The following is a 57671-nucleotide window of genomic DNA, read 5'->3' as shown; positions in this document are numbered from 1 at the left end:
TCGTAGTGCGTGACGCTGTGCTTGCCGTCGGCCATCACCGCGAACTTCCAGTCGCTGCTGCGATGCCGACCGATCGGGGCGTCGATGGTGCCGCTCGACGGATCCGGATGCCCCTGGACCACCGCGTGATAGCGCTTGTCGATGGTGCGCTGCTTGAACGCGCGCTTGAGCACCGTGTAGGCACGTTCAGACGTCGCCACGACCATCACCCCGGAGGTGCCGACGTCGAGGCGGTGCACGATGCCCTGCCGCTCGTGGGCGCCCGAGGTGGAGATCCGGTACCCGGCGGCCGCGAGCCCGCCGATCACGGTCGGCCCGGTCCAGCCGACGCTCGCATGCGCCGCCACGCCGACCGGCTTGTCCACGGCGACCACGTCGTCGTCGGCGTAGAGGATGTCCATGCCCTCGACGGGTTCCGCGACGATGGTCAACTCGCGCTCGGGTTCGGGCAGCTGCACCTCGAGCCAGGAACCGCCGTGCAGCCGATCGGACTTGCCGACAGCGGCGCCGTCGACGTGCACCGACCCGTTCTCGGCGAGGGTCGCCGCGACCGTGCGGGACAGTCCGAGCAGTCGCGCGAGGCCGGCGTCGACCCGCATGCCGTCCAGGCCCTCCGGAACCGGCATCGATCGGGTGTCGCTCATTCGTCCTCTCCTCGCCGGGTCCCGGCGTCCGTCTCCGCGCCGGGCGATCCCGCGCTGTCCGTGCCCGAGCCGTCCGGTCCCGGGCCGTCCGGTCCCGGGCCGCCCGTCCCGGCGGTCACGCTCGCGTCGTCGTGGCCGCGGTGCGTGCCGTTCGGCTCGACACCGAAGATCGACAACGCCGCCAGCAGCACCGCGCCGCACACGATCGCCGAGTCCGCCAGGTTGAACACCGGCCACCAGCCGACCGAGATGAAGTCGACGACGTGACCGCGCATCGGACCCGGGGCGCGGAAGATCCGGTCGACCAGATTGCCCAGGGCGCCGCCGAGCACCAGCCCGAGACCCAGTGCCCACCAGGACGACTGCAGCTTGCGGCCGAATTTGATGATCGCCGCAACGACCGCGATGGCGACGACGGTGAGGATCCAGGTCTGACCGGTCGCCATCGAGAACGCGGCGCCGGAGTTGCGGATCAACACGAACTGGACTGTGTCGCCGATCACATGGATCGGATCGTCGGGATTCAGCTTCGCGACGACCAGCGACTTCGTCAGCAGGTCGAGCCCCAGGGCCACGGCCGCCACGACCACCAGCAGCAGCATCAGCCTGCGGGCACGGGCGTCACGTTCACTCACGCGCCCATCATCCCCCATCCGCGAACGGCCCCCGGCACAGGGCGAACGCCAGGGTCGCCAGCCAGGCCGACATCGCGGCCACCTGCAACCGCTGCACGACCCCGAGCGCGAAGTGGTCGCCGAAGTGTTGTTCGAGGTTGTCGCCGACCGCGAGCGCCAGAGTCGCGAGCACCAGCAGCGCCAGGAACGCGACCCCGACGGTCCGCAGCACCGGGAAGAGCCGGCTGCGGAAGACCAGGACGGTGAACACGATGATCGCCGCGAACATCGCCGTGACGGCCGCCGTGCTCGTCAGCGCGTGCACGTGCCGCAGTTGCGGGAACAGTCCGCGGCTGGCCTCGGACTCGGCGGTACCGGACATCGGGTTCGAGGCGTCCGCGATGGTCGCCGCGCCGAAGAGACCCAGCAGCACCCAGCCGGCGACATACCAGCGGTTCGGACGGGACCACACCAGCGCGAGGACCGCCGCGATCAGCAGCAGTGCGGCGGAGACGAGGTCGCCGCCGACGAACAGCGCCCGGTACGGATGGCCGGGCTCCTCCAGTTGGCTCAGAAAGGAGTTCACGTGGTCGAGGCCGGTGTGGACGACGAACTCGAGCAACCAGTTCGAATACGCGAGACCACCCGCGAACACGAGCACCGCGAGTGTCCAGGACCGGCCGCGGCCGAGCCCCGGACCTTCGGGGCTCGTCGGGCCCCCACCCGTGTCGCGTTTCATATCCTTCTCAGCCTACGGCCCGGTGCCGACACCGGTGGCGCCGGTGGCGATCCCGCTAACCTGGCTGACGTGACCCTTCCGTCCCCCACCGCCCGCGTGTGCGCGGCGGCACCGCTTGCCCTGATGCTCGCCGCCACCCTGGTGGGATGCGGCAGTTCCGGTGACGGAGCAGCCGCCCCGACCACCGAGCAGGCGGCCATCCCGGTGTCCGCCGTGCGTGTCACACTGCTCGACCCGGGCGCCGGGCCGCGCACGGTGCTCGACCGCAGATCCGCGGTCGGCACCACCGGGTCCGCGGTGCTGAGCACCAGCGCCGCCGTCAGCCAGACGCTCGCCGACCGGCCCCCGAGGGATTTCTCCAGCCCCGCGATGCGGATGCCGCTGTCCGCGCACGTCACCTCGTCCGAGCCCGGCATGACCGAGGTCGCGCTGACCCTCGGGGAGGTGACCAGTCCCGATTCGACCTTGAACACCGAACTCAAGGCGGAACGCGGCGCCCACGCCGGGCTGACGATCGCCCCCGACGGCGCGATCACCACCCTGCGCATCAGCCCACCGCCCAACGCGGACAACATGGCTCGCGCCGCAGTGGAACAGGCCTTCTACCAAGCGATCTACTCGACGGTGGCGCTGCCGTCCGAGCCCGTCGGCGTCGGCGCCACCTGGAAGACCGAGCAGCACTTCACCAGCGCCGTCGAACTGGACCAGACGATGAACGTGACGCTCAAGGCCCGACAGGGCGGCGTCGTCACCCTCGACGTGCAGGTGAACCAGTCGCCGATCTCGCCGGTGTGGGTGATGCCCGGCGACACCCGCAAACTGAACATCGACAAGTACGAGATGACCGGCGGCGGAACGGTCACGCTGGATCTGGACGCGCCGCTGCCGACGAGCGCGGACATCACCGTCGGCGGCGAACAGGTCTTCCGGGTCCCCGATTCCGACGCCACCATCTCGCAGACACTCGGCAACCACACCCAGTGGAGCGCGCGATGAACCGGCGTGCGGCAACGGTCGGCACCGCCGGTCTGGTGGCGGTGCTGTCGACGACGCTGGCCGCGTGCGGCGGCGGAGCGCCCGCCGCGCCGGCCCTGCCCACGCTCGGTCCCGCCCGCACCGCGCCCGCACCGACCGCGGGCCCGATCACCGACGCGGCGAAGCTCATGACCACGGTGGTCGCGCCGGAGGATCTACCGCCCGGGTTCAGCGAGCTGCCCGGGGGCGACGGCACCGCGCTGGTCGACCCGGCCGCGCCGTCGACGACGGCCGGACCGGACCGGTCCGGAACCGACCCCGCGACGTGCGCGAAGGTGCTCTCCCCGATAGCCGACCAGAGCCCGGGCGCGGTGTCGCGCACCGCGATCCACTACACCGGCCCCGGGTTGCGCAGCGTCGACCAGGACTCCGCGAGCTACCCCGGCGTCGGGGCGCGCGACGCGTTCGCGGCCGCGCAGCACGTGCTCGCCGGGTGCACCGCGTATTCGGGGACCGACGCCGACGGCACCCACATCACCTACCGGCTCGGCGGACTCGACCAGCCGCAGTCCGGCGACGCCTCCACGTCGTTCCAACTGCACGCCACCAGTGCGGGCACCACGCTGGTCTTCGACGTGACGATCCTCGTCGTCGGCGCGACGGTCACCCAGATCGCGGCCTCGGGCACCGAGCCGTTCGACGCCGCCGCGATGACCCGGATGTCCGCGGCGGCGGCCGACCATCTGCGCGCGGCCGGCCAGTAGGCGACCGACACGCCATTCGGGAACAGACGCCGGAAACGCCGCTGCCCGGCAGAACCTCGTGGTTCTGCCGGGCAGCGGTTGCGTCAGTCGACCCGTCAGGACGGGCAGGCAGCGCTCTTGAGGCCGAGCGCAGCTGCGATGCCGCAGGCGTTCTCCTTGGAGAGCTTCCACTTGCCGTTCTCGGCGACGAAGGTCGCGGTGCCGGGGTTGGTCTGACCGTTGAGGGTGACCTCGAAGTTGGCCTGCAGGGTGCCGTCGCCCTGGTCGATGACCGGCCCGACGACCTTGTAGGCCAGGCCCTGGGTCTGCGACGCCTTCTGGGCGATCTGGTCGAACAGCGTCGGGTCCTGCGCCGCGCCCTGAACCAGGTCTTCCTTCTGGGTGGCCGGGATGCTCGGGTCCAGCGCGGTCTTCAGCTCGGCGTTGAGCTGGTCGACGGTCGGCACCGGCGGGAACTGGCTCGGCGCGGAGGCCGAGGTGGTCGCCTTGGCCGTGGTGGTGTGGGTGGCGCTGCTGTTGTTGTCGCTCGACCCGCAGGCCGACATCGTCAGCGCGGCGCCGAGCGCCAGCACCGCGATCGCAGACTTACGAAAGTTCAATGCTCGTCCTATCCGTCGTGGTCCGGCGCATGGCGGACCGATGCTCTGTCCCTCGGATACCCCCGAGTAGCCCCACCACTATGTCATCCCACCTGCCGCATCCGCACCATCCGTCGCGTCGGCGAGCAACTCCGGCCAGTCCAGGCTGATCCGCGGGTCCGCCGGGGCCAGCGCCGGATCCGCGACGGCGAACGTCCTCATCGGCCCGCGCCCCGAAATGCGGGTCTCGAACCGCACCGACACCACGCCGTGCCCGATTCCCTGCACCCAGCCGTGGCCGAAGTCGTCGTGGCGGACGTCCGCGCCCGGACGCAGCTCCACGACCGCGCGGTCGGGTGCGGGCGCCGGCGCGGTCTCGGACTGGTCTGTCGCGTCCAGGTCCGGGAACAGCACGGTCTGTTGCACCGCCGAGAGCCCGGCCAGGCCGACCCCGACCAGGCGGATCGGACCGATCTCCGCCGGATCGATGACCAGCCGCTGCGCCGCGGCGATGAGCGTCTCGCGTGCTGTCGTGGCGTAGGGCAGCGTCGACGAGCGGGTCACCGTGGACATGTCCGCCTTGCGCAGTTTGACGACCACCGTGCGCGCGCCCCGGCCGTCGTTCGTCAGCCGCGTACACGCCGCCTCCCCGGTGGCCTGCACGGCGGCGCGCACCTCGGCGCGGGTCATCAGGTCGTGCTGGAAGGTCGTCTCGGCGCTGATCTGCTTGGACTCCGCCCGTTCGGCGACCGGGCGGTCGTCGATCCCCCGTGCCAGCCGGTGCAGCGCGGGGCCGACCGAGGTACCCAGCAGCGAGCCGACCTCGACCGGATCGAGCGCGGCGAAGTCGCCGATCGTCTCCACGCCCACCTTGCGCAGGCGCTCCTGCGCCACCGGCCCGATCCCCCACAGCTTCCGCACCGGCAGGGCCGCCATCAACGCGTCACGCTCGTCGGGTCCGATCACCCGCTGCCCGTGCGGCTTGGCCAGCCCGGAGGCGATCTTCGCGACCTGCTTGCCCGACCCCGCCCCGACCGAGGCGACCAGGCCCGTCCGCTCCAGCACCCGCTCGCGCAGCCGCGTGCAGAACTCTTCCGCCTCCGCGACCGACGCGCCGGCCAACTCGGCCGGCTCACCGAACGCCTCGTCGAGCGAGAGCTGCTCGATCACCGGGATCACCTCACGGACCACCGAGAACACGTGCCGGCTGGCCACCTGATAGACCTGGCCACGCGGCGGCAGCACCACCGCGGAGAGCCCGACCAGGCGACGCGCCTGGTGCATCGGCATCGCCGAGCGGGCGCCGTACCGGCGGGCCTCGTAACTGGCCCCGGCGACCACCCCGCGCTGCCCGGTCCCGCCGACGAGCACGGGGCGCCCGCGCAGCGTCGGCCGGGTCAGCTGCTCGACCGAGGCGAAGAACGCGTCCATGTCGAGGTGCAGCACCCACCGGGCACCGGACTGCACAGACACCTCCACAGCGCCATTATGACCGGCCCCGCCGACAACAGATCGGCGCTCTCGGTCGGACGCGGCGCACACGACAATTGACGCCGCTCTCGGTCGTCGTCATGCTGCAGACCATGACCGACGCGACCGATCCCCAGTCGAACCGTTCCGACGCGGACGACGCCGCCCTGACCGGCACCCCGCGGGCACGGGCGCGGGTCCAGACCATGTCGGACATCCTGCGGATCGGACGCACGCACCTGAGCCGGCACGGCGCGGCCGCGCTGTCGCTGCGGGCGGTCGCCCGCGACCTCGGGGTGGTCTCGTCGGCGGTGTACCGCTACGTGCCCAGCCGGGACGCGCTGCTGACGATGCTCATCGAGGACGCCTACACCGACCTGGGCGCCGCGACCACGACCGCCGAGCGGGCGGTGCCCCGCGACCGGTACCGCGACCGCTTCCTCGCCGTCGCCGACGCGGTGCGCGGCTGGGCGCTGGCCGAACCGGCCCGCTACGGGCTGTTGTTCGGCAGTCCCGTGCCCGGCTATGTCGCTCCGGCCGAGCGCACCACCGAGCCCGGCACCGTCGTGGTGCGACTGCTCGTCGGGGTGCTCCGCGACGCCCACGCGCACGGCGCGCTGCACACCGTCGAGGCCGCCGTGCCGGCGGCGCTCGGCGCCGACCTGCGGCCGGTGCTGGCCGAGTACGCGCCGGACCTGCCCGAGGACGCGCTGGCCCGCGGCGTCCTGTGCTGGGCGGCACTGTTCGGCGCGGTCAGCTTCGAGGTGTTCGGCCAGTACGGCGCGAACACGTTCGCGCACCCGGAACTGCTGTTCGCGCACCAGATGCGGGCCCTCGCCGACACCGTGGGGCTGCGCCCCAGCACGTGAGCCCCCGGGCGTGAGTTGCGGGGTCCGGACCCCGCAACTCGCGCACCAGGCACTAGGCCTTCGCGAGGGCCGCGCGCACGCCGTCGCCGAGATCGACCGGCGCCGCGGCGCTGTCGACCTCGCCGAACGACAGGTCCACGGCGAGCACCTCGCCGGCGATCAGGTCGCCGTGGGTGCGTGCCCAGTCCATGCGCTCGTCGGGCACCTGCAGGACCAGCCGGATCCGGTCGGAGACGTCGAGGCCTGCGGACCGGCGCGCCTCCTGCAGTTCGCGGACGCGGTCCTTGGCCCAGCCCTCGGCCTCGAGTTCCTCGGTGACGTCGGTGTCGAGCACGACCAGTCCCGCGCCGCCCGGCAGCGCGCCGGTCGAATCCGGCTCGGCGGCAACGAGCTTCGACGTGTACTCGCCCTCGGCCAGTGCGATGCCCGCCGCCACCACGACGCCGTCGCGCTCGGACCAGTCGCCCGCCTTGACGGCCTTGATGACCTTCTGCACGTCCTTGCCGAGGCGCGGACCGGCCGCCCGCGCGTTGACGACCAGTTCGAACTTGCCGTGGGTGTCGACGTCGGTGCTCAGCTCGACCGTCTTGACGTTGACCTCGTCGGCGATCAGGTCCAGGTACGGCCGCAGGGTCTCGCTGTTCGGGGCGGCGACCGTCACCTTGGTCAGCGGCAACCGCACCCGCAGCTTGTTGGCCTTGCGCAGGCTCAGCACCACGCCGCACACCGACTGCACCTCGTCCATGGCGGCGACCAGCGCCTCGTCGCGCGGCAGCTCGTCCGCGGCCGGCCAGTCGGTCAGGTGCACCGAGCGCCCACCGGTCAGCCCGCGCCAGATCGCCTCCGAGGCCAGCGGCAGCAGCGGCGCGGCCAGCCGGGTGACGACCTCCAGCACGGTGTGCAGCGTGTCGAACGCCTCGGGCGCCTCGTCGCTGCCCGCCCAGAACCGCGGACGCGACCGGCGCACATACCAATTCGTCAGCGCCTCGCTGAAGCTGCGCAGCAGATCGCAGGCCCGCGCGATGTCGCACACCTCGAGCGCCTCGGTCGTCTCGTCGCGGCACTGCGCGAGCTTGGCGAGGATGTAGCGGTCCAACAGGTTCGGCGAGTCGGTGCGCCACTGCCCCGGCCGGTCCGCGTACAGCTGCAGGAAACTCCACGAGTTCCACAGCGGCAGCAGTGCCTGCCGCACCCCCTCACGGATGCCCTGCTCGGTGACGACCAGGTTGCCGCCGCGCAGAATCGGCGAGGACATCAGGAACCAGCGCATCGCGTCCGAGCCGTCGCGGTCGAACACCTCGGACACATCCGGGTAGTTGCGCTTGGACTTGCTCATCTTCAGCCCGTCGTTGCCCAGCACGATGCCGTGCGAGACGCAGGTGCGGAACGCGGGACGGTCGAACAGCGCGGTCGCGAGGACGTGCATCATGTAGAACCAGCCGCGGGTCTGGCCGATGTATTCGACGATGAAGTCCGCCGGGTAGTGCTCCTCGAACCACTCGCGGTTGTCGAACGGGTAGTGCACCTGCGCGAACGGCATCGAACCGGAGTCGAACCAGACGTCGAACACGTCGGTGATCCGCCGCATCGTCGACGCACCGGTCGGGTCGTCCGGGTTGGGCCGGGTCAGCTCGTCGATGTACGGACGGTGCAGGTCGGTCGGCCGCACCCCGAAGTCGCGTTCGAGTTCGTCGAGGCTGCCGTACACGTCGACGCGCGGGTACCGCGGATCGTCCGACACCCACACGGGAATCGGCGTGCCCCAGTAGCGGTTTCGTGAGATCGACCAGTCCCGGGCGCCCTCGAGCCACTTGCCGAACTGGCCGTGCTTGACGTGCTCCGGGTACCAGGTGATCTGGTCGTTGAGTTCGACCATGCGGTCGCGGAACGAGGTGACCTCGATGAACCACGAGGTGACCGCGCGGTAGATCAGCGGGTTGCCGCACCGCCAGCAGTGCGGGTACGAGTGCTCGTAGGTCTCGTGCCGCACCAGCCACGCACCGTTCTGCGCGGCCGCACCGGAGGCGTTCTTCAGGTCCCGGATGATCTGCGCATTCGCGTCGAAGACCAGCTGGTCCTCGTAGTCGGGGACCTGCGCGTCGAACCGGCCGCGCGCGTCGACAGGGGTGACCGGGGTGATGCCGGCCGCGTCCGTGACGACCTTGTCGTCCTCACCGTAGGCGGGGGCGATGTGCACGATGCCGGTGCCGTCCTCGGTGGTGACGTAGTCGGCCGCCAGCACCTGGAAGGCGTGCGCGGTCTGCTCGAAGTACGGGAACGGCGGCAGGTAGCGCAGCCCGAGCAGGTCGGCGCCGGTGTGGTGGGCCAGCACCTGCGGGTCCTCGCCCAGTTCCTTGGCGTAGGCGCCGACGCGGGCCTGCGCGAGCAGCACCCGGCGGTCGTCAGGGCCCTGCACCAGCACGTAGTCGACCTCGGGGTTGACCGCGGTGGCCAGGTTCGACGGCAGCGTCCAGGGCGTCGTCGTCCAGATCAGCAGGTAGGCGTCGTTCAACTCGGCGAGCTCGCCCTCGTTCCCCGAGACCCGATACCCGACGGTCACCGCCGGATCCTGGCGACTCTTGTAGACGTCGTCGTCCATCCGCAACTCGTGGTTGGACAGCGGGGTCTCGTCGCGCCAGCAGTACGGCAGCACGCGGTAGCCCTCGTAGGCCAGGCCCTTGTCGTAGAGCTGCTTGAACGCCCAGATCACCGACTCCATGAACGTGATGTCCAGGGTCTTGTAGTCGTTGTCGAAGTCGACCCAGCGGGCCTGGCGGGTGACGTACTCGCGCCACTCGTCGGTGTACTTGAGCACCGAGGTGCGGCAGGCCTCGTTGAACGCCGCGATGCCCATCGCGTCGATCTGCGACTTGTCGGTGATGCCCAACTGGCGCTCGGCCTCGAGTTCGGCGGGCAGCCCGTGGGTGTCCCAGCCGAAGCGCCGGTCGACCTTCTTGCCGCGCATCGTCTGATACCGCGGCACGATGTCCTTGACGTAACCGGTGAGCAGATGGCCGTAGTGCGGCAGGCCGTTCGCGAAGGGAGGTCCGTCGTAGAAGACGAACTCGGGGGCGTCGGCGCGGTTGCGGACGCTCTCCCGGAAGGTGTCGTCCTGCGCCCAGAAGGCCAGCACGTCCTCCTCGAGCTTCGGGAAGCTGGGCGTGCCGGACGTGCCGCCGGTCAGATCGACGAGGGGATACTTCGGCGAACCGGACGATGCTGGTGTGGTCATGGAGAGCTCCTCGTGCCCGACTGTCCCGGCACGGGGACGACGACAGTGCCCGTCGCACTGCCACCGCGGTACCACCCCGCTTACCGGAGAGGACTCTCCGGCCACTCGACCATGGGCTGTAACGGGCCCACCCGTCCGGTTCTACTGAGACGACGTCGGCGCCGCCCGTTCTTCCGAAGGCTCCCCGGTGATGGCCGGATCGACGCCATGGTGCTGATGTTCTCGGTATTGCTTGTCTCGGTGTTGCTGTGTTCCTGCGGTCACGACGGACTGTTCGGCGCGGCCGCAGCCGATTCTACCGGCCCGGCGCGTCCCTATCGTCCGCCGCCGAGTGACGCCCCGCATCGGCCGGTCCGATGGAGTCGGCCGATCCGTGGGCCTGCCACTGATCGGTGACGCGGGGGATCTCGGTGGTCTCCTCCGCGGAGGACTCCGCCGACCACACCTGGGTCGGCTCATCGGACGAGTCCTCGTGCGGACGGCCCATGTCCAGCTGCTGGGTGACGGCGTCGTCGCCCCCGTCACCGCCCGCCTCGACGTCCTCATGCGCCGGCGCCGCATCGAGCCCGTCATCGTCGTCACCGGCGGACCGGCGATTCGACAGCACGTCGATGATCAGCAGGATGAACCCGACGATGCACACGGCGATGCATGCCCAGGCGAACCACACGCTTCCGGTCACCAGTGCGACGACCAGAAGGATGAAGCCGATCGCGGTGACCGCGAGCGCGACAACCAGCACCAGAGTCTCCCTCGCTCGTGAAGTGCGCTAGTTCTTGCCCTGACCGAACGACTGGTCCTGCTTCGAGAAGCCCGAGCCCTGGCCGGTGTCGGCCGGGGCAGCGGAGCCGCGCTGGGCCAGCTCCTCGAGCTGCCCCTCCAGGTAGGTCTTCAGGCGGGTCCGGTACTCACGCTCGAAGGTCTTGAGCGTCTCGATCCGGCCCTCCAGCACGGTGCGCTGCTGGTTGATGGTGCCCATGATCTCGGTGTGCTTCTTCTCGGCGTCGGCCTGCAGCGCGTCGGCCTTCTCCTTGGCCTGGCGGACCTGCGTCTCGGACCGGGTTCGCGCGTCGGCGAGCAGCGCCTCGGACTTCTGGCGCGCCTCGGCCATCATCGAGTCGGACTTCGACCGGGCGTCCGAAACCATCTGCTCGGAATTGGTGCGCGCATCGGTGAGCAGCTTCTCCGACTCGACCTTCGCGTCGCCGGTGAGGCGCTCCGCGGTCTCCTGCGCGAGACCGAGCAGCTTGGCAGCCTGCAGCTGGGCGCCGTCGTCGTTCTTGGCGGGCGCCGTGGGAGCCGCGGCGGCCACCGGCGCCGGGGCGGGCTCGGGCGCCTTGGGGCGCTCCACGACCGGGGCGGGCGCCGGCGCCGCGGGCGCCTTGGCGGCACCACGCTTGGCCTCGGCGAGCTCCTGGTCGAGTTCGGACACCCGCTGGCGAAGGTCCGAGTTCTCCTCGATGAGGCGGGTCAGCTCCGCCTCGACGAGGTCGAGGAACTGGTCGACTTCGTCTTCGTTGTAACCCCGCTTACCGATTGGCGGCTTGCTGAACGCGACGTTGTGCACATCAGCTGGAGTCAGCGGCATGGAAGGTTCCCCTCACGCATTCATTCGGCGGTCGAGCGAGTGTTCGTCGATCACGGTGTAACTACAGCCCATCCTGTCACACGAGGCCCGCGGGCTGCATCAGAGTGCGTACGACCGCCATCAGAATGAAGATCAGGAACATCAGGACCATAATCGAAAGATCCAGTCTGACCTGGCCCAATGGAATAGACGGAATGATCCGGCGGAGCAGTCTGACCGGTGGGTCGGTGACCGTGAACAACAATTCGAGTCCGACCGCGACGGCACCCGTCGGATGCCAGTCTCGGGCGAAGGTCCGGATGAACTCGACGATGATCCGGCCGATCAAGAGCAGCCAGAAGACGAAGAGCAGGTAGTAGATCACCACAAGCACGGGCACTCCTCCACTCTGCCTGACGGCGGCGGACCGCCCAAATCCCACCACGGCGAGCCGTGAATGTCGCAGCGGCGAGCCGTGAATGTCGCAGCGACCAGCCGTGGATATGCACCGACCCGTCGGGTCGCAGACCTGGCCGAGCGCACCCGAACGCACTTCGGACCGGGGAACTCGTGTTCCCCGGCCCGAGATCGTGTGTCGGCCTGGCCCGGCTTCGCCCCCGTCGATCCGTGGGTGCCGAATCGGCGGCAGCGATTGCCTACTTGTTGTAGAAGCCCGTTTCCGCGATCCGCCGGCGCTCCTCCGCGGAGACATCGATGTCGGCGGGCGAGAGCAAAAACACCTTTGTCGCGACTTTGTCGAATGAGCCACGCAATGCGAATGCCAATCCCGCGGCGAAATCGACGAGTCGCTTCGCGTCCGCATTGCTCATCTCGACCAGATCCATGATGACCGGGACCCCGTCACGGAAGTGTTCGCCGATCGTGCGCGCCTCCGAGTAGTCGCGCGGCCGCAGCGTGGTGATCTTCGAGAGGCTGCCGCCCTCGTCGAACAGGGACGCATTGCGGCGGACCTCCGCGCGCGCCTCGACCCGAGAATCGACGGCCAGGGATCCGCGGGTGGTCGCGGTCGACTGCATGCGGGCGGGGGCGCGCGGCGGCAGCGGCTCGAGCCGGGGCGCGTGGCGCATCGGAGGCGGCGTGTAGCGGTCGGGCTCCTCGTACTCGTCTGCCTGGTAGGCGCCGACGTCGTAGGAGCCCTTGTCGTACCCGCCGTTGTCGTAGGCACCCTTGTGGTAGGCGGACTCGGGGCCGTAGCCGTCTGCGGCGGACATCGGCCGGCCACGCGAGGACATCGGCTCCTCGAGGTAGTCGTCCTCGTACTCGTCGAGGGGAACCATTCCGAAGTACGCCTTGAACTTGTGCAGGGTGCTCATCGATCGACCTTCCTTGGCGTGGCTCGGTAATCGGGAATCGTGGTCGGCCGCTGGGAGTTCCCTTCGGCGTTCAACGCGAGGCTATCGGCCGCGCACCCAACAGTGCGGTACCGACACGCACACACGTCGAGCCGTGCCGCACGGCCGACTCCAGATCCCCAGACATCCCCGCCGACAATTCGGTCGAATCCGGATGTTCCCGGAGGAATCCGGCCCTGATCCCGGCGAGCGTCTCGAACGCCGCGTCGGGATCGGTGCCCAGGGGCGGCACGGCCATGAGCCCGACCAGTTCCACGGCCTCGGCCTGCTCGACCCGATCTGCCAGCGCGGGCAACTCGTCCACCACGACCCCACCGCGGGCGGGGTCCCCGTCGAGGCTCAGTTGCAGGAGAACCCGCAGTGGCGTGGACCGCTCGCCCGCGTCGAGTGCCGCACGCGACGCGGCAGCGAGGGCGTCGACGAGCCGCGCGCTGTCCACCGAGTGGACCGTCGACGCCCAGCGGCTGATCGCCCGCGCCTTGTTGCGCTGCACCCGGCCGAGCATGTGCCAGCGGACCCGGCCGGCCTCCTGCCCGCCGAGCTCGCGGCACGCCGCGACCTTCGCCGAGGCCTCCTGTTCGCGCGACTCACCCAGGTCCCGGCAGCCGAGTTCGATCAGCGTCATCGCGTCGGCCGCGGGAAAGTACTTGGTCACGGGCAGCAGCGCGACGGTCGCCGGATCACGCTGGGCCACCGTGCAGGCCGCCGCGAGCCTGGCCCGGACCTCGTCGAGCGCGGTCCGGATCTGCACTGCCCGCTCTGTCGGGTCGACCGTCACGGCCGCCCTCCCGCGGGCGACGACTCCATCCAGATCGCGGCGGCCTGCCGGCCGGTGGGCGCGCCGCGGCGATGACTGAACAGTGTCTTGTCCTCGATCGTGCAGCGGGAGTCGACGGTGATCGCCCGCACGCCGGCGGCCTCGAGCTGGGCGGTCAGCCCGATCCTGATGTCCAGCGACGGCGTGCCCTTGCGGGTGCGCCCGGCACTGCCCGGCAGGTGAGTCTCGACGTCGTCACGCATGGGGGCCGGCACCTCGTAGCAGAGCCCGCACGCGGCCGGACCGAGCAGCGCACCGATCCGCTCCGGCGAGGCGCCCAGCCCGCTCATCGCGTCGAGCACCTGCGGCAGAATACCGATCCGCGCACCGACCCGTCCGGCGTGCACTGCCGCCACCACGCCCGCGGACTCGTCGGCGAGCAGCAGCGGCACGCAGTCGGCGGTGAGCACGACCAGCGCGAGGTCCGGCCGATCGGTCACCAGCGCATCTGTCACCGCCACCGGTGCTGCGACCGGGTCGGTCACGACCGTCACATTGCGCGAGTGCACCTGCTCCATCCACACCAGGCGCTCCGGCGGCAGCCCGATCGTCCGGGCCAGCCGACGTCGGTTGGCATCGACCGCGGACGGCTTGTCGCCGACATGGTCACCGAGGTTGAACGAGCCATAGGGCTCGTGCGACACCCCGCCGGCGCGGGTGGTCAGGACCCGTCGAACCCGGTGTCCGGGCCCGACGGGGTCTGTGTGCGCGTTCAACGGCGCATGAAGGGCGGGACGTCGACCTCGTCGTCCCCCTCGTCGACCATGCGCACACTGTGGTGACCCGAGCTGAAGCCGCCGACCGGCTCGGCGACCGGCGCCGGCGGCACCGCCGAGCCGGCCTGGGCGAAGCTCGCCGGGTCCGGCGCGGGGGCGGGCGTGGGGGCGGCTTCCGGCGCCGGGGCGGCCTGGCCGATCTGTCCGGCGCGGGCCGCGCCGAACGTGCCCCGGCCCAGGCCCGCGCCGGTGTCGATCTGCTTGCGTGAGGGGGTACCGCCGTCGAACCCCGCCGCGATGACCGTCACCCGCACCTCGTCGCCGAGCGAGTCGTCGATGACCGTGCCGAAGATGATGTTGGCGTCGACGTGGGCCGACTCCTGCACCAGGGACGCCGCCTCGTTGATCTCGAACAGGCCCAGGTCGCTGCCGCCGGCGATCGAGATGAGCACACCGTGCGCACCGTCCATCGACGCCTCGAGAAGCGGCGAGTTGATCGCGGCCTCGGCCGCCTTGATGGCCCGGCCCTCGCCGCGCGAGGAACCGATGCCCATCAGCGCGCTGCCCGCGCCGGACATGACGCCCTTGACGTCGGCGAAGTCGACGTTGATCAGGCCGGGGGTGGTGATCAGGTCGGTGATGCCCTGGACACCGTTGAGCAGCACCTCGTCGGCGCTGCGGAACGCGTCCATCAGGCTGACCGCCTCGTCACCGAGCTGGAGCAGCCGGTCGTTCGGGATGACGATCAACGTGTCGCAGGATTCGCGCAGCGCGGTGATGCCGGCCTCGGCCTGGCCGCCGCGACGCTTGCCCTCGAAGGAGAACGGCCGGGTCACGACGCCGACGGTCAGGGCGCCGAGCTTGCGGGCGATGCTGGCGACCACCGGGGCACCGCCGGTGCCGGTGCCGCCGCCCTCGCCCGCGGTGACGAACACCATGTCCGCCCCCTTGAGGAGCTCCTCGATCTCGTCCTTGGCGTCCTCGGCGGCGCGCCTGCCCACCTCGGGGTCCGCGCCGGCGCCGAGACCGCGGGTGGAGTCGCGGCCCACGTCGAGCTTGACGTCGGCGTCGCTCATCAGCAGTGCCTGCGCATCGGTGTTGATCGCAATGAACTCAACTCCCTTGAGTCCCTGCTCGATCATCCGGTTGACGGCGTTGACCCCGCCGCCGCCGATACCGACGACCTTGATCACGGCGAGGTAATTGTGCGGGGGCGTCATGGGCTCTCGCCTTCCATAGTCTTCGGGTCCAGCAGTGTTCGGATCCAGCTCGGTGGTTCGAGTTCGGCACGGTGGTTCGAGTTCCGGGAACAAACCCTCAACCTCAACCACAGGCTTAGAGTTATGTCAAGTGCCGAACTACGGGCAGACGCTATGCACCAGGCTCACGTAGCGCCAGCAGGCGCGCCGAGCGCGCCGCGATTTGCTGCGTCGATCGTCGTGCGTTCACTTGACGGTCGGCAGGTTCGGGCTGGACACGTCGTACGACTGTCCCGGCCTGGTGAGCACGGCCAACGCGACCGCCGCCTTGCGCGGGGTGTCCTGCGCGGTGCCCCAGTCGACGACGCGCTTGTCGTTCAGGGTCAGGGTGATCTGGTCGCCGGACGACGCCGACACCTCGAGCACCTGGTCGCGCAACTGGGCCGGCAGTCCGGTCAGCACCGACAGGGCTGCCCGCGCCACCTCGTCGCCCGATGCCGGGCTCGCGACCTTCAGCCGCGGCAGACCCGGCGGCGGAGGCTCGGTGGCGAAGTCGACGTCGTCCGCGTCGACGAGATGGGTGCCGCCGGGGCCGTCGAAGAACGCCACCGGCACCCGCTCGACGATCGTCACCCGGATGGTCGACGGGAACTCGCGTTGCACCCGCACGCTCGCCACCCGCGGGATCCCGGCCACGCGGGCGGCCGCCGAGGCGGTGTCGACCTGCAGTAGCGGCTGGCCCTGCGGGATCTCCAGCGCGGAGACGACCTGATCCTCGGGGACGGCGCCCAACCCGGACACCACCACCGACCGCACCGACAGCAGCGGGGTGAAGTACACCAGCGCCGCCAGCCCGGCGACGACGCACAGCGCCGCCACCGCGACGAGCGCGGGACGCCCTCCGAAACGACCACCGCGACGGCCACGACCACGACCTCGACGGCCGCGTTCGCCGCGCCGATCACGGCCGCCGGTCTCGGCTCCGTCACCGGCCCCGTCCTCGGCACCGGCCCCGTCCTCGGCGACCTCGTCGCGGGGATCGTCCGCCGCCTCCCGCACGCCGCGCGACCGGCTCACGCCTGCCTCCGGTCCCGTCCTGCCTGTGCACGGCCGGGTACGACGTGCCGCTGCCGCGACCGCAATGCGTCGAGGATCTCGTTGCCCAGCATGGTCACGTCGCCCGCTCCCATCGTCATCACCACATCACCCGGCGCGGCCAGTTCGGCCACCTGGTTCGCCACCTCGGACATCACCGGCTGGTAGTGCACGGGCACGGTCACCGCACCGGCGATCAGCGCGCCGCTCACCCCGGGCAGCGGCTCCTCACGGGCCGCGTACACGTCGAGCACGATGACCTCGTCGGCGAGGGAGAGCGCCGCGGCGAACTCGCCCGCGAAGGTCTGCGTCCGCGAGTACAGATGCGGCTGGAACACCACGATCACCCGGCCAGCGGGCTCGTCCGATGCCGATGCCGCCTCCACCTGCGCGTCGAGCAGGTCGCGGGCGGCGCCCAGCACGGCCGTGACCTCGGTCGGGTGGTGGGCGTAGTCGTCGTAGACGCGGACCCCGCCGGCGCGGCCGGAGAACTGGAACCTGCGGTGCACCCCGCCGAACCCGGCGAGCCCGTCGAGGATCTCGTCCACCGCGGCGCCGACCTCACGTGCGGCGAGCAGCGCCCCCAGCGCGTTGAGGGCCATGTGCCGTCCCGGGACCTCGAGCCGCAGCGACCGCGGGCGGTCCTCGCCGACGAGTTGCACGGTCCCGGCGCCGCCACCGTCGCGGGAACGCCATTGCAGCAGGCGCGCGCCGACCTCGACGCCGGCCTCGTGGGGTTCGGAGCCGTAGCCGAGCACGCGGACCCCGCGGTCCCGGGCACGCACGGCCAGCGCGGCCGCACCCGGGTCGTCCAGGCAGGCCACCAGCAGCCCGCCGGGCTCGATCCGGTCGACGAAGTCGTCGAACACCTGGACGTAGGCCTCGAGGCTGCCGAAGAAGTCGAGGTGGTCCGCGTCGACGTTGGTGACGACCACCACCCGGGGGCTGTACTGCAGCAGCGAGCCGTCGCTCTCGTCGGCCTCGGCCACGAACAGATCGCCGTTGCCGTGGTGCGCGTTCGTCCCGGCCTCGTTGAGCTCGCCACCGACCACGAACGACGGGTCCACGCCGCAGTGCTGCAGGGCGACGACCAGCATCGAGGTCGTCGAGGTCTTGCCGTGGGTGCCCGCGACCAGCAGCGAGCGGAAACCCTCCATCAGCGACGCCAGGACCGCCGGACGCAGGATCACCGGAATCCCGCGGTCCGCGGCGGCGAGCAACTCAGGGTTGGTCTTGGGGATCGCGCTCTGGGTACTGACCACGCAGGTCGGTCCGCCGTCGATCATGTCGAGCGCGGCGGGGTCGTGGCCGATGCGCACCTGCGCGCCGCGTGCCCGCAACGCGAGCACCCCGCGCCCCTCCTTGGCGTCGGAGCCCGAGACCTGTCCCCCACGCGCGAGCAGGATCCGCGCGATCCCGGACATCCCGGCACCGCCGATGCCGATCATGTGGACCCGGCGCAGGTGCTCCGGCAGTTCCTGCGCACCGCCCGACGCAGTCTCGGCGGCCTGTTCCCCGCTCATCACGCCTGCCCCCTCGCCACATCCATCACGATCTTCGCAATCTCTTTCGCCGCATCGCGGTGTCCGGCGCCGGCGGCGCACTCCGACATCGCGTCGAGCCTCCGGCGATCCTGCAGCAGCGGCACCATCGTCTCGACGACGCGCCGCGGTGACAGGTCCGCGTCGGCCACGATCATGCCACCGCCCGCCGCGACCACCGGCTTCGCGTTCAGTTCCTGCTCGCCGTTACCGTGCGGCAGGGGGACGTACATCGCGGGCAGTCCGACGGCGGAGACCTCGGCGACCGTCATCGCGCCGGAGCGGCAGATGACCGCGTCCGCCGCCGCATAGGCGAGGTCCATCCGGGTCAGGTACGGCACGGTGACGTAGGCCGGCGCAGCCGGATCCCGATCGACCGACACCGTGTTCTTCGGCCCGTGTGCGTGCAGCACCGAGATGCCGGCCGCGCCGAGTTCGCGCGCCGCACCGGCCACCGCCTCGTTGAGCGACCGTGCGCCCTGCGACCCGCCGAACACCAGCAGGACCGGCGCCTCCGGGTCGAGGCCGAAGTGTTCCCGCGCCTGCGCGCGCAGCCCTGCGCGGTCCAGTCCGGTGATCGATCCGCGCACCGGGATGCCGACGACCTGGGCGCCGCGCAGACCGGATCCCGGCACCGCCGCGAGCACCCGGGCCGCACCGCGGGCGCCGACCTTGTTGGCGATACCGGCGCTCGCGTTCGCCTCGTGGACCACCACGGGGATCCGGCGTCTGCCGCGCCGCAGACCACGGCTCGCGGCCAGATAGGCGGGCAGCGCCACGTAGCCGCCGAAGCCGACCACGACGTCGGCCTGCGTCTCGTCGAGCACCGCGCGCGTGCGCCGCACCGACGCGCGCACCCGCCCCGGCAGCCGCAGCAGGTCGAGGGTCGGTTTGCGCGGCAGCGGCACCGGCGGGATCAACTCCAGCGGATAGTCGCGGGCCGGTACCAGGTCCGTCTCGAGTCCCCGCTCGGTCCCCAGCGCCGTGACGCGGACGGTCGGGTCGAGTTCGCGCAGCGCGTCCGCGACCGCCAGCGCCGGTTCGATGTGCCCGGCGGTGCCGCCGCCGGCGACCACCACCGACAGGGCCCGATCACCACTGCTCACGAACCGATTCCTCGCTCTCTGTTCTCACTGCGCCGTTCTCACTGCATCGTTCACGCGTTGCCGTTCACGCGCCGCCGCTCGCCCACCGCCCCGGTGGGCGCGTGCTGTCGTGACCCCGGATCCGGCGAACTGCGACCGTCGCGACGACGGGGCCTCAGGACATCCGGCGTTCGCGGTCGAAGACGGCCGGCCGACGGCGCGGGGGCCGTCCGCCGCCCGCGGGGTCACCCGATTGTCCTCCATCGCGCCACCCGGCCGGCCGCGGCGGGGGCTGCTCGCCCCACGACCGCCGCGGCCGCGGGCCCTCCCAGGCCTCGGCCCGCCACGACTCGGCGCCGGACGCGCCGACCGCGGTGTGCCCGGCGCGCTGCGCGGACTGCGACCGTTTGGGCGGAGACTGCTTGGCGGGCTTGGGGGTTCGCGCAGCGGTCGGCCGGCCGGCGGACATCTGCCCGGCACGCGGTTGCGGTTGCTTCGTCGGCGCCTTGCGCGGCTGCGCCGGTTTCACCGGCTTCCCGGCCACGTACTTCCCCGCGCCGGGTGGGCCGCCGCGTGTCTTCCCCATCGCCGGTTGGGTGCCCACCGGGCGCTTCTTGGCCTTGGCCTTGCGGGCCTGCTTCGACCGCACGCCGAACGGGTCCTGCGGCGAATACGGCTCGGGACTCGGTAGCCGCAGCAGCCGCCAGAACCGGGGTTCGCGGCCCGCCTGCAGGGCCGCGATCGCGGCCGGTTCGTGTCTGGCGGCGTTCGCGATCACCCCGAACATGAACAGCGTCATGGCCGTCGAACTGCCGCCCGCGGAGATCAGCGGCAACTGCAGGCCGGTGACCGGCAGCAGCCCGACCACATAGCCGATGTTGATGAACGCCTGGCCGATCGTCCACACCGTCGCGGTGGAGACCATCAGCTTCAGGAACGGGTCCAGCGAGCGCGCCGCGATCCGCATGCCGGTGTAGGCGAACAGCGCGAACAGCCCGAACACGACCGCGCAGCCGATGAACCCGAGTTCCTCGCCGAGGATCGCGAAGATGAAGTCGTTGTGGGCGTTGGGCAGGTAACTCCACTTGGCCCGGCTCTGGCCGAGTCCGCGGCCGAAGAGCCCACCGTCGGCCAGCGAGTACTTCGCCTGCCGGGACTGGTAGTCGGCGCCCTGCGAGTCGGCGCCGGGGTTGAGCCACGCCCGGATGCGCGCCGACCGGTAGCCCGCGGTGAACCCGGCGATGATCGCCAGCGTCACACCGCCGCCGAGCAGTGCGCCGAAGATCTTCAACGGCAGCCCGGCGAACCACAGCAGCGCGACCACGATGATACCCAGCGCGATCGTCGTACTCAGGTTCGGCTCGAGCACCACCAGCACGAAGATCAGCATCGACACCGGCACCAGCGGGATGATCATCTCTTTGATCGTCGCGTTCTCGCGGCGCCGCGAGGCCAGCAGGTGCGCACCCCAGATCGCCAGCACCACCTTGGTGGTCTCCGATGGCTGCAGCGACAGCGATCCGATGGTGAACCACCGCCGACCACCGCCGACCTCGTCGCCGATGCCGGGAATGAGCACCATCACCAGCAGCACGACGGAGACGATCAACGCCGGGAAGGACACCCGCCGCAGCAACCGGATCGGCAACCGCAACGCCACGTAGAACAGTGCGGCACCGAGCACGGTGAAGATGAGCTGCGAGGTGAACAGACTGTACGCCGACCCGTCCGCCGCGTAGGCCTCCACGCTCGACGCCGACAGCACCATCACGAGGCCGAGCACGGTCAACAGCACGCTGACGGTGACGATCAGGTGGAACGAGGCGAGCGGACCCGCCAGCCACACCCCGATCGGGGTGCGCGGGGTGCTCGTCTTCTCCGCCCCTGACTTCCCCATCAGCGCTCGGCTCCCATCAGCTGTCGGCGGTCACCTGCAGGGCCGCGTGCGCGAAGCTCCGCCCGCGGTGCCCGTAGTCGGCGAACATGTCCAGCGAGGCGGCAGCCGGTGCCAACAGCACCGTGTCGCCCGGGTGGGCCAGTTCCCGCGCCGACGCGACGGCGGCGAGCATCACCTGATCGGCGTCGCTGCCGGCGTCGAGCACGCGGCTCGAGCCCTGACCGGTTCCCACCGAAGCATCGTCCCGCGTGAACACCTCCACGACCGGGACCTCGGGGGCGTGTCGCGACATTGCGGCGGCGATCTCACCGCGGTCGCGGCCGATCAGCACCGCCCCGGCCAGCCGCGGCCCGATCTCCGCGACCAACTCGTCGACGGAGGCACCCTTGAGCAGTCCGCCGGCGAGCCACACCACCCGCGGGTGCGCGAGGATCGACGCCCGCGCGGCATGCGGGTTGGTCGCCTTCGAGTCGTCGACATAGCCGACACCGTCGACGGTGACTACCAGCGCGGACCGGTGTGGTCCCACCTCGTGCGCGTCGAGCCCGGCCGCGACGGCCTGCGCGGGAACCCCGATGGCGCGGGCCAGCGAGGCCGCGGCCAACGCGTCGAGCAGTCCCGGCGGTCCGCCCGGGTGCACCTGGTCGACCCGCGCGAGCACGACAGGGGCTGCGCTGCGGCTGTCGCCGGCTCCACCGCCGTCGCCGAACGCGCGGTCGACCAGTTCGTCGCCGACGACCCCGAGCTCGCCGGGGGCCGGTTCACCGAGCCGGAACCCGACGGTCGTCTCGGCCGGCGACTGCGCGGCCAGTCCGGCGGCGACCGGGTCGTCGAGCCCGACGGCGCCGACCCGCCCGGTGAGCACCCGTGCCTTGGCGGCCGCGTAGGCGTCCATGCCGCCGTGCCAGTCCAGGTGGTCCTCGGCGATGTTGAGCACCACCCCGGCCTCCGGGTGCACCGACGGCGCCCAGTGCAGCTGGAACGACGACAGCTCGACCGCCAGCACCTCGGCGCGCGGCTCGGCGGCCAGCGCGTCCAGCACCGGCAGGCCGATGTTGCCGCACGCCGCCGACGCCAGGCCCGCGGCGCGCAGGATCGAGTCGAGCATGGTGGTGGTCGTGGTCTTGCCGTTGGTGCCGGTGACCGCCAACCAGCGGCGCGGCGCGCCGAACCAGCCGAGCCGGTCCATCCGCCAGGCCAGTTCCACATCGCCCCACACGGGGACACCCAGCTCCGCGGCGCGGGTGAGCAGCGGCGCATCCGGCCGCCACCCGGGACTGGTGACCACCAGCGCGACCTCGCCCAGGCGACCGAGGGCCTGCTCCGGCGTCAGCACCGCGACCTCCAGGCCGGCGACCGCCGCGGACTGGTTCGCGTCGACCACCGACACCCGGGCGCCCAGGGCGATCAGCGCCCGAGCCGCGGCCCGCCCGGACACCCCGGCGCCGGTGACGAACACGTGCGCACCGTCGAGGAAACCGAGCTCACCGGGCCCCGGTCGGGGGCCGGTCACTGGCCGATTGCGGAGAGGAACTCCCCGTAGAACAGGGCCAGCCCGAGCGCACAGGAGATCGCCGAGAGCAGCCAGAATCTGATGATCACCGTCGTCTCGGCCCAGCCGCCGAGCTCGAAGTGATGATGGAACGGCGCCATCCGGAACACCCGGCGACGGCTGGTGCGGAACACGGCGATCTGGATGACCACCGACGCGGCCTCGGCCACGAACAGCGCACCGATCACGACGGCCAGCAACTCGGTCTTGGTCGTCACCGACAGGCCGGCGAGCAGGCCACCGAGCGCGAGCGACCCGGTGTCACCCATGAAGATCTTCGCGGGGGCGGCGTTCCACCACAGGAATCCGATGCACGCCCCGCCCGCGGCGGCCGCGATCAACGCCAGGTCGAGCGGGTCGCGCACGTGGTAACAGCCCGGATCGGGGGCGGTCGAGCACGAGTAGCGGTACTGCCAGAAGGTGATGATGACGTAGGCGCCGGTGACCATCGCCATCGCGCCGGCCGCGAGCCCGTCCAGTCCGTCGGTGAAGTTGACCGCGTTCGACCACGCGCTGACCAGCAGCAGGCAGAAGACCACGAAGATCACGCTGCCCATGGTGAGTGTGCTGATGTCGCGCACGTACGACAGCGAGGTGCTCGCCGGCGCCAGGCCGTTCGAGTTGGTGAACTGCAAGACCAACACGCCGAACAGCACCGCGGCGATCAGCTGACCGATCGTCTTGGCGGTCTTGTTCAGGCCCAGGTTGCGCTGCTTGCGGATCTTGAGGAAGTCGTCGAGGAACCCGACCCCGCCGAGTACCGTGGCCAGGCCGAGCACCAGCAGCCCGGACACCGACGGCCCGTCCGCGTGGAAGCCGACGCCGATCAGGTGCGAACCCCAGTACCCCGCCCACAGGCCGGCGAGGATCGCGACACCGCCCATCGTGGGGGTGCCGCGCTTGGACTTGTGGCTGTCCGGCCCCTCGGAGCGGATCTCCTGGCCGAAGCCCTGCCGGGAGAAGATCTTGATGAGCAGCGGCGTGAGCAGGATGGCGACGGCCAGCCCGATCCCTCCCGCGAAGAGAATCTGTCTCACTGCCGCCCCTCCGTCGTGTCGTCCCGATCGAGTCGGCCGCGATCCGTGGAACTCGAATGATCTTGATCGGCCGGACCCTGATCCAACAGGGCCTCGGCCACCTTCCACAAACCGACCGCCTGCGAGGCCTTGACCAACACCAGATCGCTGGGGGCGACCTCGTCGGCCAGCAGCGCGACGGCCGCGTCGGCGTCGGGAACGAGTGTCGCCTCGTCTCCCCAGGAGCCCTCCATGACCGCGCCCTGGTGCAGCGCGTGCGAGGGCCGTCCGGTGCCGACGATGACCAGCTTGCTGACGTCGATGCGCACCGCATACCGACCGACCCGGTCGTGCTCGATGACCGACTCGTCCCCGAGCTCGCCCATCTCTCCGATCACCGCCCAGGTCCTGCGGAAGGTCCCGTCGCGCTCTCGACCGGTGCGGGCCATCGACACCAGCGCCTTGAGCGCCGCGCGCACCGAATCGGGGTTGGCGTTGTACGAGTCGTTGATCACGGTGACCCCGTCGGCGCGGGTGGTCACCTCCATGCGCCGTGCCGACACCGGTCCCGCCGCGGCGAGCGCGGCGACGATCTGCTCGAGGCCGGCGCCGCATTCGAGCGCGACCGCCGCGGCCGCGAGCGCGTTGCCCACCTGGTGCTCGCCGTGCACGGCGAGCGTGACCGGGGCGGTCCCGGCCTGGGTGATCATCGTGAAGGAGGCGCGGGCCAGGTCGTCGAGGTGGATGTCGGTGGCGCGCACGTCGGCCGCCTCGGACTGCCCGACCCGCACGACCCGGGCCGCGGTGCGGCCGGCCATCGCCGCCACCAGCGGGTCGTCGGCGTTGAGCACCGCCACTCCCCCGTCGGCCGCGGACGGCAGCGCCTCGGCCAGCTCGCCCTTGGTCGCGGCGATCGCCTCGCGCGAGCCGAACTCGCCGAGGTGCGCGGTGCCGACATTGAGCACCACCCCGATGCGCGGCGGGGCGATCTCGGCCAGTGCGGCGATGTTGCCGCGGTGGCGCGCCGACATCTCCAGCACGAGGTGCCGGGTCTGCTCGTCGGCGCGCAGCGCGGTCCACGGGTGGCCCAGTTCGTTGTTGAACGATCCGGGCGGTGCGACGACCGGTCCGAGCGGCTCCAGGACGGCGGCGATCAGGTCCTTGGTCGAGGTCTTTCCCGACGAGCCCGTGACGCCGACGATGGTCAGTCCGGTGGTGGCGGCGAGTGCGGTCACGCTGTGGTGGGCCAGCTTGCCGAGCGCCGCCAGCACCGCCGCACCCGAGCCGTCCGTGTCGTGTTCGAGCGCCATCGCGCCGGTGTCCCCGGCGGGTAGCGGGTCGACCACCACTGCGGGAACCCCGACCGGCCGGGCCGCCAGCACGGCGACCGCGCCGGCCGCGACGGCGGCCGCGGCGTGGTCGTGGCCGTCGGCGCGGGCGCCGGGCAACGCCAGGAACAGCCCGCCCTCGGTGACCCTTCGCGAGTCGAACTCGACCGCGCCGGTCACCTGCACCTGCGGGTCGGCGACATCGACCAACCTGCCGCCCACGATCTCCGCGATCCGGGCCAACGTCAACGAAATCACTTACCGCACCCACTCATCTTCTTGATCTGTCCCGTGTGCCCGCTCGAGTGCCGTCGCCAGCACCTCACGGTCGTCGAACGGGTGCTTGACGCCGGAGATCTCCTGTCCGGCCTCGTGTCCCTTGCCGGCGATCAGCACGACGTCGCCGGGGCGGGCCCAGACGACGGCCGCCTCGATCGCCGCCGCCCGGTCACCGATCTCGCGCACCTCCGCGCGCAGCGGCGCGGGCACCTCGGCCGCCCCGGCGAGCAGCGCGGACCGGATCAGTGCCGGGTCCTCGCTGCGCGGGTTGTCGTCGGTGACGATGAGTAACTCGGCGCCGCGCGCGGCCACCTCGCCCATCACCGCGCGCTTGCCGGAGTCCCGATCGCCGCCCGCGCCGACGACCACCGCGAGCCGCCCGGCGCACTGCCCGCGCAGCGTGGCGATGACCGCCTCGAGCGCTGCCGGCTTGTGCGCGTAGTCGACGACCGCCAGGAACGGCTGACCACGCTCGACCCGTTCGACCCGGCCCGGCACGTCGACCCGCGACAGGCCCGGCGCGGCCGCCTCCGGATCGACGCCGGCGGCGTCGAGCAGCGCGACCGCGAGCAGGGCGTTGGCCACGTTGTACCGGCCGGGCAGTCTGATCTCGACCTCGAGGGCGGCACGGTCGGGGGCGGCAACCGTGAACCGCTGGGTGCCGGCCTGCTCGGTCCGCGGCGGACCGGCGGTCCAGTCGGCCTCCAGTTCCCCGGTGGCGACCGTGACCGCGCCGGGTCCGGCGATCCGGGCCATCCGGGCTCCCCAGTGGTCGTCGACGCAGACCACGGACCTGGCGGCGTGCACCGTCGAGGCCGGATCGAACAGCCGGGACTTGGTCAGGAAGTAGTCCTCCAACGTCGGGTGGAAGTCGAGGTGGTCCTGCGACAGATTGGTGAATCCGCCGACCGCGAACCGCGTCCCGTCGACCCGCCCGAGCGCGAGCGCATGACTGGAGACCTCCATGACCACCGTGTCGACACCCTGCTCCGACATCAGCGCGAGCAGCGCCTGCAGCCCGGGGGCCTCCGGTGTCGTCAGCGCGCTGGGCACGCGTCGCCCGCCCACCCTGGTCTCGACGGTGCCGATCAGCCCGGGGGTCCGTCCCGCGGCTATCAGCCCGCCCTCGACGAGGTAGGCGGTGGTCGTCTTCCCTGCGGTGCCGGTGATCCCGATCAGCTGCAGCCGCTCGGACGGGTTGCCGTAGATCCGTGCCGACACCTCGCCGAGGACGGTCCGCGGGTCCGGGTGCACCAGCACGGCGACCGGGCCGGCGGTGCCGGGCGATGCCGCCGCGACCCGCTCCAGACCGGCTGGGTCGGTCAGGACAGCCACGGCCCCGCGCTCGACGGCCTGGCCGACGAAGTCCGCGCCGTGCGCGTGCGCACCCGGCAACGCTGCGAACAGGTCACCGACCTGGATGTCCTGCGCGCGCAGGGCCACCCCGGTGACCTCGGTCTGTTCGGATCCGGACGCCAGTTGCGCACCGGTGAGCTGAGCGAGCCCCGCGATCGGGGTCCGTGGCGGGCGCTGCGGGCGCAGCGGACCGGCGGGTATGACGGCAGGCACCTGGGCGAGGCTCCTTTCGGTTTCGTCGGCGGCTGGCACGTCGAGTCAGATTACCGACCACCACCGATCGGACCGAACCTCCGCCACCCGTCCGTGACCTGGGCGTGATCTGTTCGCGGTCAGTCGGCCTCGAGCAGCATCTTCGGCGCCGGGGGCGAGAGCGGGACCTGGTCGCGCTGCAGGAGCCACGCCGCGATGTTGTGGAACAGCGGTGCGGCGGACTGCCCGCCGGAGCCGTCGGAGCTCCGGTCGGGGGCGTCCATCATGATCCCGACCACGAAGCGCGGATTGTCCGCCGGCGCGATGCCCGCGAAGTTGATCCAGTACTTCGACTGGTAGTAGCAGTGGCAGGCCTGGTTGAACTGCTGCGCCGTGCCCGTCTTGCCGGCGATCTGATACCCGGTGACCGCGGCCGCGACGCCGGTGCCCCGCTGGTTCCAGCCGTCGTTCTGGACGATGGACCGGAACATGTCGCGTACCGTGGTCGCCGTCTGCGGGCTGACCACCTGGACGCCCTCCGGCGCGGGCGGCGTGGTCTTGCTGCCGTCCGGCGCGATGACGTCCTTGACGATCCGGGGCGGGATGCGCAGGCCGTTGTTCGCAATCGCCTGGTACATGCCGGTCATCTGCAGCAGCGTCATCGACAGGCCCTGGCCGATCGGCACGTTCGCGAAGGTACCGTGCTGCCACTGGTCGAACGGCGGCACGTAGCCGGCGCTCTCGCCGGGCAGACCGATCCCGGTCCGCTCGCCGATGCCGAACTTTTTCAGCAGATCGTCGTAGCGCTGCATGCCGACCCGCTTGGCGAGCATCAGCGTGCCGATGTTGGAGGACTTCGCGAAGACGCCGGTCGTCGTGTACGGCGCCACGCCGTGCGACCAGTCGTCGTGGATCTTCAGTCCGTCCATGTAGTACTCGCCGGGGACCTGCAGCACCTCCTCCGGCGTGGTGACGCCGTACTGGATGGCCGCGGCGGCGGTGACGATCTTGTTGACCGATCCGGGCTCGAAGGGCGTGGTCACCGGGAGGTCGCCGAGTTCGGCGCCCTTGTTGCTGATGTCTGCGAGACCGTTGGCCGGGTTGAAGGTGTCGTCGTTGGCCATCGCCATGACCTCACCGGTCTTCGAGTCCATCACGACCGCGGAGACGTCCTTCGCGCCGGACTTGTTCTTCGCCTCCTGCACCTGCTGCTGCACGTAGTACTGCAGATCGGAGTCGATGGTCAGTTGCACCGTCGAGCCGTTGATCGCCGGTTGCACGTCGCGCACGCTGCCGGGGATCACCGCGCCGTCGGAGCCACGGTCGTAGGTGCGCGAGCCGTTCGTACCGGCGAGCGTGGAGTCCATGGAACTCTCCATGCCGATCAGACCGTGCCCGTCCCATCCGGTCGCCCCGACGATGTTCGCCGCGAGTGAGCCACCCGGGTATTCGCGGATGTCCTGCCGCTCGGCACCCACCTCGTCGAACTTGTCGGTGATCTGCGTCGCCTTCGCCGGATCGACGTTGCGGACCAGGTAGACGAAGGTCGTCTTGCTGTTCATCTTGTCCAGCAGATCCTGCTCGGGGGCGGCATCGCCGAGCACGTCGTGGATGCCCTTGGCGATCTCCTTGATCCGGTCCTCGGGCTTCGGGACCACCGGCTGCGCGGTGGCGGCGGTGTTCTGTGCCTGCTGACTCTTGTCCTGCTGGCTCTTCTCCCAGGCCGCCTGCAACTCCTTGCGGACCCGGATCGGCTGGAAGGTCAGCGCCTTGGCCTCGAGCGTGTAGGCCAGCGGTTTGCCGGAGGCGTCCTCGATGGTGCCGCGCATGGCCGGCAACACCAGCGTGGTCGTGCGTTGGCTGGCGGATTCCGCCGACAGCTGCGGCGCCTGCACGCCCTGGATCCAGATCAGTTGGAGCAGCGCCAGGCCGAGCGCCCCCAGCATCACCAGACGCCCGGCCTTGAACCGGAAGTGGAAGGAGGCCGTCCGCCGGGGCGCACGCTTGCGCGCGGCGGGTTTCGGACGGCCGGGGCCCGGGCGCGGCGCGGCACCCCGGCCACGCGTGGCGGGGGTGCCGCGGGCGGCGCCGGGGCGCCGTGGTCCACCGGGGGCAGGGCTCACGGCTGCCCTGTCGCGAGCGGTCCGGTCAGCACGGGCGGCAACGTGTTCACGGGCACCGATTGTTCACCCTGGGCGGGCGCAGGTGCGGGAGCTGCGGCCTGGCGCGCCGCCGGGGCGGGAGCAGCCGGCGCGGGGGCCGGCGCCGCTGCCGCGGGGGCCGGAGCCGCAGGGGCCGGGGCCGGAGCGGCGGCGACGGGCAGCCCGGTCGGACCGGGCACGACGGCCGTCCCCGGGGCGGGGGCCGGCGCACCGGCGGCGGGCGCGGCGGGTGCGACCGCGAGCGGCAATCCGGTCGGACCGGGGGCCGGCGCCGCCGGACGTCCCGGCACCGGGGCCGGCTGGATGACGATCGGTGCGCTGCCCGCCGGACGGTTCAACGCCGGCGCCGCCGGACCGGTCGCGGCCGCGGGCTTGCCCTCGACGCGCGCGACGCCGTCGGCGCCCACCACGATCCGCGCAACGTTCATTGTCGGCACCATGCCCAGCGCGGCGGCCTTCTGCGCGAGCACGGGCGCGGAGTTGCCGGCGGCCACCGCCTTCTCCAGCGTCGCCTTCTTCTCCTGCAGATTCTGGTTGGTCGCGTTCTGCGCGCTCAGTTCGTACGACTGTTCCGCGGAGGTCGTTGTCAGCCAGAGCGTGAGCCCCATGCCCACCGTCAGCAGCGCAATGACCAAGACCACGAAGGGAACTCGCCTGGCGAACATCCGCGGTCCCCGCTCGTGCGGCGCACGATCGGCCCGGCGACCGCCCCCGGTCCGCTGCACGCGACGCTCGTATGCGCGCTGAGCGGCAGTCGAACGACCCTGGGGCACACCGTTTCCGCGGCGCTCACGCCGCCCTCGCCCCGGTGCCCGCGTCGGCGTGCGGGTGGCACCCTCGCCGGACCGACGTCCGGGGTGTGCCGGTGCGGTGACGTTCAGTTCGTCGCCTACCGAAACGCTCATGCCGACCTCCACGCGATTCGCTGTGCACAACGCAGCCGCACCGGCGCGGCTCGCGGATTGTCTTCGATCTCCTGCTCCGATGCGCGCTCGGCGCCGCGGGTGACCAGTCGGAACTCCGGGCCGCGACCGGGAAGCTCCACCGGAAGTCCTTCCGGACTGGTCGACTTCGCCCGAGCGGCCAATGCCCGCTTGACGATTCGGTCTTCCATGGACTGGTAGGACATGAACGCGACCCGCCCACCGATCGCGACCGCCTCCAGTGCCGCCGGAACGGCCGCCTCCAGCGACTCCATCTCGCGGTTGACTTCGACCCGCAGCGCCTGGAAGGTGCGCTTGGCCGGATGTCCGCCGGTCCGGCGGGTCGCGGCGGGGATGGTGTCGTAGAGCAGCTTGACCAGAGGGCCGCTGGTGATGAACGGCTCCTTCGCACGACGCCGAACCACTTCCCCGGCAATCTTTCCCGCGAACCGCTCCTCGCCGTAGGTGCTCAGGACGCGGGCCAGATCGCCCTTGCTGTACGTGTTGAGGACGTCCGCGGCGGTCTGGCCGCGGGTCGGGTCCATGCGCATGTCCAGGGGCGCGTCGACCGAGTAGGCGAAGCCGCGGTCGGCCTCGTCGAGTTGCATGGACGAGACGCCGAGGTCGAAGAGGATGGCCTGGACGCTGCCTCGCGCGACAAGGCCGGCGACCTCGAGCGCATGCGCGATGCCGTCATATCGCGTCTGCACCAACGTGATCCGGTCCGCGTACGGGGCGAGTCGCGCCCGGGCGATGTCCAGGGCGTTCGGGTCCCGATCCAGACCGACCAACCGCAGCGCGGGATACGTGCGCAGGAAGTACTCGGAGTGGCCGGCGAGCCCGAGCGTCGCATCGACGAGGACCGCACCTTCCCCGTCCGCCCCCTGCGCGGTCAGGGTCGGCTCGAACAACTCGGCCGCCCGCATGAGCAGCACCGGAATGTGACCGAACCCTTTGTCCGGGTTCGCCTCTCCTCCGGCTCCGTCGACCATCACCGCTCCCGCATCCGTGTTCCGACTGTCCAGTGCTGTCCCGATCCGAGGCGAATGCCTCGAGGTCCCTGTCCGATTGGCGAACCTGGCGCTGGGGAAGTGCGTCAGGGTCCCCGTCGGGCAGAGGCCTCGCGGCAATCGCTGCCGGCCGGCTAGAAGATCCCGCCGAGCGATTCGTCCTTGGCCTGCGAGTAGTTCTCTTCGTTCTCCTCGACGTAGTTCTGCCACGCCTGCGCGTCCCAGATCTCGAGGAAGTCGACCGCGCCGGTCACGACGCACTCTTTGGACAGTCCGGCGTAGCGGCGGTGATCCACGGAGAGCGTGATCCGCCCCTGTGCATCCGGGTGCTGTTCGTCGGTGCCGGCCGCCAGTGCGCGAACGAACGCGCGCGCCTCGGGGTTGGTGCGCGGCGCCGCGGCGGCCTTCCGTGCGAGCGCCACGAACGCGTCACGCGGATACACGGCCAGGCAGTGATCTTGACCCTTGGTCACCATCAGCCCTCCCGCAAGCGTGTCCCGAAACTTCGCCGGCAGAGTCAGCCGGCCCTTGTCGTCGAGCTTGGGCGTGTAGGTGCCGAGGAACACTCGCCACCTCCTGCCCGAAGCACCTCCGAGATTTCGGCTGACCGAAACCCCGCCGAGTACCCCCGCTCTCCGCTGCGGACCACGTTACCCCACTTTCCCCCACCCGCAATTCAAAACACGGCGTGTCCGGGACAAGCCGACGTCATATCCAGAGGTCAGCGCCGTGGGATGAGGTGGGGGACAAAATCAGCACCGCGACCACGACGCCGTCGAGCCGCCAGGCCCGGGCTGGCCGCAGCGAAGACAGCACACGTCGACTTCCACATTCGCCCAGGTCACACACCTGCGCCCGCCACTGACCCGGGGTCGACCGGGCGTGCCGGCGAGGCGCCGGTCCGGCCGGTGGGGTGAAGTGGGTGGGGCGGGTGGGGTGATGTGGAGGCACCCGCGATGCGAACCCGCGCCCGGACGCGTGCCGACCGCCGGCGGGCATGCAAAAGGCGCGGCACCCCATGTCGGGGTGCCGCGCCCGTTCAGCTCACTACCGGGTCAGGAACGCATCAGTGATCGTCCTGCTCGAACCTCTTCCGGAACCGCTCCTCCATCCGTGAGGAGAAGCCGCCACCGGCCTTGTTCTTCCCTCTTCCGCGGCCACCATGGCCTCGGCCACCGGACGACACCTGCCCGGCATCGTCGTGGCCCGCGCCACCCTTCTGCCGCAGCGAACCGCCGAGCAGAAGCATGACGCCACCGCCGAACATGACAATGAAGCCGATCAGGCTGACTATCGGAAAGCCACCCGGCTTGAGTGGCAATGCCACGCCCAGGACCAACAGCACCAACCCGAGAACGAGGACCGTCACCGCTTGTAGACGGCGCCTGTTGGACGGAGTCCTGAATCGACGACCCTTGACGTGGGATGCGAACTTGGGATCCTCGGCGTAGAGAGCGCTCTCGATCTCATCGAGCATTCGCTGCTCGTGCTCGGAGAGTGGCACGGTACCTCCCCCGGCACTTGTGTTTGACAGTCGTCCCGTCCATACGGTGCGACAGACGCCCGGCCTTGGCGGGCATCCAACTCCGATGATACGAGGTGATCTCGACCCGTACCACCCACTCCGATCACATCCGCGACCGGCAGATTCGGCGCCGCACCTACGCGACCGGACGGCGCCACTGCGCCCTCACCATCGGGCCTGGTCAAACCTCGCGGCGCCGACGAGGTGGGCCTCCACCTCGTCGAGGAACCGACGGGTCTCGGCGAGCAAGGCCTCGGCCCGATCCGCACCGACCTTGCCGGTGATCCCCGCCTCGATTGCCGCCCGCGTGGACGAGTGGGCGGCGAAGTAGTCGGCCCACTCGGCGAACTCGGGGCTGCACGCCGACAGCATCACCCACGCGCTGCGCGAGCGTGGCCGGCGAACACCGGCGCCCGGCCCGACCGCACCGGCGCCCGCGGCCAGGACAGCGGCCGCCCCACGCACGGCGGCCACATAGGCCAACCGGAACGCCTCGGCCGCATCGCCGGAGGACGCGCCCCGCCCCGGCGAGCGCCCCGCCGCGGCGCACGACGCCTCGGCGAGCAGCGAGTCGGCCCGGCCGAGCAGCTCGCGCGCCCGCGTGGGCACCGCCGGCCCGGACACCCGGGGCGGCGCGCCCCGTCCGGACGCCCCCGGCGTCGCCCGCGGCGCCACCCGCCCGGACGCCGCACCGCCTCCGCACACCTCTCGCGTGACCCGGCCACCCATCGCAGACCTCCTGTCGATCGCCCCCCGGGGAGACCCGGCGTCGGCGCGCTTCCCTCGCGCCAACACCGGATCCCCGACATCGAACACTCGTTCGACGGTTTCAATATAACCTCACCCACCGACAGATCGCCAGCACAGGGAGAAAACGACGACAATGAGCCTGAAATGAGCACCGTCGTCGTCGAGGCCATCTCGGCACCGCAGATCCGGTCGCGCTTGTTCGAGGCCCTCGACATCTACGTCGCGGCCATGGGCTATCCACGCGGCACCGAGCACCACCGCGCCCCGATGTGGGCCGAACACATCCTCCGCGACGGTTGGCGGGCCGTCGGCGCGTTCCTCACCGACGACCCCACCGCACCCCCGCCGTCGACCGCTCCCCTGGTCGGCATCGCCTACGGTTACCGCGGCGCGGCGCACCACTGGTGGGACCAGCAGGTCCGCCAGGGCCTGGTCGCCACCGGGGTGGAGTCCGCGCAGGTGGAGACCGTGCTCGGGGACTACTTCGAGCTCACCGAGTTGCACGTGCACCCGCAGGCCCAGGGCCGCGGGATCGGCGAGGCACTGCTGCGCGAATTGCTCACCGACCGCCCGGAGCAGGGCGTGCTGCTGTCCACCCCCGAGGTCTCCGAGGAGGACAACCGCGCCTGGCACCTGTACCGCAGGCTCGGCTTCACCGATGTGCTGCGCCATTTCGTGTTCGTCGGCGACCACCGGCCGTTCGCGGTGCTCGGCCACGCGCTGCCGCTCGACGGGACCGCACCCGCGGGTCACAGCTGAACCGGCCCGACTGCTCCGCGGCTGACCGGCCGGCCCCGGCTAGCCTGGCGACGTGCTGGATGCAATCGTGGTCGGATCGGGACACAACGCGCTGGTCTCGGCGTGTTATCTGGCGGAGGCCGGCTGGTCGGTGCAGGTACTCGAGCGCGACACCGTGCCCGGCGGCGCGGTCTCCACCGTCGAACGCTTCCCGGGCCACCGGGTCGACCGCGGCTCGTCCGCGCACCTGATGATCCGGCACAGCGGCATCGTCGAGGAGTTGCGGCTGGCCGACCACGGCCTGTCCTACGTGGATTGCGACCCGTGGGCGTTCGCGCCGGCCCCGGTCGGCGCCGACCGTCCGGGGATCGTCTTCCACCGCGACCTCGACGCCACCTGCCGTTCCATCGAGAACGCCTGCGGCGCAGCTGATGCCGCCGCCTATCGGCGCTTCGTCGCCGACTGGACCCCCCGCGCCCGGCACATGATGCGGGCCTTCGCCGGGCCCCCGACCGGAGTACAGCTGGCCCGCGCCTTCGGCGGACTGGGGCTTCCCGGACGGGGCCGCCCCGCCCCGGCCGTGTCCGCGCTTGCACACGCGTTCCTGTCCACCGGCGACGCCCTGCTCGACGCGTACTTCGACGACGAGCCGCTCAAGGCCGCGCTCGCCTGGTTCGGGGCCCAGTCCGGACCGCCGATGTCCGAGCCCGGCACCGCGCCGATGATCGGGTTCGCCGCGCTGATGCACACGCTGCCGCCGGGCCGGGCCGTCGGCGGCAGCGGCGCGCTGACCTCCGCACTGATCGGCCGCCTGACCGCCGACGGCGGACAGGTCGTGCTCGGCGACCCGGTCACCGAACTGCGCCGCGGTGTCGACGGCTGGACCGTCCGGACCGCCGGCGGCGAGGTGCGGCACGCGCGGGTGGTCGTCGCGGGCTGCCACGTGCTGACCACGCTCGACCTGCTCGAGCGGGGCGGCCACGACACCGACGCGATCCACGGCTGGCGTCGGGGGGTCCGCGTGGGACCCGGCATCGGGATGGCGGTCAGGTTGGCCACCGATGCGCTGCCCGTCTATCCGAGCGCGCCCGCGGACCTGGCCGGGCCGGGCGTGCACGCGGGCCTGCAGTTGCTCGTCGGCGACCGCGCGCATCTGCGGGCGGCCCACGGCGCCGCGAGCGCCGGTGAGCTCCCGCCCCGTCCGGTCGCGCTGGCGATGACCTTCAGTGCACTCGATCCGAGCCTGTCCCCGCCCGGCGAACACCAGGCGACCCTGTGGTCGCAATGGCATCCCTACCGCCTCTCCGGCGGCCGCACCTGGACCGACCTCGCGGAGGCCGAGGCCGACCGGATCGTCGCCGAGATCGAGGCCCTCGCGCCGGGTTACACGGCCTCGGTCCGGCACCGTCACGTGCAGTCGCCGCTCGAGCTCGAGCGGGAACTGGGCCTGCGCGGCGGCAACATCATGCATGTGGAGATGTCGCTGGACCAGATGCTGCTGTGGCGGCCCACCCCGGATCTGGCCGGCCACCGGGTCCCCGGCGCCGACGGGCTGTACCTGACCGGCGCCTCGACCCATCCCGGCGGCGGCGTGTCCGGCTACAGCGGCCGCACCGCGGCACGGCTGGCACTGGCGGACGCGCGCCGCACCGGACGGCGGCGGATCCGGCGCGGCTGACCTGGCCGATGCCTGACAATTCGTGCCGCTGCCCCGCCCGGCGCCCGGTTGCTGGCACGATGTTCGCTGTGCGCCTGCCTTCTCGCCTGTCCGGGACCCGCTCGGGGGCCCCCACCCGGCCCACCGGGTCCCCCCTTCCCTCGTCCCGCCTGCATCGGACCCGTCGCCGAATCCGGTTGGGGTCCTTGGCGGTCCTTCTGGTCGTGGCCGTGCCACTGCTCAGCGGCTGCCTGCGGGTGCAGGTCACCATGGGCGTCTCGTCGAAGGATCTGGTCACCGGGCACATCGTCGCCGCCAGCATCCCCAGGGACAGCAAGGACCAGGGACCGCAGCTCACGGTTCCGGCGTCACTGGCCGGCAAGATGCGCGTCCAGCAGTACCGGCAGGACGGTTACGTCGGGTCGGAGGCGTTCTTCAGCAACCTGACCTTCGGTGAGCTCGGCGACCTCGGCGCCACGTCGGAGCAGGCGCAGGGCATGTTCCACCTGGCACTGCAGCGCTCCGGCGACGCCGTCACGTTTTCCGGCACCGTCGACCTGACCGACGTCGCTCAGGGGTCCGACGTGCAGATCAGCATGAACTTCCCCGCACACGTTTCCACGACCAACGGGACCCGCGACGGCGACAACGGCGTCACCTGGAAGCTCCCGCCGGGCGAGAAGAGCTCCCTCGCCGCCGAGGTGAGTTACGCGGATCCGCACAACCGCGGCTTCACCGGATGGCTCGTGCTCGTCGCCCTGATCGCGCTGGCCTCGGCGGTCGGCGTCGGGTACCTGGCGTACCGCAATCGGGACCAGTCGCCCAGGCCCGGCGACCCCGAGCCGCACGACCCGGGCGAGGCCGCCACGACCGCGACGGACGACGACAAGGAGCCGGCCGGGCGCTGAGCGCCCGCGAACACGCACCGGCGACTGGAGGGAGCACGATGCATCGGCGCACACCCGCAGTCCTCGGCGCGGTCGCGCTGACCGCACTGGTCGCCGCCGGGTGCTCGGACGCCGGACCGGCACGCACCGCCGCGGCCACGCCGAGCCCGACCGGGGCGGCCGCTGCCTCGACCATTGCGTCGGCCACCGCGTCCTCCAAGGCTCCGTCCACCGCTGCGTCCGCCTCGGATGCCGGCTATCGCCAGAGCACGATCCGCGTCGACGGACAGACCGATCGCGCCCGCTACGACGTGCAGTTGCCGCAGGTCGAGGGCGGCGACCCCACGGTCTCGGCGCGGTACGACTCGTCGATGCGCGCCGCGCTGCAGGACCAGATCGACGGCGACTACGGCGAGGGCATGCACTTCACGCTGACCGGCGGTGAGGACAGCACCACGACCGTCTCGCCGGGCACGGTCAGCGGACTGCTGCAGACCTCCTGGGACGCCGACCCTCCGGGTGCGCACTCGACCGCGCTGCTCGCGACAGTGGTGATCGACCGCAAGACCGCACGCCCGATCACGCTCGCGGAGTTGTTCCCCGACGAACAGGCCGGCCTGCAGCGGCTGTCGGAGGAGTCCGCGAAGCTGCTGCCGGACACGGTGGTGGGCAGCGACTACGACGCGGCCGGCATCGCCCCGGTCGAGCACAACTTCGCGAACTGGCTGCCCACCGCGCAGGGCATGCAGATCCACTTCCTGGAGTACCAGGTCGGGCCGTACGCAGCGGGCCTGGTCACCATCACGATCCCGTGGGAGCACCTGCGTGACGTCGTCGCGCCCGGACTCTACGCAGCGGTCAGCAGCTAAAGGTTGCTATTGCGCCAGCCTCGCCGGCGCGATGCCGAGGTTCTCCAGCACCTCGCAGGTGGCGCGGGCGAAGTTCAGCGTGATGAAGTGCAGCGACGGCGCGCCCTCGGCGATCAGCCGCTCGCCCATGGTGGTGGCGAACTCGATGCCCGCCTCGCGCACGGCGGCCCGGTCCTCGGTCGGCCCGTCGCCGGCGGCCGCGGTCAGCCGCTCCTCCAATGTGCGCGGCAGCTTCGAGCCGGACAGCTCGACCATCCGGCGCACCGACCGCAGCGAGGTGATCGGCATGATCTCCGGGATGATCGGCTTCGCGCCCTGCTCGGGGTCGAGCGCCACCACACGGTCGCGCAGCCGCAGGTAGTCGTCGATGTCGAAGAACATCTGCGTTATCGAGTACTCGGCGCCGGCGCGCAGCTTCGCGACCAGGTACTCGGTGTCGTGGTCGAGGTCCGGCGAGCGGTGGTGCCCCTCGGGGAAGGACGCGACGCCGACGTGGAAGTCGCCGAGGTCGCGCACCAGCCGCACCAGCTCCTCGGCGTATTCGACACCGTCGGGATGCTTGGTCCACTCGCCCAGCGGGTCACCCGGCGGGTCGCCGCGCAGTACCAGGACGTTGCTGATGCCCCGGTCGGCGTAGGCCCCGACCATGGCGCGCAACTCGTCGACGCTGTGCGACACCGCGGTCAGGTGCGCCACGGGCAGCAGCGTGGTCTGTTCGGCGATCTTGCCGGTCACCCGGACGGTGCGGTCGCGGGTCGACCCGCCGGCGCCGTAGGTGATCGAGACGAACGCCGGGTGCAGCTGCTCGAATTCGCGTGCCGTCCGCCACAACCGGTCCTCTTCGGCCTCGGTGCGCGGCGGATAGAATTCCACCGAGAAAGGCACGCGACCGGTGGTGTTGTCGCGAATTCTGTCGACGATGGAGGGGGTCTGGGTCACCCAACCCGCACTGCCCCGCCCTCGGACGGCATCTGATGTCACCCCCCGATCATATGGTCACCGCAGGCGGTGGCCCGTCCCACATCACCCGCGCACGTAGAGTCGGCGCTGCACGGTCCTCATCGCGGGCGCCCGGCTGATCGCGCCCCGTGGACCCTCGACCCCAGGAGGCCACCCTGTCCGCCGGACCCGACTCGCCCGCGCCCGACTCGCTGACCGAGCCCGTCGACGCCGCCCTCGCCGACTCGGTCAACGCCCGGCTGCGCGGGTCTGTCGACGCGGCGCTGGCCGAGTTCTTCGCCTCCCGTCGGGAGATCACCGCGGCGGTCGGCGGCGAGTTCCAGACCGCCGCCGGCCGGCTCGAGGACTTCGTGCTGCGCGGCGGCAAGCGCATGCGTCCGCTGTTCGCCTGGACCGGCTGGCTCGGGGCGGGCGGCGACCCGGACGGGCCGACGGCCGGCGCGGTGCTGCGCATGTGCGCGGCGCTGGAATTGGTGCAGGCGTGCGCGTTGATCCACGACGACATCATCGACTCGTCGGACACCCGCCGCGGCTTCCCCACCCTTCACGTCGACTTCGCGCGCAAACACCGCGAGTCCGATTGGCACGGCAGCGCCGCCGAGTTCGGCGCGGCGGCCGGGATCCTGCTCGGCGACCTCGCGCTGGCCTGGGCCGACGACATGGTCCGCGAGTCGGGGCTGGACGCCGCGGCGACCACGCGGATCGCGCCGGTGTGGTCCGCGATGCGCACCGAGGTGCTCGGCGGCCAGTTCCTCGACATCACCAGCGAGGTGCGTGGCGACGAGACCATCGACGCGGCCATGCGCGTCAATCGCTACAAGACCGCCGCCTACACCGTCGAACGCCCGCTGGAGTTGGGCGCGGCGGCGGCCGGCGCGGCGGCGGAGCTGATCGCGGCCTACCGCGAGTTCGGCACCGACATCGGCATCGCGTTCCAACTGCGCGACGACCTGCTGGGCGTGTTCGGCGACCCGGCGGTGACCGGCAAGCCGTCCGGCGACGATCTGCGTGAGGGCAAGCGCACCGTGCTGTTCGCGGCCGCGCTGGCCGCCGCGGACGCCGGCGACCCGGCCGCGGCGAGCCTGCTGCGCGCGAGCATCGGCACCGATCTGAGCGAGGCCGAGGTCACCCGGCTGCGTGAGGTCTTCATCCGGCTGGGTGCGGTCGAGGAGGTGGAGCGGCGGATCACCGAGCTCTGTGAGCGCGCCCGCACCGCCCTGGACCGCAGCTCCGCGACCGGGCAGGCCAAGCGCCTGCTGGGCCCGATGGTGGTCGCAGCGACCGCCCGCACCTTCTGATGGGCTCCCGCCCCCTGCGCACCACCACGGGACCGAGCGACCGGGTGGTCGTCGTGGGCGCCGGACTGTCCGGGCTGGCCGCGGCGCTGTACCTGCGCGCGGCGGGCCGCGAGGTCACCGTGCTCGAGCGGGCCCGCGACGTCGGCGGACGGGTCGGGCTGTACCGGCTCGACCCCGCGGCCGGTCCCGGCTACCGCATCGACTCGGGCGCCACCGTGCTCACGATGCCGGAGCTGGTCTACGACGCGCTGGACGCGGTCGGCGCCGGCGACAGCGGGCTGCAGATCCATCGGCTCGATCCGGCGTACCACGCGCGGTTCGCCGACGGCAGCACGCTCGACGTGCACTCGGATCCGCACGCGATGGCCGACGAGGTGCGCCGGGTGTGCGGACCCGACGACGCGAGCGGCTATCTGGCGCTGCGCGGCTGGCTCGAGCGGGTCTTCGAGGTCGAGTTCGGCCGGTTCATCGACGCGAACTTCGATTCGCCGGCGGACCTGGTGTCGACACCCTCCGCGCTGGCCGACACCGCGTGGCTGGTCGCACTGGGCGCCTTCGGCCGACTCGGCCCCCGGGTCGCCCGGCACATCGCCGACCCCCGGCTGCGCCGGGTGTTCACGTTCCAGGCGCTCTACGCCGGGCTGGCGCCGAGCCGGGCGCTCGCGGTCTACGGCGCCATCCCGCACATGGACACCTCGCTGGGCGTCTACTTCCCGGAGGGCGGCATGCACGCGGTGCCCCAGGCGATGGCCGACGCGCTTTCCGCCGCGGGCGGACGGATCGAACTGGACACCGCCGTGACGGCGGTCGACGTCGTGGGGGGCCGCGCCCGCGGGGTGCGCACCGCGGACGGCCGCACGTTCGCGTGCGACGCGCTGGTCATCACCGCCGACCTGCCGGTGGCCGACGCGCTGCTCGGCGGCGCACAGCGCCCCGCCCGGCGCACCCGCTGGTCGCCGTCGGCGGTGGTGCTGCACGGCACCATCGACCGCTTGGTCACCTCGGGCTGGGACGCGACCGCGCACCACACCATCGACTTCGGGGCCGCCTGGGAGTCCACGTTCGCGCGCATCACCGCCGGCCGCGGCCGCGGCTCGCTGATGGCCGACCCCTCGCTGCTGGTCACCCGGCCCGGGCTGACCGACCCCGGCCTGAACCGCGACGGGCGCGAACTGCTGTCGGTGCTGGCGCCCTGCCCCAACCTGCGCAGCGCCCCGCTCGCCTGGGAGACGCTGACCGACCCCTACATGCGTGAACTTCTCGGAGTCCTGGAGTCGCGCGGCTACGCGGGCATCGCCGAAGGGTTCGCGGTCGACCGCGTCGACACGCCGGCCACCTGGCTCGCGCAGGGCATGGGAGCCGGCTCGCCGTTCTCGGCCGCTCACACGTTCGCCCAGACCGGACCGTTCCGGCGACGCAACCTCGTGCGCGGGCTGGAGAACGTGGTGTTGGCCGGCTGCGGAACGACCCCCGGCGTCGGCGTCCCGACGACGCTGATCTCCGGCAAACTGGCCGCGGCGAGGATCACCGGCACCCGCTGACCTGGCCCCATGACGCGGGTCACACGTGGCGCGCGGCTAAAGTGGGGTCTCGTTCATGCCTTGTTCACCTCGGCTCTCGCGTGCGACCGCACCGGGCGCCGACCGAGCGCACCCTTGGGGGATGGTCAGTGCCGATGGTGTCCCCGACCGATGCGATCGACCGCCCCGGCGCCGATCAGGCGCCCCTCGACCGGTCGCCGCTGCGGTCGCTGCTGCGCGGCGGACTGCGCCGCGACGCGCTGCTCGGCTTCGTCGGCGCCTGCCTGATCACCTTCGGCGGCTTCGGCTCGGGTGCGCTGCGCGAACGTGACCCGCTGCTCGAGTCCATGCACCTGTCCTGGCTCCGGTACGGGCACGGCCAGGTGCTGTCCGCGATCGCCCTGTGGGCCGGCGTGCTGATAATGATCACCGCCTGGGTGCGGTTGGGCCGGTCGACGATGGCCGGCCGGGTCGCGCTGCGGGACCTGCGCTGGATCCTGGCGATGTGGATCGTGCCGTTGCTGATCTCGGTGCCGGTGTTCAGCCGCGACGCCTACTCGTACCTGGCGCAGGGCGCGTTGCTGCGGGACGGCTTCAACCCGTACAAGGTCGGGCCGGTGGTCAACCCGGGGCCGCTGCTCGAGAACGTGAGCACGATCTGGACGACCACCACCGCACCCTACGGTCCGGTGTTCATCATGGTCGCCCGGCTGGTCACCACCATCACCGGCAACCACGTGGTGGCCGGTGTGCTGCTGCTGCGACTGGCCATGCTGCCGGGGCTCGCGCTCGCCGTCTGGGCGATCCCGCGGCTGGCCCGACGCCTGGGCGGCAGCCCCGCGGTCGCCGTGTGGCTGGCCGTGCTCAACCCGCTGGTGCTCATCCACCTGATCGGCGGCGTGCACAACGAGATGCTGATGGTCGGGCTGCTCACGGCGGGCATCGCGGCGGTGCTCGAGCGCAAGCACGTGCTCGGCATCGCGATCGTGACGGTCGCCGTCGCGGTCAAGGCCACCGCCGGTGTCGCCCTGCCGTTCCTGGTCTGGATGTGGATGGTGCACCGGCGCGAGGACGCCGAGGTCGCGGGCGAGCCCCAGCCCAACTGGCTGCGCTCGTTCGTCAAGACCGCCGGGGCGTCGATCGCGATCTTCGTCGTCGTCTTCGGCGCCGCGTCGCTGGCCGCCGGGGTCGGGCTGGGCTGGGTGAACGCGCTCGCCGGATCGAACAAGATCATCAACTGGCTGACCCTGCCGACGATCCTGGGCCACGTGGTCACCTGGTTCTCGCCGCTGGGGCTGATGTCGGTGCTGCCGGTCACCCGGTTGATCTGCGAGATCGCGTTCGCCGTGATCTTCGTCGTGCTGGTGGTCCGGTTCCGGCACACCACGCGGCAGGCGATGATCGGGATCGTGCTGGCGATGACCGCCGTCGTGACGCTCTCGCCGGCGGCTTTGCCCTGGTACTACTCGTGGCCGCTGGCAATGGTCGCCGGGCTCGCGCTCTCCCCTCGGGTTCTCGCCACGCTCGTCGGGCTGTCGACGTGGCTGATGGTGATCTTCCAGCCGGATGGCTCGATCGGCATGTACCAGTGGGGGCACGTCATCCTGACCACCGCCGCCGCCGTCCTCGCCGCGGTGTCGCTGCGCCGCGAGGACCCGCTGCACCTGCGGGCGCTGTGGCCGCCGCGGACCGCTGCCGAGGTCGATGCCGCCGCCGGTTCTGACACCGACACCCCTGCCGACGTCGACCGATGACCGACCTCGACGTGCCCGTCGACGCACCGCCCGTGCTCGCGCCGACGCAGGTGTCCGCCTCGTACGAGCACTGCCGGGCGGTGACCGCCTACCACGGGCGCTCGTACTACCTGGCGACCCGGCTGCTGCCCGCCGAGCGCCGGCCGGCCGTCTACGCGCTCTACGCCTTCGCCCGCTCCGTCGACGACCTCGTCGACCGGCCCACGGCCGACGACCTCGGGCTGACGGCCGCCCTGTGTCGGACCGAGCAGCGGCTGCGCGGCGCACTGGCCGGCGGATCGGCCCCCGGCCCGGTCCTGCCGGCGTTGGTCGACACGGTCGCGCGGTACCGCATCGATCCCGAGTACTTCTGGGCGTTCCTGCAGTCGATGCGGATGGACGTCCCGGGCTCGCCCGAGCACGTCTTCGAGTACGAGAGCATGGAGCAGCTGAGCCGGTACATGTACGGCTCGGCGTCGGTGATCGGGCTGCAGCTGCTGCCGGTGCTCGGGACCGATCTGCCCGGTGACCCGGGTGCGCTCATGCCTGCCGCCGCGCTCGGCGAGGCGTTCCAGCTCACCAACTTCCTGCGCGACGTCGGCGAGGACCTCGACCGCGGCCGGATCTATCTCCCCGCGGACGAGCTGGCCGCATTCGGGGTGGACGGCGACCTGCTCCGGCACTGCCGACGCACCGGGCACGTGGATCCGCGGGTGGCGCGGGCGCTCGCCCACCTGATCGCGCGCACCCGCGCGCTCTATCGCAACGCCGAACCCGGCATCGGACTGCTCGACCGGTGCGCGCGCCCCTGCGTGCGCACCGCCTTCACGGTCTACTCGCTGATCCTCGACGAGATCGAGTCGAGCGGATACCAGGTGTTCACCGGCCGCGCGGTGGTTCCCACGCGGCGACGACTCGGGGTGGCGGGTGCGCAGTTGCTGCGCGCCGGGCTCGGGCGTGCCTGAGCGGGCGCACTGGCACACGACGGTCCGGCGGCGCGGCCACCGAAACCCTCCTGCAGGTACCGTCCTGAGCATGCATGATCGAGACGTTCCGGGCCGGACGCCGTGACGCAGCGCCATGGCCTGCAACTCACCGCCTGGCAGGCGCCCGCCTCCTGGTGGCGGCGCGCCGAGTCTTTCCGGGGGCTGAGCCCGGCCCGCAAGATCCGCCTGTCGCCCGGTGCCACCGACGACATAGATCGGCTGCTGGTACGAACCACAGAGACGCTCGAGCGGGTGATCGGTCATGAAGCCACTTCCCCCGAACTGGCCGCAGCTGCGCGCGCGTACCTCGCCACCCAGGACCGAGGTGCCAAAAGTGATGTCTCCGCGTTGGGAGTCGCGGTCGTCTGGCTGGTCTGCACCGACTATCCCGAAGCCGCGCTGCAGACGGTGTTCGCCGACGATGTGGTCGCACGCCACGGCGTCCGTGTCGCCGCGGAGGCTGCGGTGCTACGCGCGCAACTGCGGATCCATCACCACCCGCCGTCAACAGATGCCCCGCACGTCCTGGTCAGGTCGGTGACTCACCGTGCCCACACGGATCTCACGAACTATTGGCTGGGCGAAGCCAACAGCCGCCTTCGGTCGCTGATCGCAGCACTGCCCGGCGCCGACCACGACGGCCTGGTGAGGGCGCTGGCACGCCATAGGGGGGCGGCGATGGCGGCCGATTTGGTCTCGTCTTTTCTGGTCCCGGACCAGGTGCAGTGGGTGACCGAGGATCTCACCTCGGTCACCAGGCACGACGACGAATTCTGGGCAGCGTCCAAGTTGCTGGCATCGGTGATCTCGCTCGATCAAGCAGAGTTCCTGTTCGCCTCGGCCACCTCACCGGACCACGCCGTCTGGGTCATCGGCCAGTCGATGAACCTCGTGTACAGCATGTGCGCCAACATCGGCGCCGGCACCGAGCACATCGTCGCCGATCTCCTCGACGGCGGCCTCACCGCCGCCGACAAGAAGCGCTGTGCGGCCATCCTCGGCGATTTCCGCACCGACATCGGCTTCGGCCTGCTCCTGGACCGGTTGGACCACCAGTATGTCGAGCCTGCCGTCAGGGCGGCCATGGCGAAGGAGCCGCGTCGGACCGCCGAACTGTTGGCCGGAAGGGCCGCTGCCGACCCGCGGGTCGCCGAGATACTGCGTGATCACCTGCTCGCACACCCCGATCTCGTCGGCCACACGCCCGATGACGTCCCGCCGCCGGCCCTCGACGCCACGCCGGACCGCGTTCCGTGCGCGCCCGACTCTGCCGTGCCGACCGTCCTGCTCGCCCCGCCCTGGCTGCACCGACGAGGTCTCGGCTCACCCGAGGTACTCGCCGGCGCCGCGCATGGGCGGCCGACGACCACCACGTGGCTACCCGGAGAACGGCAGTCGTGGGCCGGGGCGTTCGGCGACGGCCTCCCCTGGCTGGGCGACCGCACCTGGGCGCAGGTCATCGCGGACATCACCGCCGGCCGGTCCCGCTCCCCGTTCGGCGCCCTCTCCTACGCACCCGACGACCTGATTCGCCCGGCGCTCCGGAATCTTCCTGTGCCGGCCGACGTCTGGTATGCAGGACCGCCCCTACGCCGAATCCTGGCTCGCTTCGGTGACGATGCGGCCGACTTCGTGCTCCGTGTCGCCGTAACGCGACCGGTTCAGCTCGCTGGGCTCCTGATGCCGATGGACGGCAGCGTGGTGACCTCACACATGATGCGATGGCTCGGGAGCAAGGCGATCCGCGCCGACGCCCGGCAATGGTTCGACCGTCACATCGCCACCGCCGCACTCGATGTCGTCGCGGCAGCTGTCGGCCCGCACGGCCCCGAGCGGCCACTGGCGGTGCAGACCCTTCGGGAACTCGACCGCAGGGGGCACCGCACCGACCTCCTGCGCGCCGCGCAGAACTGCCACGAACAGGCACCTCGCGTCGTGCTGACTGTCCTCGACTCCGACCCCCTCGACGAGTTGCCCCGTCGGATCCCCGCGCTGCCCGAGTGGGTGAACCCGGCGCTCCTGCCGCAAGTTCTCCTCGCCGAGGGGCGGGCGCTACCAGACGCGGCCGTACTGAACCTCTGCACGATGCTCGCGCTTTCACGTCCGGGAGACGTCTACGCCGGCCTGGACATCGTCAGGGCTACCGTCGACGTGGACACGCTCGCGGAGATTGTGTGGGGACTGTTCGAACGCTGGTCCAGCGTCGGCTTTCCCTGCGCGCAGGGCTGGGTACTCGGCTCGTTGGGAATCCTCGGCAACGACGACACCGTGCGTCGACTCGCCCCGCTGTTGCGCGAATGGCCGCTTCGATCAGCCCACCGCCGGGCAGCGGCCGGGCTGCAAGTCCTGGCCGACATCGGATCCGACGCCGCATTGACGCAACTGTCCCGCCTCGCACAGTTCCCGCGCTTCCCCTCGCTTCGAGCTGAAGCGCAGGCGCGCATCCAGGAGGTTGCCGACGCGCTGGGCTTGTCGCCCGCCGACCTGGCGGATCGCGTGGTCCCCGACCTCAGCCTCGCCGCCGACGCCACTGCGCGATTCGACTATGGTGACCGCTCGTTCGTCGCCACCGTCGGCGCGAAGCTGAGCCTGACGCTGACCGATCCCGCAGGATCCGTGATCCGAGCGATGCCACGCCCCGGGGCGCACGACGGCGACCTCGCCGCGGCCGAATACAAGCGCTACCGCACCTTTCGCAAGGAGTTGGCCGAACTCTCGAACCAGTTGATCGCGCGCTTCGAGCAGGCAATGCTCACCCGCCGCCGGTGGACGATGGGCTCAGTGCGGTGCCATCTGATCGCCCATCCGCTGATGTGGCAGTTGTGCCGGGGACTTGTTTGGTCGGTCGAGGCCGCGGACGGCGAACCGCGCCTCTTCCGCTTCGCCTCGTCCCGCACTCCCGTCGACATCGATCAGAACGCACTCACCATTCGTGACGACGAGATGGTGACCGTCCCCCACCCGCTGACGATAGGCGAGGAGATCACCGCCTGGGCACGCGCGATCGACGAAGCCAGGATCAGCCAGCCTTTCGAACAGCTCCACAGAGATGTGTTCGACGGAGACGTCCGGACACGGCTCCGCGAACTCGAAGGCAGGAAAACCCCCACGAGCCGATTGCTGGAGCTGACCTCACACGGATGGTGGAGGGAACAACCCCAGGAACGCGGCGCGCAGATCGCGCTCATGAAGCACGTCGACGACCGAGTCGCGGCGGTGATCATGGTGTTCCCCGGGTTCAATGCCGCCAACCCGCGGCAGTGGTCCGAGCAGAAGATCGTGCACGCCTTCGTTCCGACCTTCGCAGACTCGCCGCCGATGGACCCGATCACCGGATCAGAACTGGTCCGAGACCTGGCCACACTGGAGACGCAGCCGGTCAGCGGGAACGAGGGCGATTTCGTCGGTGCACCGTAGTGGCTTCCGTTCGATGCCGGGCCTACTCACAGAGCGGGCGCCGGAACGCCACGTTCAGAACGCCATCGCCTGGGCGCGCCGCATCACCTCGCGCGCGAGGTCCCCGTGCATCGCATCGGCCGGGCGGCCGGGCAGAGACTCGTCCTCGGTGAACAGCCACCGCAGGATCTCCTCGTCGGTGTAACCGCCGTCCGCGAGCACGGCGATCAGCCCCGGCACGCCCTTCAAGACGGCCCCCTCGTCGAGGTCGAGGAACAGCTCCGGTACCGCGGCGATGCCGTCGCGGCGCACCGCGATGAGCTGGTGGTCGCGCAGCAGCTGGTGCACCCGGGTCACCACCAGCGACAGCACCTTGGACACGTCGGCCATCTGCAGGACCTCGACGGTCTCGTCCAACACGTCTTCGGCAACCGGGAATGAACTCACGGTCCTACGGTATCGGCTGCCGGCGCCACGGCAAAAAGCCGTGACCGTCAAAAGCGCTGGTGAAGGCGACGTGAGCGCGGTCATGTCGTCCGGATCGCTACCATCGACAGGTCATCCGACCGGCGGGTGACCTGTCGGGAGGTGTCCAGGTGAGTCCAGGCGGTCTGGGACTCGTCGGCGAGCTGCTCGAGCGCAGATATCGCGTCGACGCGCCCATCGCGCGCGGGGGCATGTCCACCGTCTACCGGGGCCTCGACTGCCGTCTCGACCGGCCGGTGGCGATCAAGGTCATGGACCCCAAGTTCGCGGCCGACCCGCAGTTCCTGTCCCGCTTCGAATTCGAGGCGCGCGCGGTCGCCCGGCTCAAGGACCCGGGTCTGGTCGCCGTGTACGACCAGGGCCTCGACGGCGAGCACGCGTTCCTGGTGATGGAACTGGTCGAGGGCGGCACCCTGCGCGAACTGCTGCGCGAGCGCGGGCCGATGCCGCCGCACGCCGCGGTCGCGGTCGAGGGGCCGGTGCTGGCGGCGCTGGGCGTGGCGCACCGGGCGGGCCTGGTGCACCGCGACATCAAACCGGAGAACGTACTGATCTCCGAGTCCGGCGAGGTCAAGGTCGCCGACTTCGGTCTGGTCCGCGCGGTCGCCGCCGCGGGCGTCACCTCGAGCAGCGTCATCCTGGGCACCGCCGCCTACCTGTCCCCCGAGCAGGTCACCACCGGCAGCGCCGACACCCGCAGCGACGTCTACGCGTCCGGCATCCTGATGTTCGAGATGCTCACCGGCCACACCCCGTTCAGCGGCGACCACACCCTCTCGGTGGCGTATCGCAGGATCAACGAGGACGTGCCGCCGCCGAGCACGCTGATCGCGGGCGTGCCGCCGGTGCTCGACCGGTTCGTGCTCAAGGCGACCGCCCGGGATCCGCGCGCACGCTTCGCCGACGCGGCCGAGATGGCAACCGCGCTCGAGGCCGCGCGCACCGAACTGCAGTTGCCGCGGTTCCGGGTGCCCGCACCGGCCCGCTCCGCCGGACGCCTCAGCGCCGCCCGCACCACCCATCTGCCGCACCCCGACGCGGCGCCGACCACAGTCGCACCCACCACCGTGGCACCCACCACCGTGGCGCCGACGACCGTGGAGTCGCGGCGTGATGGGCCGCAGCCGACCCGGGTCGAGGCGCGCCCGCCGACGGTCGCGATCGCACCGGCGAACGCCACCCGGCAGTACACCACGCTCGAGGCCGCCGGATCGGGCACGCGCCCGGAGCCGGCGGAACCGGCCGGTCGCGGTGCGCCCCATGACCGCACCCGGTCCCGGCGCACCCTGCTGGTCTGGCTGGTCGTGCTGGCCGTCGTCGCTGCCCTGCTCGGTTTCGGCGGCTGGTGGCTCGGCTCCGGCCGCTTCACCACCGTCCCGGCCTTGGCGGCCGGCGACAAGACCGCCGTCGAGCAGTCGATCAGTGCGGCCGACCTGACCCCGGTGGTGCACGGCACGTATTCCGACACCGCCGCCGTGGGCACCGTGCTCGGCCTCTCTCCCGGTCCGGGTACCCGGGTGACCCGCAGTTCCGATGTGGCCGTGAGTGTTTCGCTGGGCCGGCCGACAATCCCCGACGTCGCAGACAAGACTGCCGATCAGGTCGACGGCGAGTTGCGCGAGCGCACCCTGATACCGATCGCCGCGGTCGCGGAGTACAGCACCGAGGTGCCGTCGGGCGGGGTCGTGCGCCTGTCCCCCGGCCCCGGCACCGTGGTGGCGGTCGGATCGACGGTGTCGGTGACGGCCAGCAAGGGCGCGCCGCCGGTGCCGCTGCCCGACCTCGCGGGTCGCGACCAGGACGCGGCACGCGCCACGCTCGCCGGGCTGGGACTGACGGTCGGGACCACGCGCACCCAGTTCTCGCCCACGGTCGCGGCGGGCAGGATCATCGGCACCGACCCCGGCGCCGGCGCGGAGATCTCTTCGAACACCCCGGTCACACTGCTCATCTCGAATGCGATCGCGGTGCCGGACGTCGAGGGTATGGACCCGGCCCAAGCCGAGGCGGCGCTGACCAAGGCCGGACTGCGCGCGGTCGCGGCGGGCACCACCAGCGACACCGATGCAATGTCGGGCACCGTCGGCAAGACCTCCCCCGCGATCGGCAAGCTCGTCGACCCCGCCCACCCGGTGGTCCGGATCTACGTGTCCGACACCGTGAAGGTCCCCTCGGTCCTCGGCGATTCGGTCCGCGCGGCGCGCGAACACCTCAGCGGTTTGGGCTTCGACGTCCAGGTCAACCAGTTGATCGACACCGGACGGTCGCTGGTGATCCTGCAGAGCCCGCTGGGCGGGACGCGGGCCCGCCCGGGCAGCACGGTGACACTGACCTCGCTGCCCTGAGCGTGTCGCCGGCCCGCACCGTTGACACCTCACCCGCCGGGGCCGAGCATGAGCGCATGCCCGACAACCGATCTGAGGCCTTCAGTTCCGTGCTCGCCGCGCTGCGCGACCGGGCCGAACTCCTCGCGTCGGCGGAGGCCGATCCGCTCGCGCTGGTCGAGGAGAGCGCACGGCTGCACGCGTTGGCCGACGAGTTGATCGGTGCGGGCGTCGATGTCGCCCGCGACGCCGGTGTCGGCTGGGATCAGCTCGGCGACGTGCTCGGCACCTCACCGCAGGGCGCCTTCCAGCGGTTCGGCCATCCCGTCGACCCCAGAACGGATCGCGAGATCGACCTCGTCCCCCTCGCGGATGCCGACACCCTGGCGCTCAACCTGATCCACCGGATCGTCACCGCCGACTTCACCGCAGCCCGAGCGGATTTCGACGACACGATGCGCCGCGCGCTGTCGGTCGAGGAACTCGGCGACAACTGGGCGGAGGCGATCTCGATGGTCGGCGCGTACTCCCACACCGGGTGCCCCCGCGCGCGACGGCGCGGGCCGCACACGGTCGTCGACACCCCGCTGACGTTCGAGGCCGGCGAACTGACCGCGCGGATCACGTTCGACGGCGACGCCAGAGTGGCAGGCCTGTTCTTCCTCGACCCCGAGTACGCGCGCCGCCACTGAGCAGCAACCGTCGCGAACGCACCCCCGGGCGGCGACGCCCCGCGGAAGCGGGCACCACTAGCATCGGGTACCGGGCGGACGACCGTCCAGTCCACTGCTGCAGCGAAACGGAGTTCACATGAGAGTCAGCCTCGTCAAGGGCGGCAACGTGTCCCTGACCAAACAGGCACCGGGACTGACCGCCGTCATCGTCGGCCTCGGATGGGATGCCCGCACCACCGACGGTCAGGCATTCGACCTCGACGCCAGCGCGATCGCCTGCGGCGCCGACGGACGGGCCGCGTCGGACGCGCACTTCGTGTTCTTCAACAACCTCACCAGCCCGGACGGTTCCGTCGTGCACGCCGGCGACAACCTCACCGGTGACGGCGACGGGGACGACGAGGTCATCTCGGTCGACCTGAACGCGGTGGATCCACAGGTCGACAAGGTCGTCTTCCCGGTCTCCATCTACGATGCCGACACGCGCCGACAGACTTTCGGCCAGGTCCGCAACGCCTACATCCGCGTGCTCAACCAGGCCGACAACGTCGAACTCGCCCGATACGACCTGTCGGAGGATGCCTCGACGGAGACCGCGATGGTGTTCGGCGAGTTGTACCGCAACGGCGCGGAGTGGAAGTTCCGCGCGGTCGGGCAGGGTTACAGCACAGGCCTCGCCGGGATCGCGCGCGACTTCGGCATCAGCGTGTAGCGGAGACAACATGATTCGTCGCCGCAGCCGGACGACGATGATGTCATTCGGATGACCTAACCACACACCAGGACCGTGGTGTGTCGCCCATGCACATTGGGCGACTAGCGGTCGACAGGCTACGGTAGCGGTCGCACCGCGACTTCGCGGTGCGACCGTGATGCCGGGGGAATCGTCGCCCGCCACAACACCGAGCCGGAGGTACAGAAGTGGGAGTCAGCCTCACCAAGGGCGGCAATGTCTCGTTGACCAAGGAGGCGCCCGGGCTGAAGGCCGTGCTCGTCGGACTCGGGTGGGATGCCCGCACGACGAGTGGAGCCGACTTCGACCTCGACGCAAGCGCGTTGATGCTCAACGCCTCCGGCCGCATCCTCTCGGATGCGCACTTCGTGTTCTTCAACAACCTCGCCAGCCCCGACGGCTCGGTCGAGCACACCGGCGACAATCTCACCGGCGACAGCGAAGGCGACGACGAACTCATCAAGGTCGACCTGGTGAACGTTCCGGCCGAGGTCGACAAGATCGTGATCACCGTCTCGATCTACGAGGCGCGTGAACGTGCGCAGTCCTTCGGACAGGTGCGCAACGCCTACATCCGGGTGCTCAACCAGGCAGACGACGCGGAGCTGACCCGGTACGACCTCACCGAGGACGCCTCGACCGAAACCGCCATGCTCTTCGGCGAGTTGTACCGGCACGGCGGCGACTGGAAGTTCCGCGCCATCGGCCAGGGGTACGAGTCCGGCCTCGCCGGCATCGCACGGGACTTCGGCGTCAACGTCGCCTGAGTCCGCGGCCGACCCTTTCGATCGAATACTCGCACAACACACTTCACCCCGAAGGCGCATACACGCATGTCCATGAAGACCTTCACCTGGTCGTTCGTCGTCGCCGCGGTCGGCCTGGTGCTCGGCTACCTCTACGGCGGCCCCACCGGGCTGGCGGTGGTCGCCATCCTTGCGGTGCTGGAGATCTCGCTGTCGTTCGACAACGCGGTCGTCAACGCGACAGTGCTGGCGCGCATGGCGCCCTTCTGGCAGAAGCTCTTCCTCACCGTCGGCATCGCCATCGCGGTGTTCGGCATGCGGTTGCTGTTCCCGCTGATCGTGGTCGGGGTCACCGCCCACCTCTCGCCGGCGGACGCGGTGCGCCTCGCGCTGGAGAAGGGTGACCCGGACACCGCGGGCACCTACGGGTACCTCCTCAACGACGCGCATCCGGCGATCGCCGCGTTCGGCGGCATGTTCCTGCTGATGCTGTTCCTGGACTTCGTGTTCGGCGAGCGCGAGATCCACTGGCTGTCCTGGCTCGAGCGCCCGCTGGCCCGGATCGGCAAGCTCGACCAGCTCTCCGCCGTGGTCGCGCTGATCGTCCTCTGCGCCGCGGCCTACGGGCTCGCGCCGGAGGGCAAGACCGCGACCGTACTGGTCTCCGGCGTGCTGGGCCTGGTCTCGTTCGTGCTCGTCAACGGCCTCGGCGAACTGTTCAATGTCGACGAGGGCGACGAGGACAGTGACGGCGACGGTCAACAGCGCAGCGGCGTCGCCGGACCGGCGCTGGCGGTGGGCAAGGCCGCATTCTTCCTGTTCCTCTACCTCGAATTCCTCGACGCCTCCTTCAGTTTCGACGGCGTGGTCGGCGCCTTCGCCATCACCTCGGACCCCGTCATCATCGCGATCGGCCTCGGAATCGGCGCGATGTTCATCCGCTCGCTCACCGTGTTCCTGGTCAAGAAGGGCACGCTCAGCGAGTACGTGTACCTAGAACACGGCGCGCTGTGGGCGATCGGCGCGCTGGCGACCCTGCTGTTGCTGACCATGAAGTACGAGGTGCCCGAGGTGGTCATCGGGTTGATCGGCGTCGGCTTCATCGTCGCCGCACTGATCTCCTCGATCCTCCGCAACCGCAGCATCATGCGCGACGCCACCGCCGCCCTCGCGGACGCCGACCGTGGCGAGGCGTCCGACGAACCCGCCTTCACCGAGAGCAGGTGACCTGTGGCGATCGACTACACCAAACGTCCTGCTAGCGGGCCTGTCTCGCTCACGAAGGTGACACTGACGAAGTCCGCGCCGACGGTGTCGCTGACCAAGCAGGGCTCAGCCACCGGGATCATGCGGGTCAACCTCAACTGGACCGCGCGGCAGAGCACCGGTGGCGGGCTGCTGAGCCGCTTGCAGCGGCCGATCGATCTGGACCTCGGCTGCCTCTACGAGTTCACCGACGGCACCAAGGGTGTCGTGCAGGCGCTCGGCAACGCCTACCGGGCGGGGCTACCGCAGGTGCGGGACGCACTGATCTGGCTGGACGGCGACGACCGCTCCGGGGCGAGCGCGGGCGGGGAGAACCTGTACATCAACCTGGAACAACTCCCCCACATCCGCCGCGTGCTCGTCTTCGCGCTGATCTACCAGGGCGTGGCGAACTGGGCCGCCGCGAACGCGGTGGCGACGCTGTACCCGACGGTGGGCCCCCAGGTCGAGGTGCGCCTCGACAACCCCCGCAACGGCGCGCAGATCTGCGCCATCGCCATGGTGGAGAACACCGGCTCCGATCTCGCGGTCCGCCGGGAAGAGAACTACATCGACGGACACCAACCGGCCCTCGATCAGGCCTACCGGTGGGGAATGCAGTGGACACCGGGTCGCAAGTAGGCGACCGGAACGACAGAGGGGATGCGGCACGATGAGCGTGAGTTTGACCAAGGGGCAGAAGGTTTCGCTGACCAAGCAGGACGGGGCGAGCCTGACCCTGGTGCGGATGGGTCTCGGCTGGGACGCCGCGAAGAAGAAGGGGTTCTTCGGGGGCCTGCGTACCCAGTCGATCGACCTGGACGCCTCGGCGCTGCTGTTCGACGCCACCGGGCGCCTGCGTGACCAGGTCTGGTTCCGCCAGTTGACCAGCGCGGACCGCGCGATCGCGCACACCGGCGACAACCTGACCGGCGACGGTGCAGGCGACGACGAGTCGATCCGCGTCGACCTCACCCGGGTCTCCGCGGAGATCGCATCGATCGTGTTCACGGTGAATTCGTTCACCGGGCAGGACTTCTCGCAGATCGAGAACGCGTACTGCCGGCTGATCGACGAGACCACCGAGACCGAGATCGCGCGCTACACGCTGACCGGGTCGGGTCGGCACACCGCGCAGATCATGGCGAAGGTGTCCCGGGACGGCCGCGGGTGGTCGATGACCGCGATCGGCGCGCCGGCGACCGGACGGACCTTCAAGGATCTGCTGCCGGCCGTCGCCGCCCACCTGTAACCGGCCCTCGTTCCTCCCCCAAGGAGTTCACATGTCCGACCTGGACCTCGGTTCCTCGCCCACCCCCGCCGTCGCCACTCCGGCACCGGGCAACGAACTCGTGCTCACCCCGCCCGCGCCGGTCGTCGTCGTCAAGCCGGAGCAGGCCGTCGGCGCGGTCGCCCTCGACGGCGGCAAGCAGACCGAACTGCAGTCCCGCGCTGCCGCTTTCGCCGACGACCTGGCGACGATGGACATGCGGTCCCCGGATTTCACCCGGAAGATCGATTCGATCACCACGATGGGCAACAGCGAGATGCGCGCCTCCGCGGGGGTGACCAACCGGATCCTCGAGCGTCCCGCGGCCGGGGTGCGTGCCGCGAAGGGCGGCAGCGGATCGGGCGACGCCCAGACCCGGGTCGCGAACACGCTGCTGGATCTGCGCAACACCGTCACCGACCTCGATCCCGGTCGTGCCGAGTTGAGCGGGGCCAAGAAGCTCCTCAAGTTCCTCCCGGGCGGCAGCAAGATCGACCGATATTTCGCGAAGTACCAGTCCTCGCAGGCCCATCTGAACTCGATCATCAAGGCCCTGGACTCCGGTCAGGACGAGCTGCGCAAGGACAACGCGGCCATCGAGACCGAGAAGTCCAACATGTGGACGATGATGGGCAAGCTCACCGAGTACAACGAGCTGGCCACCGCGCTCGACGGCGCCATCGAGCAGAAGGTCGCCCAGCTGGACGCGGCTGGTCGCACCGAGGATGCGAACACGATGCGGTCGGACGCGCTGTTCGCGGTGCGGCAGCGACGCCAGGACATCATGACCCAGATGACCGTGAACGTGCAGGGCTACATGGCACTGGATCTGGTGCGCAAGAACAACCTCGAGCTGATCAAGGGCGTGGACCGGGCGCAGACCACGACCATCACCGCGCTGCGCACGGCCGTCATCGTCGCGCAGGCCCTCGCCCGCCAGCAGCTGGTGCTCGACCAGATCACCGCTCTGAACACGACCACGTCGAACCTGATCGAGTCGACGTCGAACCAGCTGCGGATCCAGGGTGCCGCAATCAATCAACAGGCGGCCGGCAGCATGGTCGACGTCCAGAAGCTGCAGGCGGCTTTCGACAACGTCTTCCAGGCCATGGATGCTGTCGACACCTTCCGCGCCCAAGCCGTCGACAGCATGGCGCAGACCGTGACCGCACTCGAGGGCCAGATCGATCGGGCGAAGCCGTACCTGGAGCGGATCCAGCGCGACACCGCGGGCCAGACCGGCAACTGATCGCATGCTCGCGCGGTTCCGCAGAGGACGACAGGATCCGGTCGGGCAACCGATCGAATCGGAGGATGCCGGGGACAGCCCCGATGCGCTGTATCGGGCTGTGCACGAACTCGTCTGGTTCGTCAATCGTCACGCCGGACGCTTGCCCAACGACGCGGTGGTGGCCGCGAGGGCGATCACCGACACCCTCGCGGCGATCGTCTCGACCTCTGCGAACCGCGACCTCGACATCCACGCCGTGATCTCCGTCAAGGCGATCGCGACGGACTACCTGCCGACCACACTGCGCGCATACCTGGCGCTCGACACCCCGTCCGAGACCGACCCCGACCGGGTGACGAGCGAACTCCGGCAGCAGGTGGAGTCGCTGTGGGAGGCCGCCGAGGACGTCCTCGCGGCCTCCGTGGCGCAGGACGTCGACGCACTGATGACGCAGGGCAACTTCCTGCGGACCAAGTTCACCAGATCGGATCTCGACCTATGAGCAGCGTGATGATGCGCGGGGCGAACGTCGAACTGACCCGCGAGATCCCGGGCCTGTCCGGACTCGTCCTCGGCGTCACCTGGGACGCCGGTGCCGAGTCGGTTCTCGACGAGAACCTGGTCACCGCAACGGTTCTGTGCGGCGCAGACGGCCGGGCGCTCTCCGGCGAGCACTTCGTGTTCTTCAACCAGCTCGACAGTCCCGACCTGTCCGTGCAGCAACTCGAGCAGGCGCTCGGCGGCGATCAGGATCAGGTGGAGGTCCATTTCGCAGCGGTGCCGGACGACGTGGAGCGGATCGTCGTGGTGCTCTATCTCAACGAGGGCACAGCCCGGAAGCGGACCCTCGGCCGGCTGCGCACGTGTCGGCTGCGCGTGCTCGACCTCGACGGGAACGCCGAACTCGTGCGCTCCGAGGACTTCGCACCGCTGTTGTCGACGGAGACCGCGATCACGCTCGGCGAGGTGTACCGCCACCGGGGCGGGTGGAAGTTCAAGGTTCTGGGCCAAGGGTATTCGTCCGGACTGGTCGGCATCGCGAGCGATTACGGCATCCCACTGTGACGGCGCACCGCGACGATGCGAGCACGCGGCGATGAACGGCGACCCGCACTCGGCTCCGGCCCGGCCGGACCTGACCTTCCTGCGCCGGCGGACCCGGCCCAGGCCCCAGCCCACCCCGCAGGCCGCGCCCGTCTCCACGCCGCCGGTCGACTACACCCGCCGGAGCGCACCGCAGTCCGGCGCGGACCTGGACCTGTCCGCTCCGTCCTCACCGGATCTGTCCGGCCCGCCGTCGCTCGACCTGTCCGGGGACGAGCCCGCGCCCCAAGTGCTCGACCTGTCCCTCGATCTGTCTGCGACGAAGGACGTCCCGTCGCCCGGTCCGGCGATCGACTCCCCCCGAGTCGAACGGCCCCCGCGCCGGGTGCGCGCCTGGCGGCGGCTCGCGGCCGGCGACCGTCTGGTGCTCTCGGCGCAGCACCCCACCGTCGCGCTGACCAGGATCCAGAGCGGCGTGGGCGCCCTCACGATCCGGTCGCTGTGCCCGGAGTCGGCCGCCGACCTGCGTTTCGGATGCGCCTACACCGTGCGGTCGGGCAAGTCCTCCACCGTGTCGCCGACGACCGGACGGACCGCGGGCCCCAC

At 70.9% G+C, this 57671-nt stretch carries 52 protein-coding genes (2 of these 52 running past the window's edge); 23 read left to right on the top strand and 29 right to left on the bottom strand.

The genetic code is table 11. The features are described 5' to 3' along the window. The 3 genes in view from G4X40_RS18050 to G4X40_RS18040 are tightly spaced (at most 40 nt apart) and all read right to left on the bottom strand, a layout consistent with a single transcriptional unit that may run on beyond the window. Nucleotides 1–644: the 5' portion of an RluA family pseudouridine synthase gene (locus G4X40_RS18050; protein ID WP_277834519.1), read on the bottom strand. It extends 283 nt beyond the left edge of the window; only the first 644 of its 927 coding nucleotides appear in the window; it begins with the start codon at nt 642–644; the stop codon falls past the left edge of the window. Further along, a complete protein-coding gene (gene lspA / locus G4X40_RS18045) occupies nt 641–1246 on the bottom strand; it encodes a signal peptidase II (RefSeq protein ID WP_332844343.1) in 606 nt (201 codons plus the stop codon). The genes G4X40_RS18050 and lspA overlap by 4 nt, the downstream gene beginning before the upstream one ends. A 40-nt stretch (nt 1247–1286) precedes the next feature. Next, nucleotides 1287–1997 carry a DUF998 domain-containing protein gene (locus tag G4X40_RS18040; RefSeq protein WP_277834516.1) on the bottom strand — a complete coding sequence of 237 codons (711 nt, stop codon included), beginning with the start codon at nt 1995–1997 and terminating at the stop codon, nt 1287–1289. Between the two features lie 69 nt (nt 1998–2066). On the opposite strand from G4X40_RS18040, the gene G4X40_RS18035 reads away from it, so the two are divergent. Then, complete coding sequence (locus tag G4X40_RS18035; RefSeq protein ID WP_277834515.1) at nt 2067–2993, top strand: hypothetical protein; 927 nt, start codon at nt 2067–2069, stop codon at nt 2991–2993. Next, nucleotides 2990–3736 carry a sensor domain-containing protein gene (locus G4X40_RS18030; protein ID WP_277834514.1) on the top strand — a complete coding sequence of 249 codons (747 nt, stop codon included), beginning with the start codon at nt 2990–2992 and terminating at the stop codon, nt 3734–3736. Before G4X40_RS18035 ends, G4X40_RS18030 begins: the two co-directional genes overlap by 4 nt. Before the next feature lie 95 nt (nt 3737–3831). Here the strand turns inward: G4X40_RS18030 and G4X40_RS18025 are convergent, their stop codons facing one another. Both G4X40_RS18025 and G4X40_RS18020 read right to left on the bottom strand, forming a co-directional pair. Continuing rightward, complete coding sequence (locus G4X40_RS18025; RefSeq protein WP_277834513.1) at nt 3832–4335, bottom strand: hypothetical protein; 504 nt, start codon at nt 4333–4335, stop codon at nt 3832–3834. 78 nt (nt 4336–4413) lie between these two features. Then, nucleotides 4414–5781 carry a DNA polymerase IV gene (locus G4X40_RS18020; RefSeq protein ID WP_277834704.1) on the bottom strand — a complete coding sequence of 456 codons (1368 nt, stop codon included), beginning with the start codon at nt 5779–5781 and terminating at the stop codon, nt 4414–4416. Nucleotides 5782–5951: 170 nt separating this feature from the next. Between G4X40_RS18020 and G4X40_RS18015 the strand changes: the two genes are divergently transcribed. Further along, entirely contained in the window at nt 5952–6653 is a 702-nt protein-coding gene (locus G4X40_RS18015) for a TetR/AcrR family transcriptional regulator (RefSeq protein WP_277834702.1), read from the top strand. A 52-nt stretch (nt 6654–6705) separates the two neighbouring features. Here the strand turns inward: G4X40_RS18015 and ileS are convergent, their stop codons facing one another. From ileS to G4X40_RS17905, 22 genes are all read right to left on the bottom strand, one after another. Continuing rightward, a complete protein-coding gene (gene ileS / locus G4X40_RS18010; RefSeq protein ID WP_277834511.1) occupies nt 6706–9885 on the bottom strand; it encodes an isoleucine--tRNA ligase in 3180 nt (1059 codons plus the stop codon). A gap of 295 nt (nt 9886–10180) precedes the next feature. Then, on the bottom strand, nt 10181–10627 hold the full coding sequence (locus G4X40_RS18005) for an SUR7/PalI family protein (RefSeq protein ID WP_277834509.1): 447 nt from the start codon (nt 10625–10627) through the stop codon (nt 10181–10183). A 27-nt stretch (nt 10628–10654) separates the two neighbouring features. After that, entirely contained in the window at nt 10655–11473 is an 819-nt protein-coding gene (wag31, locus tag G4X40_RS18000; RefSeq protein ID WP_277834507.1) for a DivIVA-like cell division protein Wag31, read from the bottom strand. A gap of 76 nt (nt 11474–11549) precedes the next feature. Continuing rightward, the gene (locus G4X40_RS17995) at nt 11550–11852 is read right to left on the bottom strand and encodes a YggT family protein (RefSeq protein ID WP_277834505.1); all 303 of its coding nucleotides are present in this window, start codon (nt 11850–11852) and stop codon (nt 11550–11552) included. 256 nt (nt 11853–12108) lie between these two features. Further along, nucleotides 12109–12786: a cell division protein SepF gene (locus G4X40_RS17990; RefSeq protein WP_277834502.1), complete on the bottom strand. Its 678-nt coding sequence runs from the start codon at nt 12784–12786 to the stop codon at nt 12109–12111. Nucleotides 12787–12856: 70 nt separating this feature from the next. Further along, nucleotides 12857–13603 carry a YggS family pyridoxal phosphate-dependent enzyme gene (locus G4X40_RS17985; RefSeq protein WP_277834500.1) on the bottom strand — a complete coding sequence of 249 codons (747 nt, stop codon included), beginning with the start codon at nt 13601–13603 and terminating at the stop codon, nt 12857–12859. After that, entirely contained in the window at nt 13600–14358 is a 759-nt protein-coding gene (pgeF, locus tag G4X40_RS17980; protein WP_277834499.1) for a peptidoglycan editing factor PgeF, read from the bottom strand. Before pgeF ends, G4X40_RS17985 begins: the two co-directional genes overlap by 4 nt. Beyond that, nucleotides 14355–15578 carry a cell division protein FtsZ gene (gene ftsZ, locus G4X40_RS17975; protein WP_277834497.1) on the bottom strand — a complete coding sequence of 408 codons (1224 nt, stop codon included), beginning with the start codon at nt 15576–15578 and terminating at the stop codon, nt 14355–14357. The genes pgeF and ftsZ overlap by 4 nt, the downstream gene beginning before the upstream one ends. A gap of 225 nt (nt 15579–15803) precedes the next feature. Continuing rightward, nucleotides 15804–16634 (bottom strand): cell division protein FtsQ/DivIB, encoded by an 831-nt coding sequence (locus G4X40_RS17970; protein ID WP_277834495.1) that lies wholly within the window; start codon nt 16632–16634, stop codon nt 15804–15806. Further along, on the bottom strand, nt 16631–18175 hold the full coding sequence (gene murC, locus G4X40_RS17965; RefSeq protein ID WP_277834493.1) for a UDP-N-acetylmuramate--L-alanine ligase: 1545 nt from the start codon (nt 18173–18175) through the stop codon (nt 16631–16633). The genes G4X40_RS17970 and murC overlap by 4 nt, the downstream gene beginning before the upstream one ends. Next, complete coding sequence (gene murG / locus G4X40_RS17960; RefSeq protein ID WP_277834492.1) at nt 18175–19299, bottom strand: undecaprenyldiphospho-muramoylpentapeptide beta-N-acetylglucosaminyltransferase; 1125 nt, start codon at nt 19297–19299, stop codon at nt 18175–18177. Before murG ends, murC begins: the two co-directional genes overlap by 1 nt. 154 nt (nt 19300–19453) lie before the next feature. Next, nucleotides 19454–21175 (bottom strand): putative lipid II flippase FtsW, encoded by a 1722-nt coding sequence (gene ftsW / locus G4X40_RS17955; protein ID WP_277834490.1) that lies wholly within the window; start codon nt 21173–21175, stop codon nt 19454–19456. Between the two features lie 16 nt (nt 21176–21191). Next, entirely contained in the window at nt 21192–22688 is a 1497-nt protein-coding gene (gene murD / locus G4X40_RS17950) for a UDP-N-acetylmuramoyl-L-alanine--D-glutamate ligase (protein ID WP_277834488.1), read from the bottom strand. Next, the gene (mraY, locus tag G4X40_RS17945) at nt 22685–23764 is read right to left on the bottom strand and encodes a phospho-N-acetylmuramoyl-pentapeptide-transferase (RefSeq protein ID WP_277834486.1); all 1080 of its coding nucleotides are present in this window, start codon (nt 23762–23764) and stop codon (nt 22685–22687) included. The genes murD and mraY overlap by 4 nt, the downstream gene beginning before the upstream one ends. Continuing rightward, nucleotides 23761–25329 (bottom strand): UDP-N-acetylmuramoyl-tripeptide--D-alanyl-D-alanine ligase, encoded by a 1569-nt coding sequence (locus G4X40_RS17940; RefSeq protein ID WP_277834484.1) that lies wholly within the window; start codon nt 25327–25329, stop codon nt 23761–23763. The genes mraY and G4X40_RS17940 overlap by 4 nt, the downstream gene beginning before the upstream one ends. Continuing rightward, nucleotides 25330–26919, bottom strand: coding sequence for a UDP-N-acetylmuramoyl-L-alanyl-D-glutamate--2,6-diaminopimelate ligase (locus G4X40_RS17935; protein WP_277834483.1), 1590 nt, complete (start codon nt 26917–26919; stop codon nt 25330–25332). A 119-nt stretch (nt 26920–27038) separates the two neighbouring features. Then, the gene (locus G4X40_RS17930) at nt 27039–29021 is read right to left on the bottom strand and encodes a peptidoglycan D,D-transpeptidase FtsI family protein (RefSeq protein ID WP_277834481.1); all 1983 of its coding nucleotides are present in this window, start codon (nt 29019–29021) and stop codon (nt 27039–27041) included. Then, the gene (locus tag G4X40_RS17925; RefSeq protein ID WP_277834480.1) at nt 29018–29701 is read right to left on the bottom strand and encodes a hypothetical protein; all 684 of its coding nucleotides are present in this window, start codon (nt 29699–29701) and stop codon (nt 29018–29020) included. The genes G4X40_RS17930 and G4X40_RS17925 overlap by 4 nt, the downstream gene beginning before the upstream one ends. 260 nt (nt 29702–29961) lie before the next feature. Beyond that, on the bottom strand, nt 29962–30975 hold the full coding sequence (gene rsmH / locus G4X40_RS17920; RefSeq protein ID WP_277834478.1) for a 16S rRNA (cytosine(1402)-N(4))-methyltransferase RsmH: 1014 nt from the start codon (nt 30973–30975) through the stop codon (nt 29962–29964). A 152-nt stretch (nt 30976–31127) separates the two neighbouring features. Then, the gene (gene mraZ, locus G4X40_RS17915; protein WP_277834477.1) at nt 31128–31559 is read right to left on the bottom strand and encodes a division/cell wall cluster transcriptional repressor MraZ; all 432 of its coding nucleotides are present in this window, start codon (nt 31557–31559) and stop codon (nt 31128–31130) included. 500 nt (nt 31560–32059) lie between these two features. Further along, on the bottom strand, nt 32060–32497 hold the full coding sequence (locus G4X40_RS17910; protein WP_277834476.1) for a DUF3040 domain-containing protein: 438 nt from the start codon (nt 32495–32497) through the stop codon (nt 32060–32062). Between the two features lie 186 nt (nt 32498–32683). Next, the gene (locus G4X40_RS17905; protein WP_277834475.1) at nt 32684–33247 is read right to left on the bottom strand and encodes an SAV_6107 family HEPN domain-containing protein; all 564 of its coding nucleotides are present in this window, start codon (nt 33245–33247) and stop codon (nt 32684–32686) included. Nucleotides 33248–33412: 165 nt separating this feature from the next. On the opposite strand from G4X40_RS17905, the gene G4X40_RS17900 reads away from it, so the two are divergent. The 4 genes from G4X40_RS17900 to G4X40_RS17885 all read left to right on the top strand — a co-directional run bounded on the left by G4X40_RS17900 (nt 33413) and on the right by G4X40_RS17885 (nt 37419). Further along, nucleotides 33413–34027, top strand: coding sequence for a GNAT family N-acetyltransferase (locus G4X40_RS17900; RefSeq protein ID WP_277834473.1), 615 nt, complete (start codon nt 33413–33415; stop codon nt 34025–34027). Between the two features lie 52 nt (nt 34028–34079). Then, the gene (locus tag G4X40_RS17895; RefSeq protein WP_277834471.1) at nt 34080–35684 is read left to right on the top strand and encodes a phytoene desaturase family protein; all 1605 of its coding nucleotides are present in this window, start codon (nt 34080–34082) and stop codon (nt 35682–35684) included. Between the two features lie 203 nt (nt 35685–35887). Then, entirely contained in the window at nt 35888–36571 is a 684-nt protein-coding gene (locus tag G4X40_RS17890; protein ID WP_277834469.1) for an LppM family (lipo)protein, read from the top strand. Nucleotides 36572–36609: 38 nt separating this feature from the next. Then, the gene (locus G4X40_RS17885; RefSeq protein WP_277834467.1) at nt 36610–37419 is read left to right on the top strand and encodes an RsiV family protein; all 810 of its coding nucleotides are present in this window, start codon (nt 36610–36612) and stop codon (nt 37417–37419) included. A 6-nt stretch (nt 37420–37425) separates the two neighbouring features. On the opposite strand, the gene metF is transcribed toward G4X40_RS17885, so the two are convergent. Beyond that, the gene (metF, locus tag G4X40_RS17880) at nt 37426–38358 is read right to left on the bottom strand and encodes a methylenetetrahydrofolate reductase [NAD(P)H] (protein ID WP_277834465.1); all 933 of its coding nucleotides are present in this window, start codon (nt 38356–38358) and stop codon (nt 37426–37428) included. A gap of 212 nt (nt 38359–38570) precedes the next feature. Between metF and G4X40_RS17875 the strand changes: the two genes are divergently transcribed. The 5 genes from G4X40_RS17875 (at nt 38571) to G4X40_RS17855 (ending at nt 47333) form a co-directional block, all read left to right on the top strand. Then, nucleotides 38571–39677, top strand: coding sequence for a polyprenyl synthetase family protein (locus tag G4X40_RS17875; RefSeq protein WP_408642248.1), 1107 nt, complete (start codon nt 38571–38573; stop codon nt 39675–39677). Beyond that, a complete protein-coding gene (gene crtI / locus G4X40_RS17870; protein ID WP_277834463.1) occupies nt 39677–41218 on the top strand; it encodes a phytoene desaturase family protein in 1542 nt (513 codons plus the stop codon). Before G4X40_RS17875 ends, crtI begins: the two co-directional genes overlap by 1 nt. A 134-nt stretch (nt 41219–41352) precedes the next feature. Then, nucleotides 41353–42951 carry an alpha-(1->6)-mannopyranosyltransferase A gene (locus tag G4X40_RS17865; protein WP_277834460.1) on the top strand — a complete coding sequence of 533 codons (1599 nt, stop codon included), beginning with the start codon at nt 41353–41355 and terminating at the stop codon, nt 42949–42951. Next, complete coding sequence (locus tag G4X40_RS17860) at nt 42948–43895, top strand: phytoene/squalene synthase family protein (protein WP_277834458.1); 948 nt, start codon at nt 42948–42950, stop codon at nt 43893–43895. The genes G4X40_RS17865 and G4X40_RS17860 overlap by 4 nt, the downstream gene beginning before the upstream one ends. Nucleotides 43896–43997: 102 nt before the next feature. Then, complete coding sequence (locus tag G4X40_RS17855; protein ID WP_277834457.1) at nt 43998–47333, top strand: DUF4132 domain-containing protein; 3336 nt, start codon at nt 43998–44000, stop codon at nt 47331–47333. A 54-nt stretch (nt 47334–47387) separates the two neighbouring features. Here the strand turns inward: G4X40_RS17855 and G4X40_RS17850 are convergent, their stop codons facing one another. Continuing rightward, on the bottom strand, nt 47388–47759 hold the full coding sequence (locus tag G4X40_RS17850) for an Rv2175c family DNA-binding protein (protein ID WP_277834455.1): 372 nt from the start codon (nt 47757–47759) through the stop codon (nt 47388–47390). A 149-nt stretch (nt 47760–47908) separates the two neighbouring features. On the opposite strand from G4X40_RS17850, the gene pknB reads away from it, so the two are divergent. The 11 genes from pknB to G4X40_RS17795 all read left to right on the top strand — a co-directional run. Continuing rightward, nucleotides 47909–50143 carry a Stk1 family PASTA domain-containing Ser/Thr kinase gene (pknB, locus tag G4X40_RS17845; RefSeq protein ID WP_277834453.1) on the top strand — a complete coding sequence of 745 codons (2235 nt, stop codon included), beginning with the start codon at nt 47909–47911 and terminating at the stop codon, nt 50141–50143. 56 nt (nt 50144–50199) lie between these two features. Beyond that, nucleotides 50200–50814, top strand: a complete 615-nt coding sequence (locus G4X40_RS17840) for a DUF3887 domain-containing protein (RefSeq protein ID WP_277834452.1) — start codon at nt 50200–50202, stop codon at nt 50812–50814. Between the two features lie 118 nt (nt 50815–50932). Beyond that, nucleotides 50933–51508, top strand: coding sequence for a TerD family protein (locus G4X40_RS17835; RefSeq protein ID WP_277834451.1), 576 nt, complete (start codon nt 50933–50935; stop codon nt 51506–51508). Nucleotides 51509–51717: 209 nt separating this feature from the next. After that, nucleotides 51718–52296: a TerD family protein gene (locus G4X40_RS17830; protein WP_277834449.1), complete on the top strand. Its 579-nt coding sequence runs from the start codon at nt 51718–51720 to the stop codon at nt 52294–52296. A 66-nt stretch (nt 52297–52362) separates the two neighbouring features. Then, nucleotides 52363–53502: a DUF475 domain-containing protein gene (locus tag G4X40_RS17825; protein ID WP_277834447.1), complete on the top strand. Its 1140-nt coding sequence runs from the start codon at nt 52363–52365 to the stop codon at nt 53500–53502. Nucleotides 53503–53559: 57 nt separating this feature from the next. Then, complete coding sequence (locus tag G4X40_RS17820) at nt 53560–54162, top strand: tellurium resistance protein (RefSeq protein WP_277834445.1); 603 nt, start codon at nt 53560–53562, stop codon at nt 54160–54162. Nucleotides 54163–54193: 31 nt separating this feature from the next. Then, nucleotides 54194–54772 carry a TerD family protein gene (locus G4X40_RS17815; protein WP_277834443.1) on the top strand — a complete coding sequence of 193 codons (579 nt, stop codon included), beginning with the start codon at nt 54194–54196 and terminating at the stop codon, nt 54770–54772. A gap of 31 nt (nt 54773–54803) precedes the next feature. Beyond that, nucleotides 54804–56039, top strand: a complete 1236-nt coding sequence (locus G4X40_RS17810; RefSeq protein ID WP_277834442.1) for a toxic anion resistance protein — start codon at nt 54804–54806, stop codon at nt 56037–56039. Nucleotides 56040–56139: 100 nt separating this feature from the next. Then, nucleotides 56140–56523, top strand: coding sequence for a hypothetical protein (locus G4X40_RS17805; RefSeq protein ID WP_277834441.1), 384 nt, complete (start codon nt 56140–56142; stop codon nt 56521–56523). Then, nucleotides 56520–57086 carry a TerD family protein gene (locus tag G4X40_RS17800; protein WP_277834439.1) on the top strand — a complete coding sequence of 189 codons (567 nt, stop codon included), beginning with the start codon at nt 56520–56522 and terminating at the stop codon, nt 57084–57086. Before G4X40_RS17805 ends, G4X40_RS17800 begins: the two co-directional genes overlap by 4 nt. A gap of 31 nt (nt 57087–57117) precedes the next feature. Next, nucleotides 57118–57671: the 5' portion of a hypothetical protein gene (locus G4X40_RS17795; protein ID WP_277834437.1), read on the top strand. It continues 358 nt past the right edge of the window; 554 of the gene's 912 nt are visible here — the first part of the coding sequence; the start codon lies at nt 57118–57120; the stop codon falls past the right edge of the window.

The organism is Speluncibacter jeojiensis, from assembly GCF_029589495.1.
In the GTDB taxonomy this organism is placed as follows: domain Bacteria; phylum Actinomycetota; class Actinomycetes; order Mycobacteriales; family Mycobacteriaceae; genus Speluncibacter; species Speluncibacter jeojiensis.
Note: the sequence above shows the minus strand (reverse complement) of the source record. Positions and strands in the feature narration are given on the sequence as shown.

What these genes read in the sequence shown, in the direction of transcription:
- lspA (WP_332844343.1), bottom strand. Translation starts at nt 1,246, where the DNA reads ATGCTGCTGCTGGTGGTCGTGGCGGCCGTGGCCCTGGGGCTCGACCTG.
- G4X40_RS18040 (WP_277834516.1), bottom strand. Translation starts at nt 1,997, where the DNA reads ATGAAACGCGACACGGGTGGGGGCCCGACGAGCCCCGAAGGTCCGGGG.
- G4X40_RS18030 (WP_277834514.1), top strand. Translation starts at nt 2,990, where the DNA reads ATGAACCGGCGTGCGGCAACGGTCGGCACCGCCGGTCTGGTGGCGGTG.
- ileS (WP_277834511.1), bottom strand. Translation starts at nt 9,885, where the DNA reads ATGACCACACCAGCATCGTCCGGTTCGCCGAAGTATCCCCTCGTCGAT.
- wag31 (WP_277834507.1), bottom strand. Translation starts at nt 11,473, where the DNA reads ATGCCGCTGACTCCAGCTGATGTGCACAACGTCGCGTTCAGCAAGCCG.
- G4X40_RS17990 (WP_277834502.1), bottom strand. Translation starts at nt 12,786, where the DNA reads ATGAGCACCCTGCACAAGTTCAAGGCGTACTTCGGAATGGTTCCCCTC.
- ftsZ (WP_277834497.1), bottom strand. Translation starts at nt 15,578, where the DNA reads ATGACGCCCCCGCACAATTACCTCGCCGTGATCAAGGTCGTCGGTATC.
- murC (WP_277834493.1), bottom strand. Translation starts at nt 18,175, where the DNA reads ATGAGCGGGGAACAGGCCGCCGAGACTGCGTCGGGCGGTGCGCAGGAA.
- ftsW (WP_277834490.1), bottom strand. Translation starts at nt 21,175, where the DNA reads ATGGGGAAGTCAGGGGCGGAGAAGACGAGCACCCCGCGCACCCCGATC.
- rsmH (WP_277834478.1), bottom strand. Translation starts at nt 30,975, where the DNA reads ATGGTCGACGGAGCCGGAGGAGAGGCGAACCCGGACAAAGGGTTCGGT.
- G4X40_RS17905 (WP_277834475.1), bottom strand. Translation starts at nt 33,247, where the DNA reads ATGGGTGGCCGGGTCACGCGAGAGGTGTGCGGAGGCGGTGCGGCGTCC.
- G4X40_RS17900 (WP_277834473.1), top strand. Translation starts at nt 33,413, where the DNA reads ATGAGCACCGTCGTCGTCGAGGCCATCTCGGCACCGCAGATCCGGTCG.
- G4X40_RS17885 (WP_277834467.1), top strand. Translation starts at nt 36,610, where the DNA reads ATGCATCGGCGCACACCCGCAGTCCTCGGCGCGGTCGCGCTGACCGCA.
- crtI (WP_277834463.1), top strand. Translation starts at nt 39,677, where the DNA reads ATGGGCTCCCGCCCCCTGCGCACCACCACGGGACCGAGCGACCGGGTG.
- G4X40_RS17865 (WP_277834460.1), top strand. Translation starts at nt 41,353, where the DNA reads ATGGTGTCCCCGACCGATGCGATCGACCGCCCCGGCGCCGATCAGGCG.
- G4X40_RS17860 (WP_277834458.1), top strand. Translation starts at nt 42,948, where the DNA reads ATGACCGACCTCGACGTGCCCGTCGACGCACCGCCCGTGCTCGCGCCG.
- G4X40_RS17840 (WP_277834452.1), top strand. Translation starts at nt 50,200, where the DNA reads ATGCCCGACAACCGATCTGAGGCCTTCAGTTCCGTGCTCGCCGCGCTG.
- G4X40_RS17835 (WP_277834451.1), top strand. Translation starts at nt 50,933, where the DNA reads ATGAGAGTCAGCCTCGTCAAGGGCGGCAACGTGTCCCTGACCAAACAG.
- G4X40_RS17825 (WP_277834447.1), top strand. Translation starts at nt 52,363, where the DNA reads ATGTCCATGAAGACCTTCACCTGGTCGTTCGTCGTCGCCGCGGTCGGC.
- G4X40_RS17815 (WP_277834443.1), top strand. Translation starts at nt 54,194, where the DNA reads ATGAGCGTGAGTTTGACCAAGGGGCAGAAGGTTTCGCTGACCAAGCAG.
- G4X40_RS17810 (WP_277834442.1), top strand. Translation starts at nt 54,804, where the DNA reads ATGTCCGACCTGGACCTCGGTTCCTCGCCCACCCCCGCCGTCGCCACT.
- G4X40_RS17800 (WP_277834439.1), top strand. Translation starts at nt 56,520, where the DNA reads ATGAGCAGCGTGATGATGCGCGGGGCGAACGTCGAACTGACCCGCGAG.